The organism is Ruegeria sp. AE4, from assembly GCF_056542185.1.
In genome coordinates this window covers 1-54,329 of the sequence record NZ_JBQFZK010000002.1, presented here as the reverse complement: position 1 = coordinate 54,329, position 54,329 = coordinate 1, and the positions used below count along the sequence as shown (strand labels likewise).

General features: G+C 59.5%; 60 protein-coding genes (1 of these 60 running past the window's edge). 27 read left to right on the top strand and 33 right to left on the bottom strand.

Translation table 11 applies throughout. The features are described 5' to 3' along the window. The 4 genes from ACR0EK_RS04485 to ACR0EK_RS04470 all read left to right on the top strand — a co-directional run. Nucleotides 1-779, top strand: partial view of a class I SAM-dependent methyltransferase gene (locus ACR0EK_RS04485; RefSeq protein WP_480565348.1) — the 3' portion only. The gene continues 289 nt to the left of window position 1, outside the view; the window shows 779 of its 1,068 coding nt (coding positions 290-1,068); its start codon lies beyond the left edge, outside the window; its stop codon occupies nucleotides 777-779. Further along, nucleotides 776-1,534: a peptidoglycan editing factor PgeF gene (gene pgeF, locus ACR0EK_RS04480; RefSeq protein WP_267362960.1), complete on the top strand. Its 759-nt coding sequence runs from the start codon at nucleotides 776-778 to the stop codon at nucleotides 1,532-1,534. Before ACR0EK_RS04485 ends, pgeF begins: the two co-directional genes overlap by 4 nt. A 270-nt stretch (nucleotides 1,535-1,804) precedes the next feature. Continuing rightward, nucleotides 1,805-1,933, top strand: a complete 129-nt coding sequence (locus ACR0EK_RS04475; RefSeq protein ID WP_267362961.1) for a hypothetical protein — start codon at nucleotides 1,805-1,807, stop codon at nucleotides 1,931-1,933. Nucleotides 1,934-2,263: 330 nt separating this feature from the next. Next, the gene (locus ACR0EK_RS04470; RefSeq protein ID WP_267362963.1) at nucleotides 2,264-3,046 is read left to right on the top strand and encodes a Hint domain-containing protein; all 783 of its coding nucleotides are present in this window, start codon (nucleotides 2,264-2,266) and stop codon (nucleotides 3,044-3,046) included. Between the two features lie 119 nt (nucleotides 3,047-3,165). Here ACR0EK_RS04470 and ACR0EK_RS04465 read toward each other — a convergent pair whose 3' ends face one another. Next, entirely contained in the window at nucleotides 3,166-3,666 is a 501-nt protein-coding gene (locus ACR0EK_RS04465) for an Lrp/AsnC family transcriptional regulator (protein ID WP_209504770.1), read from the bottom strand. A 226-nt stretch (nucleotides 3,667-3,892) separates the two neighbouring features. Between ACR0EK_RS04465 and trxB the strand changes: the two genes are divergently transcribed. From trxB to ACR0EK_RS04445, 4 genes are all read left to right on the top strand, one after another. Beyond that, entirely contained in the window at nucleotides 3,893-4,834 is a 942-nt protein-coding gene (trxB, locus tag ACR0EK_RS04460; RefSeq protein ID WP_209598032.1) for a thioredoxin-disulfide reductase, read from the top strand. A 3-nt stretch (nucleotides 4,835-4,837) separates the two neighbouring features. Further along, entirely contained in the window at nucleotides 4,838-5,287 is a 450-nt protein-coding gene (locus ACR0EK_RS04455; protein ID WP_480505925.1) for an RES family NAD+ phosphorylase, read from the top strand. Nucleotides 5,288-5,367: 80 nt separating this feature from the next. Next, nucleotides 5,368-7,059: an adenylate/guanylate cyclase domain-containing protein gene (locus tag ACR0EK_RS04450; protein WP_480539321.1), complete on the top strand. Its 1,692-nt coding sequence runs from the start codon at nucleotides 5,368-5,370 to the stop codon at nucleotides 7,057-7,059. Nucleotides 7,060-7,255: 196 nt separating this feature from the next. Continuing rightward, a complete protein-coding gene (locus ACR0EK_RS04445) occupies nucleotides 7,256-8,974 on the top strand; it encodes a bifunctional sulfate adenylyltransferase/adenylylsulfate kinase (protein ID WP_267362968.1) in 1,719 nt (572 codons plus the stop codon). 101 nt (nucleotides 8,975-9,075) lie between these two features. Here the strand turns inward: ACR0EK_RS04445 and ACR0EK_RS04440 are convergent, their stop codons facing one another. The 3 genes from ACR0EK_RS04440 to ACR0EK_RS04430 all read right to left on the bottom strand — a co-directional run bounded on the left by ACR0EK_RS04440 (nucleotide 9,076) and on the right by ACR0EK_RS04430 (nucleotide 10,699). Further along, nucleotides 9,076-9,963 (bottom strand): PhzF family phenazine biosynthesis protein, encoded by an 888-nt coding sequence (locus ACR0EK_RS04440; protein WP_480482244.1) that lies wholly within the window; start codon nucleotides 9,961-9,963, stop codon nucleotides 9,076-9,078. A 92-nt stretch (nucleotides 9,964-10,055) separates the two neighbouring features. After that, nucleotides 10,056-10,280, bottom strand: coding sequence for a DUF1150 family protein (locus ACR0EK_RS04435; protein ID WP_209504776.1), 225 nt, complete (start codon nucleotides 10,278-10,280; stop codon nucleotides 10,056-10,058). Nucleotides 10,281-10,285: 5 nt separating this feature from the next. Further along, nucleotides 10,286-10,699 (bottom strand): Hsp20 family protein, encoded by a 414-nt coding sequence (locus ACR0EK_RS04430; RefSeq protein WP_058275530.1) that lies wholly within the window; start codon nucleotides 10,697-10,699, stop codon nucleotides 10,286-10,288. A gap of 163 nt (nucleotides 10,700-10,862) precedes the next feature. On the opposite strand from ACR0EK_RS04430, the gene ACR0EK_RS04425 reads away from it, so the two are divergent. From ACR0EK_RS04425 to ACR0EK_RS04410, 4 genes are all read left to right on the top strand, one after another. Then, complete coding sequence (locus tag ACR0EK_RS04425) at nucleotides 10,863-11,087, top strand: YdcH family protein (protein WP_267362973.1); 225 nt, start codon at nucleotides 10,863-10,865, stop codon at nucleotides 11,085-11,087. 76 nt (nucleotides 11,088-11,163) lie between these two features. After that, a complete protein-coding gene (gene purE, locus ACR0EK_RS04420; RefSeq protein WP_480539325.1) occupies nucleotides 11,164-11,649 on the top strand; it encodes a 5-(carboxyamino)imidazole ribonucleotide mutase in 486 nt (161 codons plus the stop codon). After that, complete coding sequence (locus tag ACR0EK_RS04415; protein WP_480565344.1) at nucleotides 11,646-12,401, top strand: NAD(P)-binding domain-containing protein; 756 nt, start codon at nucleotides 11,646-11,648, stop codon at nucleotides 12,399-12,401. The genes purE and ACR0EK_RS04415 overlap by 4 nt, the downstream gene beginning before the upstream one ends. A 2-nt stretch (nucleotides 12,402-12,403) precedes the next feature. Continuing rightward, nucleotides 12,404-13,471 carry a 5-(carboxyamino)imidazole ribonucleotide synthase gene (locus ACR0EK_RS04410; protein ID WP_480565341.1) on the top strand — a complete coding sequence of 356 codons (1,068 nt, stop codon included), beginning with the start codon at nucleotides 12,404-12,406 and terminating at the stop codon, nucleotides 13,469-13,471. A 65-nt stretch (nucleotides 13,472-13,536) separates the two neighbouring features. On the opposite strand, the gene ACR0EK_RS04405 is transcribed toward ACR0EK_RS04410, so the two are convergent. The 6 genes from ACR0EK_RS04405 to ACR0EK_RS04380 form a co-directional block, all read right to left on the bottom strand. Continuing rightward, nucleotides 13,537-14,688: an alpha-D-ribose 1-methylphosphonate 5-triphosphate diphosphatase gene (locus tag ACR0EK_RS04405; RefSeq protein WP_480565338.1), complete on the bottom strand. Its 1,152-nt coding sequence runs from the start codon at nucleotides 14,686-14,688 to the stop codon at nucleotides 13,537-13,539. After that, the gene (locus tag ACR0EK_RS04400; protein ID WP_480565335.1) at nucleotides 14,685-15,458 is read right to left on the bottom strand and encodes an alpha/beta fold hydrolase; all 774 of its coding nucleotides are present in this window, start codon (nucleotides 15,456-15,458) and stop codon (nucleotides 14,685-14,687) included. Before ACR0EK_RS04400 ends, ACR0EK_RS04405 begins: the two co-directional genes overlap by 4 nt. A 29-nt stretch (nucleotides 15,459-15,487) precedes the next feature. Beyond that, the gene (locus tag ACR0EK_RS04395; RefSeq protein ID WP_480565332.1) at nucleotides 15,488-16,339 is read right to left on the bottom strand and encodes a DMT family transporter; all 852 of its coding nucleotides are present in this window, start codon (nucleotides 16,337-16,339) and stop codon (nucleotides 15,488-15,490) included. A 245-nt stretch (nucleotides 16,340-16,584) separates the two neighbouring features. Beyond that, nucleotides 16,585-18,222 carry a chaperonin GroEL gene (gene groL, locus ACR0EK_RS04390; RefSeq protein ID WP_267362982.1) on the bottom strand — a complete coding sequence of 546 codons (1,638 nt, stop codon included), beginning with the start codon at nucleotides 18,220-18,222 and terminating at the stop codon, nucleotides 16,585-16,587. A gap of 53 nt (nucleotides 18,223-18,275) precedes the next feature. Continuing rightward, complete coding sequence (gene groES, locus ACR0EK_RS04385; RefSeq protein ID WP_170536247.1) at nucleotides 18,276-18,563, bottom strand: co-chaperone GroES; 288 nt, start codon at nucleotides 18,561-18,563, stop codon at nucleotides 18,276-18,278. A 152-nt stretch (nucleotides 18,564-18,715) separates the two neighbouring features. Then, entirely contained in the window at nucleotides 18,716-19,390 is a 675-nt protein-coding gene (locus ACR0EK_RS04380) for a DUF2161 domain-containing phosphodiesterase (RefSeq protein WP_480487567.1), read from the bottom strand. A gap of 109 nt (nucleotides 19,391-19,499) precedes the next feature. On the opposite strand from ACR0EK_RS04380, the gene ACR0EK_RS04375 reads away from it, so the two are divergent. The 4 genes from ACR0EK_RS04375 (at nucleotide 19,500) to ACR0EK_RS04360 (ending at nucleotide 23,123) form a co-directional block, all read left to right on the top strand. Next, entirely contained in the window at nucleotides 19,500-20,480 is a 981-nt protein-coding gene (locus ACR0EK_RS04375) for a TraB/GumN family protein (protein ID WP_480565329.1), read from the top strand. A gap of 110 nt (nucleotides 20,481-20,590) precedes the next feature. After that, nucleotides 20,591-21,511, top strand: a complete 921-nt coding sequence (locus ACR0EK_RS04370) for a manganese-dependent inorganic pyrophosphatase (protein ID WP_480475459.1) — start codon at nucleotides 20,591-20,593, stop codon at nucleotides 21,509-21,511. Between the two features lie 191 nt (nucleotides 21,512-21,702). After that, nucleotides 21,703-22,578, top strand: coding sequence for a TIGR01459 family HAD-type hydrolase (locus ACR0EK_RS04365; protein WP_480565326.1), 876 nt, complete (start codon nucleotides 21,703-21,705; stop codon nucleotides 22,576-22,578). A gap of 101 nt (nucleotides 22,579-22,679) precedes the next feature. Further along, nucleotides 22,680-23,123, top strand: coding sequence for a MaoC family dehydratase (locus tag ACR0EK_RS04360; RefSeq protein ID WP_267362989.1), 444 nt, complete (start codon nucleotides 22,680-22,682; stop codon nucleotides 23,121-23,123). A 75-nt stretch (nucleotides 23,124-23,198) separates the two neighbouring features. On the opposite strand, the gene ACR0EK_RS04355 is transcribed toward ACR0EK_RS04360, so the two are convergent. Both ACR0EK_RS04355 and ACR0EK_RS04350 read right to left on the bottom strand, forming a co-directional pair. Further along, entirely contained in the window at nucleotides 23,199-24,188 is a 990-nt protein-coding gene (locus ACR0EK_RS04355) for a methylenetetrahydrofolate reductase (RefSeq protein ID WP_480475455.1), read from the bottom strand. Further along, nucleotides 24,185-24,766, bottom strand: coding sequence for a methylenetetrahydrofolate reductase C-terminal domain-containing protein (locus tag ACR0EK_RS04350; RefSeq protein ID WP_480487559.1), 582 nt, complete (start codon nucleotides 24,764-24,766; stop codon nucleotides 24,185-24,187). The genes ACR0EK_RS04355 and ACR0EK_RS04350 overlap by 4 nt, the downstream gene beginning before the upstream one ends. A 261-nt stretch (nucleotides 24,767-25,027) precedes the next feature. On the opposite strand from ACR0EK_RS04350, the gene ACR0EK_RS04345 reads away from it, so the two are divergent. Genes ACR0EK_RS04345 through ACR0EK_RS04335 form a run of 3 tightly spaced genes read left to right on the top strand, consistent with a single transcriptional unit; the run spans nucleotide 25,028 to nucleotide 27,464 of the window. Next, nucleotides 25,028-25,960 (top strand): bifunctional riboflavin kinase/FAD synthetase, encoded by a 933-nt coding sequence (locus ACR0EK_RS04345; protein WP_480565323.1) that lies wholly within the window; start codon nucleotides 25,028-25,030, stop codon nucleotides 25,958-25,960. Then, nucleotides 25,957-26,430, top strand: coding sequence for a YcgN family cysteine cluster protein (locus ACR0EK_RS04340; protein ID WP_209504795.1), 474 nt, complete (start codon nucleotides 25,957-25,959; stop codon nucleotides 26,428-26,430). Before ACR0EK_RS04345 ends, ACR0EK_RS04340 begins: the two co-directional genes overlap by 4 nt. Next, complete coding sequence (locus ACR0EK_RS04335; RefSeq protein ID WP_267362995.1) at nucleotides 26,430-27,464, top strand: threonine aldolase family protein; 1,035 nt, start codon at nucleotides 26,430-26,432, stop codon at nucleotides 27,462-27,464. Before ACR0EK_RS04340 ends, ACR0EK_RS04335 begins: the two co-directional genes overlap by 1 nt. Here ACR0EK_RS04335 and ACR0EK_RS04330 read toward each other — a convergent pair. Both ACR0EK_RS04330 and ACR0EK_RS04325 read right to left on the bottom strand, forming a co-directional pair. Continuing rightward, nucleotides 27,451-28,266 carry an alpha/beta fold hydrolase gene (locus ACR0EK_RS04330; RefSeq protein ID WP_480565320.1) on the bottom strand — a complete coding sequence of 272 codons (816 nt, stop codon included), beginning with the start codon at nucleotides 28,264-28,266 and terminating at the stop codon, nucleotides 27,451-27,453. The two genes, ACR0EK_RS04335 and ACR0EK_RS04330, sit on opposite strands and share 14 nt — an antisense overlap. A gap of 14 nt (nucleotides 28,267-28,280) precedes the next feature. Next, on the bottom strand, nucleotides 28,281-28,883 hold the full coding sequence (locus ACR0EK_RS04325; RefSeq protein WP_480557821.1) for a DsbA family protein: 603 nt from the start codon (nucleotides 28,881-28,883) through the stop codon (nucleotides 28,281-28,283). Between the two features lie 107 nt (nucleotides 28,884-28,990). On the opposite strand from ACR0EK_RS04325, the gene ACR0EK_RS04320 reads away from it, so the two are divergent. Continuing rightward, nucleotides 28,991-30,010, top strand: coding sequence for a ribose-phosphate pyrophosphokinase (locus tag ACR0EK_RS04320; protein WP_209504798.1), 1,020 nt, complete (start codon nucleotides 28,991-28,993; stop codon nucleotides 30,008-30,010). Nucleotides 30,011-30,115: 105 nt separating this feature from the next. Next, nucleotides 30,116-30,565 carry a ribose 5-phosphate isomerase B gene (gene rpiB, locus ACR0EK_RS04315; protein ID WP_267362998.1) on the top strand — a complete coding sequence of 150 codons (450 nt, stop codon included), beginning with the start codon at nucleotides 30,116-30,118 and terminating at the stop codon, nucleotides 30,563-30,565. Between the two features lie 28 nt (nucleotides 30,566-30,593). On the opposite strand, the gene ACR0EK_RS04310 is transcribed toward rpiB, so the two are convergent. The 7 genes from ACR0EK_RS04310 to ACR0EK_RS04280 all read right to left on the bottom strand — a co-directional run bounded on the left by ACR0EK_RS04310 (nucleotide 30,594) and on the right by ACR0EK_RS04280 (nucleotide 36,951). Next, nucleotides 30,594-30,944: an H-type lectin domain-containing protein gene (locus tag ACR0EK_RS04310; RefSeq protein ID WP_480482280.1), complete on the bottom strand. Its 351-nt coding sequence runs from the start codon at nucleotides 30,942-30,944 to the stop codon at nucleotides 30,594-30,596. A 114-nt stretch (nucleotides 30,945-31,058) separates the two neighbouring features. Then, on the bottom strand, nucleotides 31,059-31,469 hold the full coding sequence (locus ACR0EK_RS04305; RefSeq protein ID WP_480565317.1) for a F0F1 ATP synthase subunit epsilon: 411 nt from the start codon (nucleotides 31,467-31,469) through the stop codon (nucleotides 31,059-31,061). Between the two features lie 12 nt (nucleotides 31,470-31,481). After that, complete coding sequence (gene atpD / locus ACR0EK_RS04300) at nucleotides 31,482-32,906, bottom strand: F0F1 ATP synthase subunit beta (protein ID WP_209504802.1); 1,425 nt, start codon at nucleotides 32,904-32,906, stop codon at nucleotides 31,482-31,484. 20 nt (nucleotides 32,907-32,926) lie between these two features. Then, a complete protein-coding gene (locus ACR0EK_RS04295; protein WP_480482282.1) occupies nucleotides 32,927-33,802 on the bottom strand; it encodes a F0F1 ATP synthase subunit gamma in 876 nt (291 codons plus the stop codon). A 12-nt stretch (nucleotides 33,803-33,814) separates the two neighbouring features. Continuing rightward, nucleotides 33,815-35,353, bottom strand: a complete 1,539-nt coding sequence (gene atpA, locus ACR0EK_RS04290) for a F0F1 ATP synthase subunit alpha (RefSeq protein WP_209504804.1) — start codon at nucleotides 35,351-35,353, stop codon at nucleotides 33,815-33,817. Continuing rightward, nucleotides 35,354-35,914, bottom strand: a complete 561-nt coding sequence (locus ACR0EK_RS04285) for a F0F1 ATP synthase subunit delta (RefSeq protein ID WP_209598051.1) — start codon at nucleotides 35,912-35,914, stop codon at nucleotides 35,354-35,356. Nucleotides 35,915-36,216: 302 nt separating this feature from the next. Further along, nucleotides 36,217-36,951: a class I SAM-dependent methyltransferase gene (locus ACR0EK_RS04280; RefSeq protein ID WP_480482285.1), complete on the bottom strand. Its 735-nt coding sequence runs from the start codon at nucleotides 36,949-36,951 to the stop codon at nucleotides 36,217-36,219. Nucleotides 36,952-37,012: 61 nt separating this feature from the next. On the opposite strand from ACR0EK_RS04280, the gene gloB reads away from it, so the two are divergent. Both gloB and clpA read left to right on the top strand, forming a co-directional pair. Next, nucleotides 37,013-37,780: a hydroxyacylglutathione hydrolase gene (gene gloB / locus ACR0EK_RS04275; RefSeq protein ID WP_480482287.1), complete on the top strand. Its 768-nt coding sequence runs from the start codon at nucleotides 37,013-37,015 to the stop codon at nucleotides 37,778-37,780. 174 nt (nucleotides 37,781-37,954) lie between these two features. After that, nucleotides 37,955-40,279, top strand: coding sequence for an ATP-dependent Clp protease ATP-binding subunit ClpA (gene clpA / locus ACR0EK_RS04270; protein WP_480482288.1), 2,325 nt, complete (start codon nucleotides 37,955-37,957; stop codon nucleotides 40,277-40,279). Between the two features lie 243 nt (nucleotides 40,280-40,522). Here clpA and ACR0EK_RS04265 read toward each other — a convergent pair whose 3' ends face one another. From ACR0EK_RS04265 to ACR0EK_RS04255, 3 genes are all read right to left on the bottom strand, one after another. Continuing rightward, nucleotides 40,523-42,265 (bottom strand): peptidoglycan -binding protein, encoded by a 1,743-nt coding sequence (locus tag ACR0EK_RS04265; RefSeq protein ID WP_480487546.1) that lies wholly within the window; start codon nucleotides 42,263-42,265, stop codon nucleotides 40,523-40,525. Nucleotides 42,266-42,268: 3 nt separating this feature from the next. Next, on the bottom strand, nucleotides 42,269-43,447 hold the full coding sequence (locus tag ACR0EK_RS04260; RefSeq protein ID WP_480487544.1) for a biopolymer transporter ExbB: 1,179 nt from the start codon (nucleotides 43,445-43,447) through the stop codon (nucleotides 42,269-42,271). Nucleotides 43,448-43,516: 69 nt separating this feature from the next. Further along, nucleotides 43,517-44,047 (bottom strand): gamma-glutamylcyclotransferase, encoded by a 531-nt coding sequence (locus ACR0EK_RS04255; RefSeq protein WP_480487542.1) that lies wholly within the window; start codon nucleotides 44,045-44,047, stop codon nucleotides 43,517-43,519. A gap of 67 nt (nucleotides 44,048-44,114) precedes the next feature. On the opposite strand from ACR0EK_RS04255, the gene ACR0EK_RS04250 reads away from it, so the two are divergent. Next, the gene (locus tag ACR0EK_RS04250) at nucleotides 44,115-45,116 is read left to right on the top strand and encodes a DUF2125 domain-containing protein (RefSeq protein ID WP_480565313.1); all 1,002 of its coding nucleotides are present in this window, start codon (nucleotides 44,115-44,117) and stop codon (nucleotides 45,114-45,116) included. On the opposite strand, the gene ACR0EK_RS04245 is transcribed toward ACR0EK_RS04250, so the two are convergent. The 4 genes from ACR0EK_RS04245 to ACR0EK_RS04230 form a co-directional block, all read right to left on the bottom strand. Then, entirely contained in the window at nucleotides 45,113-45,964 is an 852-nt protein-coding gene (locus tag ACR0EK_RS04245) for an extensin-like domain-containing protein (RefSeq protein WP_480565310.1), read from the bottom strand. The two genes, ACR0EK_RS04250 and ACR0EK_RS04245, sit on opposite strands and share 4 nt — an antisense overlap. Beyond that, a complete protein-coding gene (locus tag ACR0EK_RS04240) occupies nucleotides 45,961-46,881 on the bottom strand; it encodes a prephenate/arogenate dehydrogenase family protein (RefSeq protein WP_480493584.1) in 921 nt (306 codons plus the stop codon). Before ACR0EK_RS04240 ends, ACR0EK_RS04245 begins: the two co-directional genes overlap by 4 nt. Then, nucleotides 46,878-47,963, bottom strand: coding sequence for a histidinol-phosphate transaminase (hisC, locus tag ACR0EK_RS04235; RefSeq protein WP_480565307.1), 1,086 nt, complete (start codon nucleotides 47,961-47,963; stop codon nucleotides 46,878-46,880). Before hisC ends, ACR0EK_RS04240 begins: the two co-directional genes overlap by 4 nt. Before the next feature lie 64 nt (nucleotides 47,964-48,027). Beyond that, a complete protein-coding gene (locus ACR0EK_RS04230) occupies nucleotides 48,028-49,443 on the bottom strand; it encodes an aminotransferase class V-fold PLP-dependent enzyme (protein WP_480565305.1) in 1,416 nt (471 codons plus the stop codon). Nucleotides 49,444-49,545: 102 nt separating this feature from the next. On the opposite strand from ACR0EK_RS04230, the gene ACR0EK_RS04225 reads away from it, so the two are divergent. Beyond that, nucleotides 49,546-50,007, top strand: coding sequence for an Lrp/AsnC family transcriptional regulator (locus ACR0EK_RS04225; RefSeq protein WP_480565302.1), 462 nt, complete (start codon nucleotides 49,546-49,548; stop codon nucleotides 50,005-50,007). Here the strand turns inward: ACR0EK_RS04225 and ACR0EK_RS04220 are convergent, their stop codons facing one another. After that, complete coding sequence (locus tag ACR0EK_RS04220) at nucleotides 50,008-50,880, bottom strand: LysR family transcriptional regulator (protein ID WP_480565299.1); 873 nt, start codon at nucleotides 50,878-50,880, stop codon at nucleotides 50,008-50,010. 93 nt (nucleotides 50,881-50,973) lie between these two features. On the opposite strand from ACR0EK_RS04220, the gene ACR0EK_RS04215 reads away from it, so the two are divergent. After that, the gene (locus ACR0EK_RS04215; RefSeq protein WP_480482308.1) at nucleotides 50,974-51,255 is read left to right on the top strand and encodes a DUF1330 domain-containing protein; all 282 of its coding nucleotides are present in this window, start codon (nucleotides 50,974-50,976) and stop codon (nucleotides 51,253-51,255) included. Nucleotides 51,256-51,313: 58 nt separating this feature from the next. Here ACR0EK_RS04215 and rpsD read toward each other — a convergent pair whose 3' ends face one another. Together rpsD and ACR0EK_RS04205 are read right to left on the bottom strand one after the other, a co-directional pair. After that, a complete protein-coding gene (rpsD, locus tag ACR0EK_RS04210) occupies nucleotides 51,314-51,934 on the bottom strand; it encodes a 30S ribosomal protein S4 (protein WP_170374584.1) in 621 nt (206 codons plus the stop codon). A gap of 271 nt (nucleotides 51,935-52,205) precedes the next feature. Continuing rightward, a complete protein-coding gene (locus ACR0EK_RS04205) occupies nucleotides 52,206-52,649 on the bottom strand; it encodes a hypothetical protein (protein WP_209504820.1) in 444 nt (147 codons plus the stop codon). Nucleotides 52,650-52,927: 278 nt separating this feature from the next. Here ACR0EK_RS04205 and ACR0EK_RS04200 point away from each other — a divergent pair, with 278 nt between their 5' ends. After that, complete coding sequence (locus ACR0EK_RS04200) at nucleotides 52,928-53,371, top strand: hypothetical protein (protein ID WP_480565296.1); 444 nt, start codon at nucleotides 52,928-52,930, stop codon at nucleotides 53,369-53,371. Nucleotides 53,372-53,383: 12 nt separating this feature from the next. On the opposite strand, the gene ACR0EK_RS04195 is transcribed toward ACR0EK_RS04200, so the two are convergent. Both ACR0EK_RS04195 and ACR0EK_RS04190 read right to left on the bottom strand, forming a co-directional pair. Further along, complete coding sequence (locus ACR0EK_RS04195; RefSeq protein ID WP_480565294.1) at nucleotides 53,384-54,025, bottom strand: NAD(P)-dependent oxidoreductase; 642 nt, start codon at nucleotides 54,023-54,025, stop codon at nucleotides 53,384-53,386. Next, on the bottom strand, nucleotides 54,022-54,329 hold a 308-nt coding region (locus tag ACR0EK_RS04190), incomplete at its 5' end, for an EamA family transporter (RefSeq protein ID WP_480565291.1). The genes ACR0EK_RS04195 and ACR0EK_RS04190, both read right to left, overlap by 4 nt.

Sequence of the window (54,329 nt, the reverse complement as noted above, 5' to 3'; positions counted from 1 at the left end):
CCACACGGGCTGTACCCGGATTTCACGAGGCAGCGCAGGTTGTACTGGTTGAAGCATCGCCTGTATTGAAACAGGTGCAGGCGGCAACGCTGAAGGATTACGAGGCGGTCTGGATCGACACGATCGCCTACCTGCCCGACCAGCCGCTGTTGCTGGTTGCTAACGAGTTCTTTGATGCCCTGCCCATCCGCCAGTTCCAGCGTGACGGTACGGGTTGGCGCGAGCGTCTGGTGGGCGAACGCGACGGCGCGTTGATGTTCGGGCTCGGTCCGAACGGGCCGCAGGTGGCGTTGAATGACAGGCTGTCGGACACCAAGGACGGTGATCTGGTCGAACTGTGCGCTGCTGCAATTCCCATTCTGACCGTGATCGCGGGGCGGATCGCCAGCCATGGCGGCGCAGCGCTAATTACCGACTATGGTGACTGGCATTCGATGGGCGATACCTTGCAGGCTCTGCAAAACCACGAACATACCGATCCTCTGGCATCGCCCGGTCAGGCCGATTTGACAGCGCATGTGGATTTTGAACCTTTGGCCGTTGCGACCCGCGCCTGTGGGTGCAGGCATACGCGCTTGACACCGCAGGGCGTCTTCCTCGAACGACTGGGGATCACCGCCCGCGCGCAAGCTTTGTCAAAGGCGCTGAGCGGTTCCGAGCTGGATGCGCTGATTGCCGCGCATCGGCGGTTGACGCATCCTGATGAAATGGGAAATCTGTTCAAGGTGATGGGCCTTTTCCCGGCCTATGCAGCCCCACCACCAGGATTGGAACCATGACGCTGGAAATTCTGACCTCGGACCTGCTGTCGCCATTTCGCCATGGGTTCTTTACCCGTCGCGGCGGCGCGTCTTCTGGAATTTTCAGCGGCTTGAATTGTGGTCAGGGGTCCTCGGATCAAACCGAGATTGTCGCGCTGAACCGGCGACGGGTGGCCGACGCGATGGAGGTGGACCCCGAGGCAATGGTCGCGGTGCATCAGGTTCATTCCCCAACGGTTCTGACAGTCCAAGCCCCGGTTGACGGTGAAAAACCCAAAGCGGACGCCATTGTCACAGCAACACCCGGTCTGGCCCTGACGATCCTGACGGCCGATTGCCAGCCGGTTCTGTTCGCCGATCCCGACGCGCATGTGATCGGTGCGGCCCATGCCGGGTGGCGCGGCGCGCTGGACGGTGTTCTGGAAGCGACGCTGGACGCGATGGAGGCGCTGGGAGCCGACCGCAGCAATATCTGCGCCGTGATCGGACCCAGTATTTCCCAGCGCGCTTACGAGGTGGGGCCAGAGTTTCTGGACGCGTTCCTGGCGGATTCGCCGGACAACAGCCGCTTTTTTGCCAATGGTGAAAGTGACCGCCTGCAATTTGATCTGCCCGCCTTCGGGCTGCACCGGCTGCGGCAGGCGGGAATCGGACAGGCCGAGTGGACCCGGCACTGCACATATTCCGACCCTGACAGGTTCTATTCCTATCGCCGATCAACGCACGCGAACGAGGTCGATTACGGGCGGTTGATTTCCGTCATAAGATTGTGATCTTCGTCCAGATTTAGGTGCCCTGCCACTTTTCCGCCACATTTGTTGTGTTGATTGGGCATCAGAATCGTAACGAGTTTTTGCCAGTAATCAGATCGGTATCTGACGTTCGAAAATCGGGCGCTGGCGTGTTGAGTGGGAGGTCCGTCTGACTTCATTTTTCTGTCCGCAAATCATCCCGGATAAGCCTTATCCCTGCCGCAAACCCGCGTCACAAAAGGTTCACAGAGGATGTGGGGAAATACACCCCGTTCAGAGCAGGACCAAAAAATGAAGACCAAATCACGCTTTCTGAAAGCCATGGTCGAGGCCACTCGGGACCAGAACCTGGAAATGCCGTGGAAGCGGGTAACAAGCAATTCTGTCAGGGTCGCCAGTCGCATCGCGGCACGACGCTGAGACAGAAAACCCAGAGACCAAGCTGCCGGTCTTATTTGGGTCAACGCGTATCAGGTTCGCTCCGGCCTGATGTATCGCGCGTCACGAGCGAGGGGTTCGTGACTTTTTAGGAGTTGTGTGTGTGCGGGCAATTTCGCCCGTGAAGTACGAGTTTGTCTGGGGGGTCAATGTGTTGACCATTGGAAAGCGAGATTTAGTCGCGTCGCGGGACCGTACCGGTTGCCGCCCGAGGGTCACCCATTTGTTTCAAGGCAAAGAACCAGTTCGCCGGGCGCGTCTGTACGGGGGTACGCCGCGCCTGACCGAACATTTTGAGGGGACGGAATATTAATGACTATTCCTAATTCACTGGCCCGCGCGGCCAGAAATGCTATCGAAACGTCTGTTATGCTGCGGGACGCGCCGCGGCCGGTTTCCAAGCCAAAAGCCCAGCTGCGCCGCTATGAGGTCAGCAGCCTGTTGAAGAACGGAGATGTGGTTCAGACCCGCCACATCGCACCTGCCCTGCCGATGTTTGAAGACGCGTTTTGCGCCTTCACACGTGGATCTTTGGTAGAAACGGAACATGGACCGATGGCAATCGAGGATCTGATGCCGGGGGATACGGTCCTGACGCAGGATGGCGCATCGGAAACCGTGTTGTGGAAGGGATCTGTCACGTTGATCCCCGGACGCGCGGATTCACGTGGCCGGACGCGACCGCTGACGCGGATCATGGCGGATACGTTCGGGATGCAAAAGCCAATGTCGGGTGTCATTGCTGGCCCGGCGGCGCGAATCGTGGGAACACCTGCGCATTTGCGGCACCTGCATGGGGGGCAGCCGATTCTTACACCCGTGTCCGAATTTCAGGACGGGATGGGTGTCATTGAAACAATGCCGCCCACCCCCGTTGAACTGTTTCACATTTGTTTAAAACGCCATTCCGTTATTCGCGTAGATGGATTACAGTTCGAAACATATCATCCAGGTGTGAATGCGGTTCGCATGATCAGCCACTCGCTTCGGTCGATCTATCTGAACCTGTTCGCGCATATCGAGTCGCTGAACGATTTCGGCCCGCTGCTGATGCCGCGCGCCGGAGATGGTGAGATCGACGCGATGACGGCCTGAGCATGATTGTGATTACTGCATTATGGGGGGCATCATGCAGCTGGTAATAAGTTGGGTTCTATCCCTTGCGGTGGCAGCACTGTTGCCACCAATCACCGCGCAACCAAAACGTGTTGGCGTTACGCCGTCCGGTTCATACGTTCTTCCAGAACGTCGAACGGTACGCCTGGCTCGTCTTTTGCGCCGCGAATAACGAGCGATGTCTTGACGCTGGCCACGTTTGGCGTGGTCAGCAACTCGCCCGTCAGAAACTGCTGAAAGCTGCTCAGGTCAGGTGCGACGCATTTCAGGATGAAGTCCACTTCGCCGTTCAGCATGTGGCATTCGCGGACCAATGGCCATTCACGGCAGCGGCCTTCGAACGCGCGCAGTTCGACTTCGGCCTGGCTGTCCAGACCGACCATGGCAAATACCTGGACCTCGAACCCCAACTCGCGTGAGTTGACCTCGGCGTGATAGCCGGTGATGAAGCCGGATTCTTCGAGCGTGCGCACCCGGCGCAGACAGGGCGGGGCCGAGATTCCGACCCGTTTTGCCAGCTCGACATTGGTCATACGACCGTCCGCCTGCAGTTCCGCCAGAATCTTGCGATCGATATCATCCAGCCGAGTCGTGACCATCAAATGCTCCTGATTTTTCGGTTCTTATATCAGCACCCCACACGCGCGCAATAATGTTTCGCAGATGCGCAATTTTCTTTGTTTCCTTTTCGCCTTCTCCCCTAAAACCCAGGGCGCCCCGTCCCGAGGGGACCTGAACAGTAAGGGGCTTTAAGCCGGGCCGGTCGGTCGCTATATCGGGGCGACGGGCCGCGGGCCCAATTCAGGCAATTCGAGCGGGGGCACCATGGCCGACACAAGACACACCAAGGTTCTGATCATCGGGTCGGGGCCCGCAGGATACACCGCAGGCGTATATGCAAGCCGCGCCATGCTGGAACCCATTCTGGTACAGGGCATCGAACCCGGTGGTCAGCTGACAACGACGACCGAGGTCGAAAACTGGCCCGGCGATACCGAGGTGCAGGGCCCGGACCTGATGGTGCGGATGCAGGACCATGCCAAGGCCATGGGATGTGAGGTGATCGGCGATATCATCAGCGATCTGGACCTCAGCAAGCGCCCCTTCACCGCCAAGGGCGACAGCGGCACCACATACACGGCGGACGCTGTCATTCTGGCCACCGGCGCGCGTGCGAAATGGCTGGGTCTGCCGTCGGAAGAGAAGTTCAAGGGCTTTGGCGTCTCGGCCTGCGCCACCTGTGACGGGTTCTTCTATCGCGGGCAGGAAATCGTGGTGATTGGCGGCGGCAACACAGCCGTGGAAGAGGCCCTGTTCCTGACCAATTTTGCCAGCAAGGTGACCCTGATCCACCGCCGCGATGAGTTGCGGGCGGAAAAAATCCTTCAGGATCGCCTGTTGAAGAATGAAAAGATCGTACCGCTGTGGTTCCACCAGTTGGAAGAAGTGATCGGCACCGATGCGCCTTTGGGCGTTGAAGGTGTTCGGGTCAAACATGTCAAAACCGGCGAGATCACCGAGATCCCGTGCAAGGGCGTCTTTGTCGCCATCGGCCACGCCCCTGCGAACGAGTTGGTCAAAGACACGCTGGAAACCCATATGGGTGGTTATGTCGTCACCAAACCGGGCAGCACCGAAACGTCGATTCCCGGCGTGTTCGCAGCGGGCGATCTGACCGACCATGTCTATCGTCAGGCGGTAACAAGCGCGGGAATGGGCTGTATGGCGGCACTGGATGCCGAACGGTTCCTGGCCGAACAGGACTGACACATGCTTGAATTCTCTGGCCCTGTCTGGAGAATTCTGTTTGCGTCGCAGGCAGCAGCCCCATTGCTGCCTGCCCGCGCGCCCGAGGGGCGCTTTCATCATTCCGGACAATTCGCGCTTTATGCCTCGCTCAGCGCCGAGGGCGCTTCGGTCGCCATCCGCCGCTACATCTCGGGTGATGATCCCGACCGGGTGGTTCAAAGGTTTCTGGTGGAAAACGCGCGATTGGTGGACTACCGCGGGCAGACGGCTGCATCGGTGATCTGGCAGGATATTCGCGCGACGGGGGCCCCTTCCCCGACATGGTCTTTTTCAGATAAAGCGCGGGCACTGGGGGCGGACGGCTTGATCTACAGCTCGCGCTCGCGCCCTGACCTCAGCCATCTGGTGCTGTTTTGTGCGGACAAGATATCAATTCAATCCCAACACCCCGCCACCCATTGGCAGGCCTAGATTTGCACCCGAAGCCTTGACCTGACCGCGAACGTCCTCGCAAAGTCCAACCACGGCGAACAGCGATACAGGTGGTATTCTTGAAGAGCGCTTTGTGGCGTGGCGGTTGGGCAGCCCGGCTTCGGATCGGCAGCGGGTTGGTTCTGTTTGCTTTCGCTTTCTTCCATTTCATCAACATCGGACTGGGCCTGTTTCACACCGATTATCTGCACGGGATGCAGGATGGTCGAACAGCGGTGACGCGGCACAGTTTTATGAGCCTGCTGCTTTATGCGGCGTTGTTCACTCATGCCGGTCTGGCGCTAGCTTCGATCGCACAACGCCGGACCCTGCGCATGCCGTTCAGCACGGCGTTGCAGATTGTTCTGGGTCTGCTGATACCTTTGCAGCTGATCTCGCATGTCATCCAGACGCGGGTCGCGCACGAGATCTATGACGTCAATGACGAGATGGGGTATATCATCATCCTGATGTGGCCCAGCACCGTGATTTGGATGCAAAGCGCACTGTTGCTGATCGTCTGGGTGCATGGCTGTATCGGGCTGCATATGTGGTTACGGCTGACGAAATGGTGGTCCAGCGCCGTACCCTATCTGATCGGTGTTGCCGTCTTCATCCCCATGTTCGCCTTGGCCGGTCTGCTGACCGAGGGCCGCCGCATTTGGTTGGAATTCGCGGATGAGTTTCTGCGGGAACAATATATCGAGCATTACAACTGGCCCTCGCCCGAGGCGTTCCAGACCATGTTCACCGTCAAGGATAATGCCCTTTTGGCGTTCTGGCTCGCCTTGGCGGCCACGGGTCTTGTCTATATCGGGCGCAAGCTGTGGCGGCGCAGGCATTCGGTGCGGGTAAGTTACAGCAACGGGCCCGAGGTGGATGCCGAAAAGGGCATGACCTTGCTTGAGATTTCGCAGGCACATAGTGTGCCCCATACGGCCTTGTGCGGCGGGAAGGGACGCTGCACCACATGCCGCGTCATCATCGAGGAAGGCGCTAACGCCCTACCCCCGCCCGGCGATGTCGAGGCCCGCAGCCTCGCCGCTGTCGGCGCCTCACCGCAGACACGGCTGGCCTGCCAGATCCGCCCGACGGAACCGACCACTGTTTTCCGCGTTTTTCAACCGGATGGCGGGCGCGTTCGCGGGCATGCCAGTCAGGGGCAGGAACGGAAACTGGCCGTGCTGTTTCTGGACATGCGCGGATTTACCGCCCGCACGACGGGTCAGCTGCCCTATGATATCGTGTTCCTGCTGAACCGGTTCTTCGACGCCGTCGTACCTGCCATCACCAAGGACGGCGGTGTCGTGGACAAGTATATGGGCGACGGGTTGCTGGCGGTTTTCGAGAAACCCGATGCGGCCGCATCCGCCAGCGCGGGGTTGAAGGCTGCGATAGATATCAGCCATGCCCTTGACCGGTTCAACGAGCAGCTTGAGGCCGAAGGCAGCCCCGGCATTCGCATCGGAATGGGCTTACACCTTGGTGATCTGGTGCTGGGTGAGATTGGCGCGCAGGGACATGCCGCGAGAACGATCATCGGCGACGCCGTCAATGTGGCCAGCCGACTGGAAAGCGAAACCAAGGCCTTGGGGGTCGAGTTGCTGGTCTCGCAAGAGGTGTTGAAGGCTGCGGGTATGAACCTGCCGCCGGAGGGTATCCGGATGTTCCAGCTGCGCGGCGTTGCCGATCCGATTCCCGCCCTGCCAGTCACCCGCGCGTCCGGGCTTGCGCCGCACACGCGAAAACAGGAACAGTCATACCTTGCATGATCGGAATATATACGCCCCAAGGAACGAGATCATCATTTTGATTTCATAGTTGGAAATTCCTTCCAATCCGCGAGAAATCAGCGCATATCGTCCTTTGTTTCATTGACGCCAGTGGACTTCGCCCAACAGTCGGTGCAAATGCCCCGAAAACGCCCTTGAATCACTGGCAACACAACACTGCGATAAGAGTATTCAGATGACGATGTTAAGCAATCTGGCCCCCATTCCCGAACTTTATGTGTCGTATGACTCGGCCCAGAAACTGAAGGTCGAAGCCGCCGACCTGACCAGCTGGGATCTGAGCCCGCGCCAGATCTGTGATCTGGAACTGCTGATGAATGGCGGTTTCAACCCGCTCAAAGGTTTCCTGAGCGAAGCCGATTACGACAATGTCGTCGAAAACATGCGTCTGGCTGATGGCACGCTTTGGCCGATGCCCATCACGCTGGACGTCAGCGAAGATTTTGCGGACAAGATCGAACTGGGTCAGGATATCGCGCTGCGCGATCAGGAAGGCGTGATTCTGGGCACCATGACGGTCACTGACCGCTGGACCCCGAACAAGGCCCGCGAGGCCGAGAAGGTTTTTGGTGCCGATGACGATGCCCACCCGGCTGTGAATTATCTGCACAATGTGGCGGGCAAGGTCTATCTGGGTGGCCCTGTCGTGGGCATCCAGCAGCCTGTTCACTATGACTTCCGCGGTCGCCGCGATACACCGAACGAGCTGCGCGCCTATTTCCGCAAGCTGGGCTGGCGCCGGATCGTGGCCTTCCAGACCCGCAACCCCTTGCACCGTGCGCATCAGGAGCTGACCTTCCGCGCCGCCAAGGAAGCGCAGGCCAACCTGCTGATCCACCCGGTCGTCGGCATGACCAAGCCGGGCGATGTGGACCACTTTACCCGCGTGCGCTGCTATGAGGCGGTGCTGGACAAGTATCCCGCATCCACCACCTCGATGAGCCTGCTGAATCTGGCCATGCGTATGGCTGGCCCGCGCGAGGCGGTCTGGCACGGGCTGATCCGTGCCAACCATGGCTGCACTCATTTCATCGTTGGCCGCGATCACGCGGGCCCGGGCAAGAACTCGGCCGGTGAAGATTTCTATGGCCCCTATGACGCGCAGGACCTGTTCCGCCAGTTCCAGGACGAGATCGGCGTCGAGATGGTCGATTTCAAACACATGGTCTATGTGCAGGAACGCGCGCAATACGAGCCGAATGACGAGATTCTGGACAAGGACAATGTCACGATCCTGAACATCTCGGGCACCGAGCTGCGCCGCCGTCTGGCCGAGGGTCTGGAAATCCCCGAATGGTTCAGCTTTCCCGAAGTGGTGGCAGAGCTGCGCAAGACCAAGCCGCCACGCAGCCAGCAGGGCTTTACCGTGTTCTTCACCGGCTTCTCGGGCTCGGGCAAGTCCACCATCGCCAACGCGCTTATGGTCAAGCTGATGGAGATGGGGGGCCGTCCGGTCACGTTGCTGGATGGCGATATCGTGCGGAAAAACCTGTCATCCGAACTGGGTTTCTCGAAAGAGCATCGCGACCTGAACATCCGCCGGATCGGATATGTCGCATCCGAGATCACCAAGAACGGCGGCATCGCCATCTGCGCGCCGATCGCACCTTATGCCACCACGCGCCGCGCGGTACGCGAAGAGATCGAGCAGTTCGGTGCCTTCTGCGAAGTGCATGTTGCGACCACCATCGAAGAATGTGAGCGGCGCGACCGCAAGGGTCTGTACAAGCTGGCGCGCGAAGGCAAGATCAAGGAATTCACCGGTATCTCGGACCCGTATGACGTGCCTCAGAACCCTGAATTGCGTGTCGAGACCGAAAATGTCGAGGTCGACAACTGCGCTCATCAGGTGCTGCTGAAGCTGGAAAGCATGGGCCTGATCGCAGCAGGCTGAACCAGATGAATGAAACACAGCGGCCTCCGGTTTTCGGGGGCCGTTTTTGTTTTGATAGTCTGAGGTGTTCCGGGCAGTCCCTGGGGACGGGAACGGTTCGGCTACTGGGTGGCTTCTGGCAGATCAACCTGCCCGCGCATCAGGATATGCCCCTGACCGGCTACCTTGATTCCCGTCATCGCATCGGTGGGGCCAACGCGCGTGACAACGGCCTGGCCGGGGCGACCCATATCGTGCCCCTGTTCAGCAACGAAACTGTCTTTGGTCATCAGCCCGTATTTCCACAGATAAGCCGCCATGGCCCCGGTGGCAGACCCGGTAAACGGATCCTCGGGCGGGCTGGGCGGGGCCATGAGCAGGCGCGAGAACGTATCGCCCGCGTCGGTGGCCCCTTGGAGCGTCACGAGGAAAGGCTCGGCCATGTCCGAGCCGGAATACCCTGCCGTCGCAGCCACTTTGCGCAGCGCGTCCTCGGACAGGCGGGCCGCGCGCAAAGCGTCATGATCGCGCAGAACGGTAATACAGAAGGGCAAGCCGGTTGAAACCATCCGGGGTGGCGAGATGATGGCTTCTTGCGGCAGGCTGATCGCCTTTGCCACCAGATCGGCTGGCACATGCGCACCAAATTGCGGTGCGACCTGCGTCATCTCAATCTGTTCGCCCTGCAAACCGATCGAAACGATACCAGCGCCGGTTTCCAGCGTCAGGTTATCACCGGAGATCATGCCGCGCGACCGCATCGCCGCTACGGTGGCAATCGTCGGATGACCGGCAAAGGGAATTTCACGGCTGGCCAGAAAATAACGGACGCGGATGTCGGCCACGTCGGACGGGCCGGTGAATGTGCATTCGACCAGAGAGGTTTCGCGCACATAGGCCATGCAGACCTCGGCCGAGAGACCCGCGCCGCCGTGGACCACGGCACAACCGTTGCCGCCGAATGCACGATTGGTGAAGGCGTCTACCCAGTCGAATTCAAACCAGCTCATGCAGTCGGCTCCGTTACAGGTTAAAAGCGGCAGTTTCGCCGATGCGCGTGTGTTGCGGGCAACGTTTCAGCCCCACCGGACAAAGGGGCCGTTCAGTGAACGGCCACAGGTGACAGGTCGTGCTGACGGGCCAGAACGAAGGCCAGCTTGCGGTCGGCCACAAGTGCCAGTTGCTGCCCATCGGAATCGTGCACGGCATAAAGGTGATCCAGATCACCTGCCTGATCGCGCAGATCACGCGGCAGATCGGCAACGTCGACTGTTTTCACATAGACGATACGATCGCCTTCGGTGTTGATTTCAATCGGTGTATTCATTGCTCTTACCCCTTCCGTATGTTGATTGTCTGAACCACGGTTTCCGGCACGGCGCGGGTCAGATCCACATGCAGCAGACCGTTTTCCATGATCGCCTCTCCCACCTCGACCCCGTCAGCCAGCACGAACATGCGCTGAAACTGACGCGCCGCGATACCACGGTGCAGGAAGATGCGCCCCTCGCTGTCGTCGCGCTGACGGCCCCGGATCACCAGTTGGCGATCCTCGATGGTGATCGACAGATCCTCTTCGGCGAACCCGGCCACCGCAAGGGTGATGCGGTAGGAAAAGTCCGAGGTCTGTTCGATGTTATAGGGCGGGTATCCTTCATTACCGGCCTTTGCAGACCGTTCCAGAAGGCGTTCCAGCTGCTCGAACCCCAAAAGATGCGGGTATGAGCCAAGAGTAAGTTTCGACACGTATTTTCGTCCTTTATTGTCAAAGCGACGTGGTGCGCGGTCCCGTTCCGGCAACCGCTTGTTATAGAATATGGGAAGAAAACAGGATGTCCACAAGGTCTGGCGCGATAACGTCTGACACACTATCTTGTTGGGCAAGCACCACAACAAGCCCGAGTCGCCAATGAACGCGCCCACCGACCTTTCGATGAAAACCGAAGAAGTTCTGCGGGTTGAGTTGGAGGTTTTTCGCCGCCAGCACCGCGACCTTGATGAGGCGATCGAGGCGCTGCACGAAAAAGGAACGGCTGATCAGTTGACCCTTCGGCGTCTGAAAAAGGAAAAACTGCGCCTGAAAGACTTCATCCGCCTGATCGAAGACCGCCTGACCCCCGATATCATTGCCTGAACGCCCTGTACCGCATTGCCACAAAAGCGGATTTGGCTATAGTGCGCGCTCTTTCTGAGCGCGGGGACGTAAGCGGATGAGCGATGTGACAGTGGGGATCATCATGGGCAGCCAGTCGGACTGGCCCACGATGAAGGAAGCCGCAGATATTCTGGATGAACTGGGCATCGCTTATGAGGCGCGTATCGTTTCGGCCCATCGCACCCCGGACCGGTTGTGGGACTATGGCAAGACCGCCGTATCACGCGGGTTGCAGGTGATCATCGCGGGCGCTGGCGGAGCGGCACATCTGCCGGGTATGATGGCCTCGAAAACACGCGTACCGGTGATTGGCGTGCCTGTGCAGACGCGGGCCCTGTCGGGGGTGGATTCGCTGTATTCCATTGTGCAGATGCCCAAGGGCTTTCCGGTGGCGACCATGGCAATCGGGTCGGCTGGCGGAGCCAATGCGGGCCTGATGGCAGCGGGCATTCTGGCCTTGCAGGATGAAGCCCTGGCCGCGCGGCTGGATGCCTGGCGTGACGCGTTGTCCGCCTCAATCCCCGAGGAACCGCTGGGATGAGCCGGATCGGGTTTATCGGCACCGGGCATATCGCCGCGCCGATTGCGCGGCTGATGGCCGCCAAAGGGCATGAGATCAGCGTGACAGAACGCAACGCCGAGGTCTCGGCTGACCTGAAGGCCGAACTGGGCGTGACTATCGCGCCGCCGCAAGCGGTGATTGACGCCTCGGACATCGTGTTTCTGTGCCTGCGCCCGCATATCGCGGCCGAGGTTCTGGCCCCCCTGACCTTTCGCGCCGATCAGCAGGTTGTGTCGGTTATGGCGGCCGTTTCCGCCGAGGATTTGGCCAAGCTTTGCGCCCCTGCGTCGGATTTCGTCCAAACCATCCCGCTGGGGTTCTTGCAGTCCGGTGGCTGCCCGATGGCGGCGTTCGGCAATGACCGCTTGCTGGCCGAGCTGTTTGAGCCGGAAAACCCAGTGGTCAAGGTTGCGGATGAAGCGGCGCTGAACGCGCATTTTGCCATTTGTGCCATGGTTCCCGGCGTTCTGGATCTGATGGCCACCGGGGCCGAATGGCTGGGTGACGTAACCGGCGATGCGGACGGGGCCGAGTTCTATACCACGCAGTTGATGGCGGGTTTTCTCGCCGCGATGGAAAAAGGCACAGCCGGGCGGTTGGCACAGGAGCGCGACGCTTTGGCGACCGAAGGTACTTTGAGCCTGCAAATGACGGGCACCCTGATCGAACAGGGCGCGCATGAGGCGCTGAGAGCGGCGCTTGGCGCAATTGGAAAACGTTTGGAGAATTGACGATGGCGGAGATGCTCGCCCAAGGTGCAGTGATTGGGATTCTGGGTGGCGGCCAGCTGGGCCGGATGCTGTCGGTGGCGGCCTCTCGGCTGGGGTTTGTCAGCCACATCTACGAGCCGGGCGCAAACCCGCCTGCCGGGCAGGTTGCGGATCGGGTTACGACAGCGGCCTACGACGATATCGACGCCTTGACGGCCTTCGCCGATGCGGTGGACGTCATCACCTATGAGTTCGAGAACATCCCGACCGAGGCATTGGATATTCTGGAAGCCCATCGCCCCATTCGTCCCGGGCGTGAGGCATTGAGGGTCAGTCAGGACCGCCTGACCGAGAAGACGTTCCTGCAGGGGCTTGGCCTGAAAACGGCTCCGTTTGCGGATATCACCGATCTGGACAGCCTGAATGCGGCCATCGAAGAAATCGGCGCCCCCGCCATCCTGAAGACCCGCCGCTTTGGCTATGACGGCAAAGGACAAGCCAGATTGCGCACCCCCCGGGATGCCGAGGCCGCGCTGGCCGATATGGCTGGTGCGCCTGCCCTTCTGGAGGGGTTCGTTGATTTCTCACACGAGGTTTCGATCATTGCAGCGCGGGGGCTGGATGGTCAGGTGGCCTGTTTTGATCCGGGTGAGAATGTGCACCGCGACGGCATCCTGCACACCACCACCATCCCTGCCCGACTGTCCCCCGCCCAGCGCACCGATGCCATCCTGCTGGCGGCCAATATCCTGAACGCGCTGGAATATGTCGGTGTCATGGGCGTTGAGCTGTTCGTGACACCCGGCGGGCTGATCGTGAACGAGATCGCGCCGCGCGTGCATAACTCGGGCCACTGGACGCAGAATGGCTGCGCCGTGGATCAGTTCGAACAGCACATCCGCGCTGTGGCGGGCTGGCCGTTGGGCGACGGGCAGCGCCACTCGGATGTGGTGATGGAGAACCTGATTGGCGACGATATGGACCGTGTGCCCGAGCTGGCGCGCGAACGGGACGTCGCGCTGCATCTTTACGGCAAGGCCGAGGTCAAGGCCGGTCGCAAGATGGGACATTTCAACCGGATCATGCGGTAGAATATCGCGCTGCGGCGCGATGCCTTCGGCGAGAGTATTTAAAAAAAGGTGAAGCCGGTCTGGTTTCACCCCACAAAGCGCGCCGCGATATCCCCTGACATGTAGCTGACGCGCCCGCCCGCCAGTGTCGCGGCGACCCGGTGAGTGGTTGCGTCAAGGATTACCAGATCGGCGCGTTTGCCCGCGGCAAGCGTGCCCCGGTCCTGCAAGTCCAGCACCCGCGCGGGGCCGGATGAGATCAGCGCCCAGGCCCCTGCGAGATCCAGCAGCCCGGTTTTGATCAGCATCAGCGCCGCGCGGCGTGGACTGGGATAATGGTAATCCGAGGCCAGCGCATCACAGAGCCCCATGGCGATCAGCTCTACCGCGCTGGCATTGCCCTTATGCGAGCCGCCGCGGACCACATTGGGCGAGCCGAGAATGACGTGATCCCCGGCAGCGCGCGCCGCCTCGGCGGCTTCAAGCGTTTCGGGAAACTCGGCAATACGCACCCCTTGGCTGCGCCACCAAGCGCGCGCCTCGGCAGTTGCGTCATCGTGGCTGCCCAGACGCACGCCCATGTCCGCAAGGTCCGAACAGAGCGCTTTTAGCGCGGCCGGAACCTCAGCCTTGCGGGCGTGCATGTCGAGCAGCATCGCAAAATGCGCCTCTGGGTTGCGTCCGGCCTTCAATGCCTGCCCGGTCAGGCGCGGTGGTTTCTTGCCCTGTGCCAAACGATCATGCGGCAGGTGATCATTGAAGACCACGTATGGCACCTGCCAATCGGCGATGCGACGGGCCAGCCCGTCGTAATCCGCGAGCATATTGGTCTCGAACCGCAATTGCGGGATCAGATCGGTGACCGTGCTGCCCTTGACCGCTGCGATGGCCGCAAACACCTGCGCGGCAAAGTCCGGGCCGCGCACGCCGCCTTCCCAGCTGTAAAACTGCGCCAGAACGGCTGTGGTGATGCCGTTGGCGGCCAGTTCGGCCTCGACCGACAGAATGCCCTCATTCATCTGCTTCATCGCGCCGCGACGTGGGGCGATATGGCGTTCGAACCCATCGCCGTGCAAGTCGACAATACCTGGCAGAACAAGAAACCCGGTCAGGTCAATCCGCCGCCCGGTTGCGTCTTTCTGAATGACCCCACCTGCAACGGAAAGCTCCGCGCGTGACAGCCCTTCATCCGGTAGCAGAACCTCGGCACCGGTCAATGTCAGTTCCAATGTGGTCATTCTGATGGCTCCGCCCCCGGTTCCGAGCAATTCTGCCCGATGCAGATCTCGTCTATTACGTCCATCACACCGTCCAGCCAAGTGATCTGGGGATCGAACCGACCAAATTCGATAAAGTGCAGAGCCTGTGCCATGACCTGCGGGTTGTTCATCATGAAAGTGTGGGTCACCGGCAAGACGAGATGATCGGCCATGCCTTCGACTTTGGTGGATTCGACCGACACCTTGCCATCGTCCGGGCCGTCGATCAGAGATGAAAACACGAGGTTCAGGGACTGATCACCTGCGATGACCCCCAGTTCGAAATCCACAGGCGGCAGGCGGCTGGGAATTCCATCCGGGCCCGTGCCCAGTTGCAGTCCGGCCGGGCCGTTCAGGTATCCGAACACCTCCCACGCGCTGAGTTCATCGACCAGCTGGCTACCCTGATTGGGTGGCCCCAGCATGACGACACGGCCCATGTTTTCAGGGCTGTGGTCCTGCAACCAATATCGCAACAGGATGCCACCCATGGAATGCGCAACGACATTGACGGTGTCACTGCCGCAGGCTGCAAATGCTTGCGGGATGGTTTGTTCGGCCAGTTCGGGGATACCGATTTCGGTCGAAGGGTAACCGGGGCGCACCACGGAATAGCCATTCGCTTTGAACAGTTGTTCCATCACGCTGAACGACGCCTCGGTCCGGGCAAGACCGTGCAGCAGGACAACGCATTTCGCGTTGGCCACGGCGGGAAATAGACAACAAAGCAGGGCGATCAGAATTCTCATACCCGCCAGATAAAGCCTGTGCACCTGCGTTAAAAGCCCTTCCCGCGTTGACGTCGCAGGACAGCCAGCGCGATACCGCCCAAAACCAGTGCCGCACCAACAAGCAGCCGCACGCCCGCGCTTTCCCCCAACAGCACCACGCCGCCCACAATCGCGATCACCGGCACGCTGAGCTGAACGACTGCCGCCGTCGACGGTGCCAGCCGGGGCAGGACGCGATACCACAAGGCGTATCCCAGACCAGATGTTACGCCACCCGAAAGGACCGCGAGGAGATAGCCCATTCCGGTCATGTGCCACTCTGCCCCTGTGGCCATCAGGGCCAGCGCGGTCACCGGCAGCGCGGCGATGAAATTCGCTGCCGTGCCTTGCAATGCGTCAGGCTCGGACCGCCCGGCCAGTGAATAGGCTGCCCAGCCGATCCCGGCTGCAATCATCAAAACGGTTCCGGTCGGATCGACCCGCACTGTTCCCGTGGGCCACAGGACACAGGCCAGACCACCCAGTGCAATCGCTGCCCCGGCCAACTGTCGTCGGGTGGGTTTGGCCCCGGTAAGGGCGGTGGCGGCGAACATGGTGATCTGCACAACGGCAAACAGGATAAGCGCGCCCAGCCCCGCATCCAACGTCAGATAGGCAATGGAAAACCCGATCATATACAGGGAAAGCGACCCGGCCCCGATGACGCGCCTGCGGTTGCGCAGGGGCAAATGTCCTCTACGCAGCAGGATCAGTGCGGCCAGAACCAACGCCCCCGCCAGAACCCGGATAATGGCAAACCCCGCGGGATCACTGGACCCGCTGTCGATAGCCAGCCGGTTCAGAATGGAGTTCGCCGCAAAGGCGCACATGGTTAGGGCGGTCAGAAGGAACAGTCGCATTTCAACCACATACCGACTTGGCGGCGAGTTGGACACTCACAATTCGGGCACACGCGGCCCAGGCTTCATCTTTTCCAAAATACTCCCGCCGGAGGCATGGCCGCATTGCGGCCATCGGAAATGAAACGGGGCCGCCAAAAGGCGACCCCGTCCGTTAGCACTTTGCTTCCCCTCTCGACAGCCTGACCTTGCAGCCAAACGCCTGTCAGGGGTCGTCAGAATTCGCTTAGGCGAATTCGACGTGCTTACATCATGCCCCCCATGCCGCCCATGTCGGGCATGCCGCCAGCAGGTGCATCTTTTTGCGGTTTGTCTGCAACCATCGCTTCGGTGGTGACCAGCAGGCCGGCAACCGATGCCGCATCTTCCAGAGCGGTACGAACAACTTTGGCCGGGTCGATCACGCCGAACGAGAACATGTCGCCATATTCTTCGGTCTGAGCATTGAAGCCAAAGGCCGGATCCGAAGATTCGCGCACTTTGCCTGCAACAACCGCACCGTCAACGCCTGCGTTTTCGGCGATCTGGCGCAGCGGCGCTTCGATAGCCTTGCGCACGATGTTGATGCCTGCGTCCTGATCAGCGTTTGCGCCTTTCAGCGATTCCAGTGCTTTACCGGCCTGAACCAGAGCAACACCACCGCCTACAACGACGCCTTCCTGAACGGCTGCGCGTGTTGCATTCAGAGCATCGTCCACACGGTCCTTACGCTCTTTCACTTCAACTTCGGTCATGCCGCCGACGCGGATAACGGCAACACCGCCTGCCAGTTTGGCAACGCGTTCCTGCAGCTTCTCACGGTCGTAATCCGACGAGGTTTCTTCGATCTGGGTGCGGATCTGAGCAACACGTGCTTCGATCTCGGCTTTCTCGCCAGCACCGTCGACGATGGTGGTTTCGTCTTTGCTGATCTCGATCTTCTTGGCGGTGCCCAGCATGTCCATGGTGACATTCTCAAGCTTCATGCCCAGATCTTCGCTGATCACCTGACCGCCGGTCAGGATTGCGATGTCCTGCAGCATGGCCTTACGGCGATCGCCGAAGCCCGGTGCCTTGACAGCAGCAATTTTCAGGCCGCCGCGCAGTTTGTTGACAACCAGAGTTGCCAGCGCTTCACCTTCAACGTCTTCTGCAATGATCAGCAGCGGCTTTTGCGACTGGATCACCTGCTCGAGCAGAGGAACCATCGGCTGCAGCGAGGACAGTTTCTTTTCGTGCAGCAGGATCATGCAGTCGTCGAGTTCTGCGATCATCTTGTCTGCGTTGGTGACGAAGTAAGGCGACAGATAGCCGCGGTCGAACTGCATACCTTCGACAACATCGGTCTCGGTTTCCAGACCTTTGTTTTCTTCGACGGTGATGACGCCTTCGTTGCCAACCTTCTGCATCGCGTCCGCGATCTGCTGGCCAATTTCAGCTTCGCCGTTGGCCGAGATGGTGCCAACCTGAGCAACTTCTGCCGAGTCTTTGACTTCGCGCGAAGCAGCACGGATGCCTTCGACAACTTTGGCGGTTGCCAGGTCGATGCCGCGCTTCAGGTCCATCGGGTTCAGGCCCGCTGCAACCTGCTTCAGGCCTTCTTTTACGATGGCCTGCGCCAGAACGGTCGCGGTGGTGGTGCCGTCGCCGGCTTCGTCATTGGTGCGGCTGGCGACTTCTTTCACCATCTGCGCGCCCATGTTTTCGAACTTGTCTTCCAGTTCGATTTCCTTGGCAACCGAAACACCGTCTTTGGTGATGCGCGGTGCGCCGAAGGATTTGTCCAGAACCACGTTGCGGCCTTTAGGGCCCAGGGTCACTTTGACAGCATCCGCCAGAATGTTGACGCCTTTCAGCATCTTGTTGCGGGCATCGGTGTCGAACTTGACGTCCTTTGCAGCCATGTCGTTTCTCCTTGAGAAAATGTGTTGAGTGGAAGATCAGAGAAAGCGCGGGCTTACTCGATGATCCCCATGATGTCGCTTTCTTTCATCATCAGCAGCTCTTCGCCGTCGACCTGGACCTCGGTGCCCGACCATTTGCCGAACAGGATCTTGTCGCCAGCCTTGACCGCCATTGCGATCAGCTCGCCGCTGTCCTTGCGCGCGCCTTCGCCGGTTGCGACGACTTCGCCTTCGCTGGGCTTTTCTTTTGCGCTGTCAGGAATGATCAGTCCGCCGGCGGTTTTTTCATCGCTTTCGGTACGGCGAACCAGCACACGGTCATGAAGCGGTTTCAATGCCATCTTTGCAGCTCCTTGGGCTCAAAGTTTTGTTTATCCTCCCCTCGCCATTCGACGAGGCGTTAGCACTCGGTGTGTGTGAGTGATAACGACGCATAGCTAGGGAGTCTAAAACGCCGAGTCAACAAGGTGTTTGGGATTTTTTTGAGAACGGCCTAGTCGGCCTGTTCCCAGCTGTAGGCCCAGTGTTTCAAGCCGTCTGTTCCCTCAGAGGTAAGTGCGTAGACACCTTTTTCAACCTTCTCGAACCAGCCATAGTGATTTTCCCGCATCAACCGGGTGGCGACCGGAACACCCACCGATCTGGCGACCTCGCCCCCTTTGGCCGGGCCGTGTTCGGCCAGAAAGGCCGCGCATTTCAGCGCATCCTGGCGGTAGGCCGTCACGATCCCATGACGTGTCGCGCCCCCGGAATTGGGGTCGCCCTCCAGCCGGTCGAATTCGCGCAGCAGCCGCGCCGCCCTGGCCTTGTTCTTGCGCGGCGCATAGGGGCCCGGATCGCATTGCACCTCGACCGTGCCATCGGAACGCACGGTGATCAGACCCAGACCAAGCCTGCGGCACAGCGCAATATTGTCCCTGAGCGCCCGTCGGGCCGTGCGCCCGGTGGGTTTGCTGACCCCGATATAGACCTGATCCGTGAGTTTCAGGCGGGCAATTGCCTGATGGAACAGGGACAGCGTGAACCTGAGCTTGAGCTCGACAATCACAGGCGGCTCGTCTTCGCGCATGGCGACGATATCGGCTGCGCCCACTTCTCCTTTGACGATGTATCCCTGACGCTCCAAGAGCGCCTTGATCGGGGGATAGAGGTCCTGCTCGCGGTTCATGGGCCTATGCTACGCAGATTGTTGAGGAATACCAGACGGGTTGCTTGAACATGGGTCGCAGGCATGGCTATGTCTGGAACACCTTGATGACACAACACCGGATGGGTTCATGCGCCTGCTGACATTTCTTGCTTTTCTAATGGCCCCGATCACGGCTGCGGCTGCGTGCGATGGGCAGGACCTGCGCCCGCAGCTGTCGGATGACGCGCGGGCCGAATTGCAGCGCGCGGTGGCGGACATCCCCTTTCCTGAAGGCAACCACTGGATTGCGCGCAAGGATGACACGGTTCTGCACATCATTGGCACCCTGCACACGTATGACGAACGCATGGAAAAGGTGGTCGAACGCCTGTCTCCGGACCTGAGCAAGGCTGACGCGTTCTATTTCGAAGTCACACAGACTGACATGGACGCATTCGAAAAAAACCTGGCCAATAATCTCAGCGCTGTAATGATCACATCCGGGCCGACCCTGATCGACCTGATGGGAGATGAAGACTGGGCCGCATTCTCGACCGCGTTGAACCAGCGCGGCATTCCCGGCTGGATGGCGGCCAAAATGCGACCGTGGTTCTTGAGCATGATGCTGAGCATCCCGCCCTGCATGATGGAAGATCCGAACGGGACCTACGGCATGGACGCCCGCCTGAATGATCTGGCCGCAGAAAACGGCATTCCGCAACACTCGCTGGAACGTATCGACGACCTGATCGCCATGTTCGACAGCCACCCGTTGGAACAGCAGGTCGAGTCACTGGTGCGCCTGTCCGGGGCGATGATGGGAAGCAACGATCAACTGGCCACCATGGCCAATGGATATCTGGAAGAAAAGCACGCCGAGATCATACAATTTGCCCGCCTGCAGGGGTTCGAGGAATCCGGGCTGAGCCGGGACGTCTTCGATGAGGAATGGAACGGGTTCGAGCAGCAGATGCTGGTCCAGCGGAATGCCCTGTGGATGGAGCATATTCTGGCCATCACGGATCAGACGGCAGTGATCGCGGTCGGCGCAGGTCATCTGAGTGACGATCACGGTTTGCTGAACCAGCTGTGGCAGGCCGGATACACGCTGACACGCGCCGCTTTCTAAGCCGGTTCAGCGGTTTTCAGACCAAGCGTCGCAGACGGGCTGCTGTGGCGTGACAAGGACGTTTGTCCGCCCTATAAGGCGCGCAAATTTCCATTCCGCAGGACGCTGACATGACAACGCTCGTATTTGGCCACAAATCCCCCGACACCGATTCCACAGGCTCGCCGATCCTGTGGTCGTGGTACCTTAACGAAATCAAAGGTGTGCAGGCCGAGCCCGTGCTGTTGGGCGAACCCAACACCGAAGCGGCATTCATGCTGGACAACTGGGACCTGCCCAAACCGCGCATCCTGGACGATCTGGCCGCGGACACTCCGGTGGTCATCGTCGACACCAACAACCCCGCCGAACTGCCCGCCAATGTCAATGACGCGGACATCCGCGCCATCATCGACCACCACAAGCTGGTCGGTGGTCTGGAAACCAAAGGCCCGATCGACATCACCGTGCGCCCGCTGGCCTGCACGGCCACCATCATGGTCGACCTGATGGGCGACGATGCGGCCAAGATGCCCGATGCCATCAAGGGCGCGGCACTGACCTGCATCCTCTCGGACACGCTGGAATTCCGCTCGCCCACCACCACGCCCCATGACCGCGAGGTTGCTGAGCGGCTGGCAGCCGAGCTGGAGCTGGATATCTCGGCTTACGCGGCAGACATGTTTGCGGCGAAATCGGATGTCTCGTCCTTCTCGGATGCCGAACTGATCCGCATGGACAGCAAGGAATACGAGGTCGATGGCACCAAATTCCGCGTTTCGGTTCTGGAAACCACTGCGCCGGGCGTCATTCTGGACCGCAAGGCAAGCCTGGCGGGTTCGATGGTGGATGTCGCCAAGGAAGACGGTGTCGATCAGGTGCTGCTGTTCGTCGTCGATATCCTGAACGAGGAAGCCACTCTGCTGGTGCCCAACGATCTGGTCAAAACCGTTGCCGAGAAAAGCTTTGGCGCATCCGTCGATGGCGACGCCGTGGTTCTGCCGGGCATCATGAGCCGTAAGAAGCAGATCATTCCGAACCTGAAGGTCTGAAGAAACGCGCGGGGTCTGTCGTTCTGAGTAAAACAGGCCTCGCATTATTAGTCCTGAGTCTGCGCCTTCGGCATTGCGCTTGGGCAGACCTGTACCCGACAGATGAAATACAGGGCGGCCACCGATCGATTGGTGGCCAATCCCTTGCCAATCGGTCATAAGGCTCGTGCAGTTTCAGCTTGAGGCCACATATGACCCAGATCGTTCACGCGCTGTCCGAAATCTCTGCCCGCTACAAAGCGTTGTTTGTCGATCTGTGGGGGTGCGTTCACAACGGGATCACGGCCTATCCCGAAGCTGTCGCAGCCCTTCAAGCCTATCGCGCGGACGGGGGGCTTGTCGTGCTGGTCACGAACTCGCCCAAACCCCGCGCGGGTGTGGCCGAGCAACTGGTGCAGTTCAATGTTCCCGCAGATGCCTATGACACCATTGCCACCAGCGGCGATTCCGCGCGGTCGGCGATGTTCCGTGGCGCTGTCGGGCACAAGGTTTACTTCATGGGAGAATGGCAGCGCGATGCGGGCTTTTTCGAGCCACTGAAACTGCTGCACCACCCGATCCATATCGAACGTGTCCCGCTAAGAGAGGCCGAAGGGATCGTCTGCTGTGGTCCCTTTGATCCGATGGCTGACCCGGACGTGAACCGCCCCGATTTCCTCTATGCCAAGCAGATGGGCATGAAGCTGCTGTGCGCAAACCCGGATATTGTTGTCGATCGCGGCGAAGTACGAGAATGGTGTGCCGGCGCTTTGGCCAAGCTCTATACCGAGATGGGCGGCGAGAGCCTGTATTTCGGCAAACCGCACCCGCCGATCTACGATCTGGCGCGCCGCAGGTTGCAGGAACTGGGCCATGATATCCCGGACGGCGACATTCTGGTGATCGGCGACGGCCCCCATACGGACATTCTGGGGGGCATGGGTGAAGGCATTGATTCCCTGTTCATTTCGGGCGGGCTGGCGGCGGCTGAGACAAAAACGTCGCACCATCCGGATCACGAATCCCTAACAGCTTATATCGAAAGGGAAAAGATCAACCCGACCTACACAATCGGTCGATTGAGGTAGCAAGAAAAGACTTGATTTTCTGCAACTGCGAAGTAATAAAGTTGCCAACCTAGGCCGGATAGTGGTTTTTTCTTTCTCGGTCGATTTCGAGTGAGGGCAACATGTTGGACAATCTTCCACGCGGAACGATCTGTATCGAAGACATCGAAATGGGCATGTCCCGCCACCTGCGCAAAGTGGTGACGGACGAAGATATCGAGATGTTTGCGCAGATCTCGACAGACCGGAATCCGGTGCATCTGGATGATGATTATGCCCGCGATACAATCTTCGAAGGGCGCATCGCGCACGGGATGCTGACAGCTGGGCTGATTTCGGCCGTGATTGGCGAACAACTGCCGGGCCATGGCACGGTCTATATGGGGCAGTCACTGAAGTTCCTGGCCCCCGTGCGCCCCGGTGACATGGTTTACGCCGAGGTCAAAGTTATCGACATCGACTTTTCCAAGCGTCGCGTCAAACTGGATTGCCATTGCTCGGTCGAGGGCAAGAAGGTTCTGATCGGTGAAGCCATGGTACTGGCCCCGTCGCGCAAGTTCGACTGATCGGCGAACACTTCCATGCAAAAGGCGCCCGACCGGCGCCTTTTTTGTTTGGACGCTGTTTTTTGCCTGTGCCTTTCAGGACGGTCGGGCGCGTTTTCGCCCTTTCAACGCACCGGATTCCAGAATGATCTCTGACACCACGTGTTCGCGCCTGTAGGCCATCACATGAACGCCGGACACCCCCGCGATATCGCGGATCTGCTGGATCAGTTCGATACAGATCTTCTTGCCCTCGTCAGCTGGCTTTTCGGCTTTCTCCATCCGCTCGATGACCTGATCGGGGATGTGAATGCCGGGAACATTGCTGCGCATCCAGCGTGCCGCACGCGCTGACGCGATGGGGCCGACGCCCGCGATGATGAACACTTTCTTGTCCAGCCCCGCGTCCCTCACCCGCGCCATGAATTTCTCGAACAGCGGAATGTCGTAGATGTAATTGGTCTGAATATACTCGGCCCCGGCCTCAACCTTCTTTGCCAGACGGTCAGGTCGCCAGTCATAAGGCGGGATACAGGGGTTTTCGGCAGCACCAAGGAACAGTTGCGGCGGGCGCGTGATCTTACGACCAGAAAGGAACATTCCCTGATCGCGCATCGTGCGGATCGTCCGCAACAGGGTCAGGGAATCGAAATCGAAAACCGGTTTTGCCCCCGGCTGATCCCCGACGCCGACGCCGTCGCCGGTCAGGCACAGCACGTTACTGACGCCCAACGCCGCAGCCCCCAGAACATCTCCCTGAATGGCAATCCGGTTCCGGTCGCGGCAGGAAATCTGATAGACCGGAGAATAACCCGCGCGCGTCAGCAAGGCACAAATCCCAATCGAGGACATATGGCAGTTCGCGCCCGAAGCATCGGTTGCATTGATCGCGTCAGCCACTTCACCAAGCGGTTGGGCCGCCTGAAAAACATCCTCGGGGTCGGCACTGTCGGGTGGGTTCAATTCGGCGGTGACTGCGAAACGGCCTGAACGGAGTACCTTTTCCAACCGGCTGTGCGACACATATCCTTGGGGAACCGGAACATAGCCAATCGGCTCCACCTCGTTGCGATGGGTATCACTCATTTCTTCAGTTCCCGGTTTATCGCGTTGGGTGGTTCGGCGGCCAGTGGTGCCGCAGAAGGTTCATTCTCGCGCGCTTCGGGGAATGCCTCGGCCAGCGCCAATCGGGCAGCATCCCGGGTCTCGCGCTCGTGCGCTGCAATCTCGCGGCTGACCCGCAACCAGGATGACGAGCCTTTCAACGTGTGCTCCACCGGTGGCAGAACTTCTTTTATCTTGTCGGCTCCGTTCCGCATGCGGCTGGCTCCGTTCCAAGCCAGGGCCCAGACACATTTCATATCCGGCTTCACCTCACAAAACTCGCCGGGACGTACGCCGCCACATGGGCCATTGCGCAATTGCTTTGGGCAGTTCATCGGGCAGGACATGCCGGTGGATGACAACACGCATTGCCCGCACATCTTGCAATCGAACAACAGGGTTTTGACGCCCTTCTCGACCAGTGCGATGGGGCGTTCGACGCGGTTATATCCGATCTTTGCAAATAGCGGGTCCATCGCGACCATGCCGCGTTCGACACATTTATAGATCCACTCGAAAGTGCGGGCATGACGAATCGCGAACAGTCGCATTCGGTACATGGGTCTGCCTCCTGTGCTGGGTTCGTTCGAACCTGGCCGGGCTTTGATCCGGTGCGCCTAAATCCAGGGGACCGGATTTTCAGTCTAAACCCAGAGTTTTTTTTGAATCAAGCGGTTGGAGGCGCCTGACCTGAAATACTTGGATTGGCCTCGTGCATTTTCCCGGCCAAGCGAAATGTTCAAAGCTCATTCGCAGGATCGCATTCTTGGAATTCAAACTGCCGCTTGAACAAATTGACTCGCGCCGCTACGCAATCGTCTATGCACATCATCCGGGATATCCAGTTCGTCCAGCCAGAAGATCGCGGCGCCAGCGTGGCAATCGGGAATTTCGACGGCGTTCATTTGGGGCACCAGTCGGTCATCGAACTGGCCCGTAATGCTGCGCCAGACGCGCCGCTGGGTGTGTTGACCTTCGAGCCGCATCCGCGGGAGTATTTTGCGCCGGACACGCCTCCGTTCCGCCTGATGCGGGGCAATGCGCGGGCGCACCGGCTGGAAAAGCTGGGCGTAGAGAAGCTGTATGAACTGCCGTTCAACGCCGCGCTGGCAGGGCTATCGCCGGAAGAGTTTGCACGCAACGTGATCTGCGACGGGCTGGGCCTGTCGCATGTCGTGGTGGGGGCCGATTTCTGCTTTGGCAAGGGCCGCAGCGGCACGGCGCAGGATCTGGTGCGGTTCGGGCGGGACATGGGGTTCGGCGTGACGATTGCGCCTTTGATGGAACGGTCGGAAAACGTTGTGTCCTCAACCGCCATTCGCACCGCGCTGAGCGACGGCCGACCACGGGACGCAGCCGCGATGCTGGGACACTGGCACCGGATCGAAGGCGAAGTGATCGGGGGCGAACAGCGCGGGCGCGAATTGGGCTTTCCCACCGCGAACATGTCCATCGAAGGGCTGCACCCGCCAAAGTTCGGTGTCTACGCCGTATTGGTGGATGTGTTGGATGGGCCGCATAAAGGCAGCTATCACGGTGCGGCCTCGATCGGGGTGCGTCCGATGTTTAACGGTCAGGTGCCCAATATCGAGACCTTCCTGTTCGACTTTTCGGGCGATCTGTACGGGGCGACCCTATCGGTGGGTCTGATCGACTTTCTGCGCCCCGAGATGACATTTGACGGGCTGGAGAGTCTGATCACGCAGATGGATGCCGACTGCGAACAGGCCCGCGGTGTTCTGACCGCCCTATGAGTGTTGATCCGATTGAACGCACGGGCCTGCCTGCCCGGTTTTGGGAGCGCAAACCCCTGCGCCAAATGAACCAGCGCGAGTGGGAGGCGTTGTGTGATGGCTGCGGCAAATGCTGCCTAAACAAGCTGGAAGATGAAGACACGGGCGAGGTTGCCCTGACCTGCGTCGCGTGCCGCCTGTTGGATGACGAAAGCTGCCGCTGCGTACAATACGACATCCGGCATCAATTCGTGCCCGAATGCATCGTCATGACCCCCGACAATATCGACGAACATGCCTATTGGTTGCCACAAACCTGCGCGTATCGGTTGCTGTGGGAAGGCAAACCGCTTTACGACTGGCACCCGTTGATATCTGGTACAGCGGACAGTGTGCATGCCGCCGGGGTCTCGGTTCAGGGGCGCACAGTGTCCGAGTTTGAGACACCCATGGAAGAGTGGGAAGATTACATAATCGAGGAGCCAAGCTGATGCATTTCGCGTCTGACAATTCCGGGCCGGTTCATCCGCAGGTCATGGCCAGGCTGGCCGAGGTCAATCAGGGCTATCAGATGGCCTATGGTGCGGATACGCTGATGAACGAGGTGCGCGACCGTATCCGCAGCATCTTCGAGGCTCCGGGTGCTGCGGTCTATCTGGTGGCGACGGGGACAGCCGCGAATTCTCTGGCCCTTGCAACATTGTCAAAGCCTTGGGAAACGGTTTTCTGTTCCCCAGTCGCGCATATCCACGAGGACGAATGCAACGCACCGGAGTTTTACAGCGGCGCCAAGCTGACCCTGGTTCCGGGCGGAGACAAGATGACCCCTGAGGCGCTGCGCGGGTCAATTCTGGGCGAAGAAACACGCGGCGTACATGGGCCGCAGCGCGGACCCGTGTCGATCACACAAGTGACCGAGCGCGGATCGGTTTATTCGCTGGCAGAGTTGCAGGCCCTGTGCGGGGTCGCCAAGACGTACGGCCTGCCTGTGCATCTGGACGGTGCGCGTTTTACCAACGCGTTGGTTGCGCTGAACTGTTCCCCGGCGGATATGACGTGGAAAGCAGGTGTGGATGCTGTCAGTTTTGGTGGCACCAAGAACGGTCTGATGGGTGTCGAGGCGGTGGTGTTCTTTGATGAAAGCAAAGCCTGGGAGTTTGAGCTGCGGCGCAAGCGCGGGGCGCATCTGTTTTCCAAGCACCGCTATCTGTCCGCTCAGATGGCGGCCTATCTGGAAGACGACCTGTGGCTGAAGATGGCACGTCAGGCCAATGACAACTGCACCCGCTTGGCCGAGGGTTTGCGCGCCAAGGGGGCCGCATTTTTGCACGAACCGCAGGCCAATATGATCTTTGCCTCATTCCCACGCGCGAAGCACAAGCAGCTGCACGAGGCCGGCGCGGTTTATCACCTTTGGGGGGCAGAGCTGGACGGCGAGGATGAAAACGAAAACCTCGCGTGCAGGCTGGTTTGCGACTGGTCCATCGGAGCGGCGGAGATCGATCAGTTTCTCAATCTGCTTTAACGCCTATCGGGGCGTTGGCCTGCCAGAACGCCCGCATCAAAGCGCCGGTTTCATCAGGGTGTGAAATCGGCAGCATGTGCCCTGCGCCGTTGATGCGTTCATGGCGCGCATCAGGCAGGCGCCGTTGCAGCCCCGCGCAAATCGCGTGGATCACCGGCGGCGTCTCTGACCCGCTCAGCAGCAGGATCGGCATCGATGCACGCCGGAGCCGATCCGGGTCAAGCAGCCCTGCCTGATCGTCATAGAGCACAGGCTGCACAGCGGGAACCGCATCGATCCCGCGCACCATATTTGCCCGCGTGCGCTCGGGCAAATCAGGCCATTTCGGGCTGATCTTCGTGCTCCACGCCCTGTTGAACAGGCGCGCGGCCAAAACCTTGTCACCAGACGCGAAGGCCGCATTGACCGGCTCGGAGTCCCGTTCGTGCTGGTCGAACAACAGCGGCGCATCCTGTTTTGCAACTGCAAAGAACACGGGTTCGATCAGGATCAGGCTGCGCACGCGGTCAGGATGTTCGATCGCCAGCCTGAGCGCGATCATCGCCCCAAAGGAATGCCCGATTACATCCATGGGTTCGGTCAATTCAGCCAAGGCGGGTTTGGTCACAGCGTCAAAGAAATCACCCTGCCCGTCCCAATCCGGGCTGCGCCCATGCGACAGCATATCCGGGGCAATAAATGACGCGCAGCCATCCAGCGCACTGGCCAAACCAGACCAGGCACCGGAATGCGCAATCGTGCAATGGAGGGCGAGCAGTTTCCGCTCCCCCTCACCCAAGTGCCTGACGAAAACGGATTGCATCACGGCCCTGACCGTCACCCGTTCATCTTGGCCAGATGCCGATCCAGATCGTCCAGCCTGTCCTGACCCCAGAACCGCTGATCGTCGGGCGTGATATAGAACGGTGCGCCGAAGACACCCCGGTCCACGGCTTCCTCTAGGTTGGCGGCATAGGTTTCTGCCCCCACCAGCAAGCCGCTGTCTGCCAGACCGGGATCAAACCCGGCTTGCGTCAGACATTCGCGGATAACATCGTCCTGTGCGATATCCTTTTCCTCGGCCCAGCAGGCGCGAAGGAAGGAATGACTCAGCTTGCCCACATCGCCCGAGCCGTCCTTGATCGCGGCAATAACCGCATAAGATGACGGGGCCATGTTGGTCGGCCAGTGCGCGGGTTTCAGATTGAACTCCATCCCCAGATTCTTGGATTGGCGCAGCAGCTCCTGTGCGCGGTATTCGATACGAGAGATATGCCGGTCTTTCGGAGGGGTTCCCCCGGTGCGCGCGAACAGGGCGATAATGTCCAGCGGCTTATAGTTGATCGTGGCGCCGTGTTTCGCCGCGATTTCTTCCAACCGCATCCCTGCCAGATAGGAATAGGGCGAGAGTGTCGCAAAAAAGTAGTCAATCTGGGTCATGTGCACTTTCTCCGCTGCGTTACCTTTGCGGGACGGTAAGGCCATGCTAAGCGGTGTCAACATCACGATTCTGTCACATTGCCATTGCTGCCCGGGGACCTCAGCCGATGCCGACACTTCACGAACCCAAGCTTATCGCTGGGAACGCCAACCTTCCGCTTGCCCAAGCCATCGCACGCCGCATGAGCCTGTACCGAGGCGTTGATCAGGGTCTGGTCGATGCGCGTGTCGAACGGTTCAACGACGGTGAGATTTTCGTGGAAGTGTTCGAAAATGTGCGCGGCGAGGATATGTTCATTATCCAACCGACCTCGAACCCGGCCAATGACAACCTGATGGAACTGCTGATCATCGCCGATGCGCTGCGCCGGTCGTCCGCGCAGCGGATCACCGCCGTGATCCCGTATTTCGGGTACGCCCGTCAGGACCGTCGCACCAAGGCCCGCACGCCCATCAGCGCCAAGCTGGTGGCCAACATGCTGACAGGGGCCGGGATCGAACGGATCCTGACAATGGACCTGCACGCGGCCCAGATTCAGGGCTTTTTCGATATGCCCGTGGACAACCTTTATGCCTCGCCGATCTTTGCGCTGGATGTGAAGCATCAGTTCAAGGGAAATCTAGATGAAATCATGGTGGTCTCACCCGACGTGGGCGGCGTGGCCCGCGCACGCGAACTGGCCAAGCGGATCAACGCCCCTCTGTCGATCGTGGACAAGCGCCGCGAGAAAGCTGGCGAAGTGGCCGAGATGACCGTGATCGGGGATGTGAAGGACAAGATCTGTCTGATCGTGGACGACATGTGCGACACCGCCGGAACGCTGTGCAAGGCGGCGCAGGTGCTGCTGGATAACGGTGCGAAAGAGGTTCATTCCTACATCACGCATGGCGTCATGAGCGGCCCTGCGGTGGAACGGGTGACAAATTCGGTGATGAAGTCGCTGGTGCTGACCGACACCATCCAGCCGACCAAAGAGATTTTGGGCGCCAAGAACATCCGCATTGTTCCGACCGCGCCTATCTTTACGCAGGCGATCCTGAACATCTGGAACGGAACCAGCGTGTCATCCCTGTTCGAAGACAAGACGCTGACACCGATCTACGAATCCATGTACCAGATGGATTGAGTTTGGACGGGGCGACAGGATGTGTCGTCCCTTTCTTTTTGAACCACCGATTGCGCACAAGCCTGACCCATGTGCGCGATCAGCGACACAAGTGGACCGATCTCCATGACTGGCAACAAACGCATTGTTCTTTCCAGCGACCACGCGGCAATCGAGCTGCGTCAGGCTGTGGCCAACCACATCGCGCAGCAAGGCTGGGACGTGGTCGATATCGGCCCGACGACCCCTGAAAGCACCCATTACCCCAAACACGGCAAGGCCGCGGCACTGACTGTTGCATCGGGTGATTGCGAATTGGGTATTATCCTCTGCGGCACGGGTCAGGGCATCATGATGGCCGCAAACAAGGTGCCCGGCATTCGCTGCGGTGTCTGTTCGGATGCGTTTTCTGCGCGGATGATCCGCCAGCACAACAATGCCAACATGCTGTCGATTGGCGCGCGCGTTGTCGGCGAAGGTCAGGCGCTGGATATTGTGGATGCGTTTCTGGGTGCCGAATTCGAAGGTGGCCGCCACGCCACACGGGTCGATATGATCGAAGCGCAAGACGACTGAGTCCTGCGCCTGTCCTGTAAGCCCCGGATCAGGAAATGTTCCAGTCGTCCGGGTGTGCCACCTCTCCAAACGCAGTCCAGCTGATCCGGATGCGGGCAATCCGCGTGTCGGACCATGTCCGAAACACCGCTTCAAACCCTTCCGAGGTGATGTTTTCTGCCTGAACCTCGGCGCGCAGGGCTGATGATGTGTCGACATCCCAAAGGGAAATCCCGATCTGAACCATGGGCGGGCTAAGAAACGTGCCCTTGAATTGGATGGGTTTCCGACGTTCGCGGGGGCCTTCGCCAGTCCACATGTCCCCGCCTTCGGCAAATTCCGAAAACAGAACACTTTCACCCTGATCGATGCCAATGGGATGGGTCAGAAATTTTTTCATGTTTTCATCATTATACTTGAATTTCCGCAACTTACCCCGGCTTTCTGGCAAAAGCACGACAAAAAAACGGCCCCGCAATTGCGAGGCCGTTCCAGTTTTTCAGTGTTAAGCCAATTAAAGGCTCATATGCGTCCCAAGAGCTTCCATATCGGCCAGCAGCTTGGCGGCTTCGTCGACGATCGACATATCGTCGCCGCCTTTTGCCGCTTCGTGCGAGGCGCGCGCCTCGGCAATCAGCTGGTCCATATGCGAACGGGTGATTTCCGAAACCGGAACCGCCTTTTCGGCCAGAACCGACAGGCTGTCGCCGTTGATCTGGGCAAACCCGCCGGTGACCAGGTATTCGCTGGACCCTTCGGGTGCCTCAACCTTCAGCAGACCGGGGCGCAGCGTTGTGATGGTGGGGGCGTGATCGGGCATCGCCGTCATGTCCCCGTCCGCGCCGGGAATCTGGACCGCGGTGACCTCGAGCGAAGCAAGGCTCCGCTCGGGGCTGACGAGGTCGAAATGCATCGTGTTTGCCATCAGGGATACTCCTTAGGCGGCTGCTGCTGCCATTTTTTCGGCTTTGGCGATCACTTCGTCGATGCCGCCAACCATCAGGAAGGCTGCCTCGGGCAGGTGATCGTATTCGCCAGCCACAACGGCCTTGAACGACGAGATGGTGACATCCAGAGGAACCTGAACACCCGGCGAGCCGGTGAAGACCTCGGCCACGTCGAACGGTTGCGACAGGAAGCGTTCGATCTTACGGGCACGGGCCACGGTCAGCTTGTCCTCTTCCGACAGTTCGTCCATGCCGAGGATGGCGATGATGTCCTGCAGCGACTTGTAGCGCTGGAGGATCTGCTGAACGTCGGTCGCAACCTTGTAGTGCTCTTCGCCGACGATGGCCGGGTCGAGCAGGCGCGAGGTCGAGTCGAGCGGGTCAACCGCCGGGTAGATACCCTTTTCCGAGATCGCACGGTTAAGAACGGTGGTCGCATCCAAGTGAGCAAACGAGGTTGCCGGCGCGGGGTCGGTCAAGTCGTCCGCAGGCACGTAGATCGCCTGCACCGAAGTGATCGATCCGGCCTTTGTCGAGGTGATGCGTTCCTGCAGGGCACCCATGTCGGTAGCCAGTGTCGGCTGGTAGCCCACAGCGGACGGGATACGACCCAGCAGAGCCGAAACCTCGGAACCCGCCTGTGTAAAGCGGAAGATGTTGTCGACGAAGAACAGAACGTCGGTACCGGACTGGTCGCGGAACTGCTCGGCCAGAGTCAGACCGGTCAGAGCAACACGCGCACGCGCACCCGGAGGCTCGTTCATCTGACCGTAAACCAGGGCCACCTGGCTTTCCGACAGGTTGTCCGGCTTGATCACGTTCGATTCGATCATCTCGTGATACAGGTCGTTGCCTTCACGGGTCCGTTCACCAACACCCGCAAACACCGAGAAGCCCGAGTGCACTTTTGCGATGTTGTTGATCAGTTCCATGATCAGAACGGTTTTACCAACGCCGGCGCCGCCGAACAGGCCGATCTTACCGCCTTTGGCGTAAGGGGCCAGCAGGTCAACCACTTTGATGCCGGTGACCAGAACTTCGGACTCGGTCGACTGTTCGGCAAAGGTCGGTGCGGGCTGGTGGATCGCGCGCGCTTCGGTTGCCTCAACCGGGCCTTTTTCGTCGATCGGCTCGCCGACCACGTTCAGGATGCGGCCCAGGGTGGCGTTGCCAACCGGAACCGAGATCGGTGCACCGGTGTCGGTGACCACTTCACCACGGACCAGACCTTCGGTCGCGTCCATCGCGATGGTGCGGACAGTGTTTTCACCCAGGTGCTGAGCAACTTCCAACACCAGGCGCTTGCCGTTGTTGGTGGTTTCCAGCGCGTTCAGAATTTCAGGCAGCTGATCTTCGAAGTGCACGTCGACGACGGCCCCGATGATCTGTGTGACTTTGCCTTTTGCATTCGCCATGTTTCGTCTCCGGTTTGTCTCTACAGCGCCTCGGCGCCGGAAATAATTTCAATCAGCTCGTTGGTGATCACGGCCTGACGCGAGCGGTTGAACTGGATCGTCAGCTTGTCGATCATCTCACCCGCGTTGCGTGTCGCGTTGTCCATTGCGGACATCCGCGCGCCCTGTTCAGACGCTCCGTTTTCGAGCAGAGCCGAGAAGATCGCGGTCGCAACCCCCTTGGGCAGCAGGTCGGCCAGAATGGCCTCTTCGCTGGGCTCGTAGTCGAAAATGGCACCGCTGTCGTCACCTTCCGATTCCTCGAACGAGGCGGGGATGACTTGCTGTGCCGTCGGGATCTGGGTCACAACGTTGACGAACTTCGAGTAGAAGATCGTGGCAACGTCGAACTCGCCCCCGTCGAAGCGGGACAGGATGTCCTTTGCGATGTCCTGCGCGTTGGAATAACCCAGACGCTTGACCTCGCTCAGGTCCACATGCCCAACGAACAGATCGCCAAAATCACGCTTGAGCGCGTCGCGGCCTTTCTTGCCGACGGTCAGAATCTTGACCGTCTTGCCCTTGCCGCGCAGCTCTTCCGCCTTCTGGCGGGCCAGCTTGGCGATGTTCGAGTTGAAGCCGCCACACAGGCCGCGTTCAGCTGTCAACACAACCAGCAGATGGACATCATCACTGCCCGTACCACGGAGCAGCTTGGGGGCGCTGTCGCTGCCCCCGACCGACGCCGCCAGCCCGGCCATCACGGCATTGAACCGCTCGGCATAAGGGCGCGAGGCTTCGGCAGATTCCTGGGCGCGGCGTAGTTTTGCGGCCGCGACCATCTGCATGGCCTTGGTGATCTTGCGGGTCGATTTGACCGACTCGATCCTGTTTTTAAGGTCCTTCAGACTAGGCATCGGAACCTCCTATCAAGCGAAGGTCGCGGCGTATTCGTCGATCGCTGCTTTGAGTTTGTCGGACGCGTCGCCTTTGATCTTCGGATCTTCGTCGGTGATCCACTTCAGCAGGTCAGCGTGCTTGCCGCGCAGATGCGCCAGCAGGCCAGCCTCGTAGCGGCCAACATCCGACACGTCGATCTTATCGAGGTAACCGTTGGTGCCCGCGAAGATGACGCAGACGATTTCCGCGTTGGTCAGCGGCGAGTACTGCGGCTGCTTCATCAGCTCGGTCAGGCGCGCACCGCGGTTCAGCAGCTGCTGGGTTGCGGCGTCGAGGTCGGAACCAAACTGTGCAAAGGCCGCCATTTCGCGATACTGAGCCAGTTCCAGCTTGACCGGACCGGCAACCGATTTCATCGCGTCGGTCTGAGCCGACGAGCCCACACGCGAAACCGACAGACCGGTGTTCACAGCAGGACGGATGCCCTGATAGAACAGTTCGGTTTCCAGGAAGATCTGACCGTCGGTGATCGAGATCACGTTGGTCGGAATAAAGGCCGAAACGTCACCACCCTGGGTTTCGATAACCGGCAGAGCGGTCAGCGAACCTGCGCCGAAGTCTTCGTTCAGCTTCGCCGAACGTTCCAGCAGGCGGGAGTGGAGGTAGAAAACGTCACCCGGATAGGCTTCGCGGCCCGGCGGGCGGCGCAGCAGCAGCGACATCTGACGGTAGGACACAGCCTGTTTCGACAGGTCATCATAGATGATCAGCGCGTGGCGGCCATTGTCACGGAAGTATTCCGCCATCGCGGTTGCGGCATAGGGTGCCAGGAACTGCATCGGTGCCGGGTCGGACGCGGTTGCGGCGACAACGATCGAATACTCAATCGCACCGGATTCTTCCAGTTTCTTCACCAGCTGGGCAACGGTCGAACGTTTCTGACCGATCGCAACGTAAACGCAGTACAGTTTCTTCGACTCGTCGTCGCCTGCTGCTTCGTTATAGACCTTCTGGTTCAGGATGGTGTCCAGAGCCACAGCGGTTTTACCGGTCTGGCGGTCACCAATGATCAGCTCGCGCTGGCCACGGCCAATCGGGATCATCGCGTCAACCGATTTCAGGCCGGTTGCCATCGGTTCGTGCACCGATTTACGCGGGATGATGCCAGGTGCCTTGACGTCTGCAACGCCACGCTTGGTGGCATTGATCGGACCTTTGCCATCCAGCGGGTTGCCCAGACCGTCAACAACACGGCCCAGCAGCTCGTCACCGATCGGAACGTCCACGATCGAGTTGGTGCGCTTGACAGTGTCACCTTCTTTGATGTCACGGTCAGAACCGAAGATAACGACACCGACGTTGTCGCTTTCCAGGTTCAGCGCCATACCCATGATGCCGCCGGGGAATTCGACCATCTCACCGGCTTGAACGTTGTCCAGGCCATATACACGGGCAATCCCGTCACCGACGCTCAGCACGCGACCGATCTCGGCCACTTCGGCTTCCTGACCAAAATTCTTGATCTGGTCCTTCAGGATTGCAGAAATCTCTGCAGCTTGGATTCCCATTTATCCGACCTCTTTCATTGCATTCTGTAGGGAGTTCAGCTTCGAACGGATCGAACTGTCGATCATTTTCGAGCCCACTTTGACGACAAGACCGCCGATGAGGCTTTCATCCACGGTCGCATTGATAGTTACGGTCTTGCCCACACGCTCGGACAGCGTCTTGGACAGTTTTTCCAGTTGTGTCTTGGTCAGCGCCTTGGCCGAGGCGACATCGGCGGTCACTTCGCCACGCTCATCTGCCAGCATGTCACGCAGCACCTGCACCAGTTGCGGCACAACAAACAGGCGGCGTTTCTGCGCCATCAGAGCCAGCGTGTTGCGCAGGATGGCGTTCAGCCCCATCTTGTCAGCAACAGCGGCAATTGCTCCTTCTTGCTCGGCCCGCGAAATCAAAGGCGATGCGATCAGGTCACGCAGGTCGGCACTGTCGCCCAGTGCTGCTGCCAGATCATTGATGCCGGATTCCAGACCCGCAAGGTCATTATTCTCTTTTGCGATCTCGAAGATCGCGGTGGCATAGCGCTCGGCGATGCCTGTGGAAATCGAAGCTGGTTCGGACACGTCCACCCTTCCGATATTTGAGGCCCCGATTTTGGGTAGCGGCCGCTACCTTGGGGCGTGAGGAAACCCCGGCCAGACGGTCGGGGATCAAAATCACCGGGGATGTAGCAGAGGTGAACCAACCAAGCAATACGCTATAGCGGTAACAGATTTATCCACAAAATGTTAATTTTCATACACTTACACCAAGTGCGACCGTTTGGACCCGTCAACCCGGTTGAAAAATGTTACGAATATGCAGGTTTTTGCGATTCCTGTGACTTTTTTCTCGCGAATTTGTCACTTTGGGATGCACGCAGTTGTCATGCAGGCTTTAGCAAACCGTCAAGCGCCTTGATCGGCTTCCTTATGGCATCTTTGGTGACATTGCCCCGAGGCGGATGAATGTTCTTTGTGACCTCAACCATCAACACCCCGCCCGCCATGACAGTTGGAATGCGCTGTCCGGTTTTTTCGATCAGACTGCCCGATTTCAACCAGAACCGCCGGAAGGACGGCGGCATGTAAAGAGCCGAGCAATGCGCCTCGGGCAGGAAGTAATGCGACCTGAGCTGATTTTCCAGCTGAGTGGCGGAATAGGGACGACCAAAGCCAAATGGCGTTTTGTCCGTACGTGACCACAGACCCGCCCGGTTCGGAACAATGAACACGGCCCTGCCACCAGGGCCCAGAACACGCCAGCATTCCTCCAGCAGCTGGTTTGGCCGCTCGGACGTTTCCAGCCCGTGCATCACCACCAGCTTGTCCACGTGACCGGTTTCAATGGGCCACCGGGTTTCTTCTGTCAGCACCGAGACATTGGGCATCCCCGCAGGCCAGGGCATCACGCCCTGCGGGCCGGGCATCAGCCCGATGACCCGGCGCGCACCGGCCAGATAAGGGCGCAATAGCGGCACGGCAAAGCCAAAACCGGCAACGGTCTGACCTTTGGCTTCGGGCCAGAGCTCGGTCAGCCGCCCGCGAATAGCTGCCTGTGCCGCGCGCCCAAGGGTGCTGCGGTAGTAGAAGTTCCTCAGATCCTGCACATCAAGATGCATTGCGGACATCCGGTCAATCGGCTTAGCTGGGCGCAGTCTAGCAATGAAAGGGCAAAAGGCCATGCCTCTTGAAATCGTTACAATCCCGTGCCTCAGCGACAATTACGCCTTTCTGGCCCATGACAGCGGCAATGGCCAGACTGCGCTGATCGATGCGCCCGAAGCCGCGCCGATTCTTGCAGCACTGGAAGATCGGGGATGGAGCTTGTCACATGTGCTGCTGACCCATCATCACTGGGATCACGTTGAAGGGCTGCCCGAAATTCTGACCCATCACCCCGCAAAGGTCATCGGTGCGGCCGCCGACGCGCACCGCCTGCCCCCGCTGGACCAGCAGGTTGCCGAAGGCGACAGCTTTGAGGTGGGTGGCGAACTGGTCGAGGTGCTGGACGTTTCGGGGCACACGGTTGGTCATGTCGCGTTTTATCTTCCGCAAAGCGCGGTCGTCTTTACCGCTGACAGCCTGATGGCCCTCGGGTGTGGGCGTCTGTTCGAAGGCAGCCCGGCGCAGATGTGGGCGTCGCTGAGCAAGCTGGCCGCTTTGCCGGACGACACCCTTGTCTGTTCGGGGCATGAATATACACAATCCAACGCGAAATTCGCCATTACCGTCGATCCCGAGAACGCTGCGCTGAAACAGCGAATTGCCGATATCGACCGCGCCCGCGCCGCTGGCGAAGCCACTGTTCCGTCGGTTTTGGCGCTTGAAAAAGCCACCAACCCGTTCCTGAGGGCCACGGATCCGGCGATTCAGGCCCATCTTGGTATGGTAAACGCCGATCCTGCGGCGGTTTTCGCCGAAATCCGGGGTAGAAAAGACAGGTTCTGATGCTTATTTGCCCCTCTTCACGGCCACGGTCACAACAAATGTGACTGTCAAGTGAAAGAAAACCCTTGAAGCCGGGCCACGATCAACCAAACTCTAATAGTATGAGGACATGGTTGGGATGGGGTTCCGGCCGAAAGCCCGCCCCCTTCTGACCCAAGACAGAGGAGCACCCGCGTGCCTTCATTCTCGAGCACACTGGAACAAGCCATCCACGCGGCCCTTGCGGCTGCGAATGAACGGCGACACGAATTTGCAACGCTGGAGCATTTGCTGCTGGCGCTTCTGGAAGAACCCGATGCGGTACGCGTCATGAAAGCGTGCAGCGTTGATCTGGACGAGTTGCGCAGCACTCTGGTTGAGTTCATCGACGAGGACCTATCGAATCTGGTCACGGATATTGACGGGTCCGAAGCCGTACCAACGGCAGCGTTCCAGCGCGTCATTCAACGCGCCGCGATTCATGTGCAAAGCTCGGGCCGGACCGAAGTGACCGGTGCCAATGTGCTGGTCGCGATATTCGCTGAACGCGAAAGCAATGCCGCCTATTTCCTGCAGGAACAGGACATGACCCGGTATGACGCGGTCAATTTCATCGCCCATGGCGTGGCCAAAGACCCCGCGTATGGCGAAAGCCGGTCGGTATCCGGTGCGGATCAGGTGGAAGAAGAAGCTCAGACAGGTTCCGGCGACACGGAACAAAAGGAAAGTGCGCTTGGGAAATATTGCATTGACCTGAACGCGAAATCGCGTGCGGGTGATGTCGATCCGCTGATCGGGCGGGCGGATGAGGTGGAACGCTGCATCCAGGTGCTGTGCCGCCGCCGCAAGAACAACCCGCTGCTGGTGGGCGATCCGGGCGTGGGCAAAACCGCCATCGCCGAAGGTCTGGCGCACAAGATCGTCGCTGGAGAGGCGCCGGATGTCTTGGCAAACACCACCATCTACTCGCTGGACATGGGTGCGCTGCTGGCCGGGACCCGTTATCGCGGCGATTTCGAGGAACGCCTGAAAGCGGTTGTAACCGAGCTGGAAGAGCACCCCGACGCGGTGCTGTTCATCGACGAAATTCACACCGTGATCGGTGCTGGTGCAACCTCGGGCGGGGCAATGGATGCCTCGAACCTGCTGAAACCTGCGTTGCAGGGCGGCAAGCTGCGCACCATGGGCTCGACCACCTACAAAGAGTTTCGCCAGCATTTTGAAAAGGACCGCGCCCTGTCGCGCCGGTTCCAGAAGATCGATGTGAACGAGCCTTCGGTTGAAGACAGCGTCAAGATCCTGCGCGGTCTGAAGCCTTATTTCGAAAAACATCACGACATCAAGTATACCGCTGATGCGATCAAAACGGCGGTCGAGCTGTCGGCACGTTACATCAACGACCGCAAGCTGCCCGACAAGGCCATCGACGTGATTGACGAGGCTGGCGCGGCGCAGCATCTGGTGGCGGAAAGCAAACGGCGCAAAACCATTGGTGTCAAAGAGATTGAGGCCGTGGTTGCCAAGATCGCCCGCATCCCGCCCAAGAACGTCACCAAGGACGATGCCGAGGTGCTGAAAGACCTCGAAGCCTCGCTGAAACGGGTGGTGTTTGGTCAGAATCTGGCGATCGAGGCGCTGGCCAGCGCAATCAAACTGGCCCGCGCCGGCCTGCGGGAACCCGAAAAGCCCATCGGCAACTATCTGTTTGCCGGCCCGACCGGCGTGGGCAAGACCGAGGTGGCGAAACAGCTGGCGGACACGCTGGGCGTTGAACTGCTGCGTTTCGACATGTCGGAATACATGGAGAAACACGCGGTCAGCCGTCTGATCGGCGCGCCTCCGGGCTATGTCGGGTTCGATCAGGGCGGCCTGCTGACCGACGGTGTCGACCAGCATCCACATTGTGTGTTGCTGCTGGACGAGATTGAAAAGGCGCACCCGGACGTGTTCAACATCCTGTTGCAGGTGATGGACCATGGGGAACTGACCGACCATAACGGCCGTACAGTGAACTTCCGCAACGTGGTGCTGATCATGACCTCGAACGCGGGGGCGCAAGAGCAGGCCAAGGCCGCGATCGGGTTCGGTCGTGACCGTCGCGAGGGCGAAGACACCGCCGCGATTGAACGCATGTTCACGCCGGAATTCCGCAACCGTCTGGATGCCGTGATCTCGTTCGCGCCGCTGCCGAAAGAGGTCATTTTGCAGGTGGTCGAGAAATTCGTCCTGCAACTGGAAGCGCAGTTGCTGGATCGTGGTGTGACCATTGATCTGACACCCAAAGCCGCCGAATGGCTGGCGGATAAAGGGTATGACGACAAGATGGGTGCGCGCCCGCTGGGTCGCGTCATTCAGGAATACATCAAGAAACCGCTGGCCGAAGAATTGTTGTTTGGCAAGCTGGCAAAAGGCGGTGTGGTCCGTGTCTCGGTCAAGAAAGGTGATCTGGATCTTGAGATCCTTGGCCCGGATCAACCGCGCATTTCGGGTGACAAGCCTCCGCTTCTGACGGCGGACTGATCGCCCGCCGCATTTAACAGAAAACCCGCCTACCAAGGCGGGTTTTTTTGGTTTCGCCCAGCGCTGGCAAGGCCCACCCGCCTACCCGGCGTCGCGTTGGCATCTCGGTTAGGCCGCGTGTGAAACGTCTGGCGGACATGCACCGCCTTGATTTTCCAACGGTTCGGGTCACTGTGGCCGGGATCGCCACTAACCGGTTGCGGATCGGCTGTTTGTTTTCGTGACTGCTAAGGGCCAGTGGCCTTACCTTTCGGTCAGCTTCAACTCGATCCGGCGGTTTTGCGCGCGTGCCTCGGGCGTGTCAGCCGGATTGACGGGCTGGAATTCACCAAACCCGTTGGCTGCAAGGCGGTTGGGCGGAATGCCCAGCGCGTCAACCATATAGCGCACAACCGACAGCGCGCGACCCTGGCTGAGCTCCCAGTTGTCGCGATACCTGCCCGACCCGGCCAGAGGAACGTTGTCGGTGTGGCCGTCGACCCGGATCACCCAGTTCAGACCGGGCGGGATTTCAGCAGCGACACTGCGCAGGATGCTGGCCACCTTGGCGACTTCCTGCTGCCCTTCTGCGGACAGCACGGCGGACCCGGTCGGAAACAGAACCTCGGACGAGAACACGAACCGGTCGCCTTCGATGCGCACCCCTTCCTGACCGCCAAGGACGTCCCGCAAACGACCAAAGAATTCCGAGCGATAGCGTTGCAGGTCCTCGGCCTGTGCCGCCAGTTCCTGGTTCTGCCCGGCCAGAGCCTTGGCCTCGGCCTCAAGACGCAGGCGCTCCGCTTCTTCCAGCAGACGGCGCCTGCGTTCTTCGGATGCGGCACGGGCCAGTGCGGCGTTCAGGTCCTGCCCTAAGGTCTGAATCTGCACCTCGGCGGCGGCGTTGCGTTCTTCGAAATCATCAAGCAAAGCCTGCAAAGAGCCCAATTGCCCGCGCAGGGCGGCGATCTGCTGGTTCAGCAGGGCGGCCTCTCTCTGCGCCTCGGCAGAGATTTCTTTTTCATCCGAAAGCGTCGCATTGGCGAGGTCCAATAAGGCCTGCCGCTGCTCGGCCAGAGAGCGTTGCGCATCGGCATCCGCCTGCGCTTGTGTCTGCGCCTGCAAAGCGGATTCAAGCTGGGCCCGCAGTTCATCGGGGTTCACGTCGCCAAACTGACGCTCCAACGCGGCACGCGCCGCCTGTGCTGCCGCCAGCAGGGTGAGTGTGTCTTCAGCCTCTTTGCGCTGCGCTTCGAGTGCGAGTGTCATGGCCGTCAGTTCGGCATCGGCATCCTGAAGGCGGTTACGCAATGCTTCGGCGGCGGCGGCTTCGGCCAGACGGGCGGCCTCTTCATCGCTGAGCTGCTGTTCAAGGTTGGTGATCTGGGCGTCCCGGTCGGCGCTGCCTTGCTCCAGATCCGCCACCAGTGCTTCCAGTGCTTCCCGACGGGCAGCGGCCAAACGGGCGGCTTCGGTCTGTGCGTCGATTTCCTCGCGGCTTTGGGCAAGCGCCAGGTTCAACGCCTCCTGCTCGGTCAGCAGTTTCGCGCGCTGCGATTCAAGCGCTGCAATATCACCCAGTGCCCGTTCCTGTTCGGCCAGCAGGGCGGCAACTTGCGCTTCGAAATTGGTGATCCGGGTCTGTGCCTGATCCAAAGCGACAGCCTGTCGGTCGCGCTCGGTGGTCAGTGATGCGATCAGTGACTGGGCTTGCGCCAGATCGTCTTCGGCCTGCGACAGGGTGGTATTCAACGCCCCAAGCCGCGCCTGCAACCGGCTGTTTTCGCGTTCTTCCAGCCCCAGCGCCCCCGCCAGCGCCGCGATTTCGTCGGCCAATGTGGTCAGTTCGTCTTCCTGACCCGAGATGGTTTCGCGCAGCACAAACTGGATCACCATGAAGATGGTCAGCACAAAGGTCAGCACCATCAACAGCCCCGTCATCGCGTCGACGAAACCGGGCCAGACCGAGCCCTGGAACCGTTGACCGGTGCGGCGGGACAGCGCCATGGGCTATTCTCCTTCCGGCGAGGTGCGTACCGCACCGCGCGGCAGGGTCAGCGCCTTGACCAGCAGTTCAATATCCTTGCGGAACTCGTTCATGCTTTCCTGCCGACCCGCCGATATCTCTTCGAGGATACGCAGCAGCTGCACATCCATCGAGCGCAGGCGCATCCGGCTTTCGGCGTCGATACCTTCACCCGCACCGTGATCGCGCATGTGATCCAGCAGGGCTTCCTGACCCAGCGCCACGCGTTCCAACACCGCTGTGACACTTTCGGTATTGGCCTGACGGTTGTTCATCTCACCGATCACATCGACCAGCAAACCCAGCTTGGCGGAAACCTCGGCCCGGTCGCTTTCCTGCGCTGAAAACAGATCCTGCAACGCGTCCATCTGTTCGGACATGGCGTCCAGCACCGGCGTGAGCACGGCTATTTCGGCACCGCCTTCTTCTCCACCCGCGAAACCTACACGGGTGATCGAAGACAGCCATTCCTCGAGCTCGCGATAGAAGCGGTTCTGGCCGTGCCCTGCGAAAACTTCGAGCAGACCGACGATCAGCGACCCGGCCAGACCCAGCAGAGACGATCCGAACGCAACGCCCATCCCCTGCAACTGCGCCTCGAGCCCGGTCATCAGGCGGTTGAACACGGCCAGCCCTTCTTCGCCCTCTTGCGGATTAAGGCTGCGGATCGTATCAACGATGGCAGGTACGGTTGTCGCCAAACCGAAGAATGTGCCCAAAAGACCCAGATAGATCAGTACGTTGGTGATATAGCGGGTGATCTCCCGCTCTTCCTCGACCCGTTCGGCTACGGAATCCAGAATCGAGCGGGTTGAAGTGGAGCTGATCTGCGACCGCGCGCCCCGTTCGCGCAGCAATGATGCCAAAGGAGCCAGCAATTGCGGCGTGCGGGCGTCTTCGCGAACAACACCGCCGACGAAGGCCTCGATCCAGCGTACGGATCCGATCAGTTGCGTCACCTGATAGAAACAGGCAAGAACGCCGATCAGAAAAACCATCAGGATGAAGCCGTTCAGGTACGGGTTGGCGAAGAACACCGGTAACACATAGGGCAGCGCCAGAAACACACCCAGCCCGGACAGGCCGATCGCCATCAACATCAACAGAATCTGCCGTGTTGGATGCGAGAAATGGGGTCTCGCGCCCTGATGTGCCTGCGCCATGCGCGTGGTTCCCGGTATTTGCCTGCTCTGCGTCGAAACTAGCGAAATTCCATTGGTGACGCCAAGAGTTTATGCGGTAATACTACGCACCCGTTGCGCCAACCACTCAAGATCGGCGTCGCGCAGGCCGATCTCGGCCAGATGTTCGGCGGTATTGTACAGGTATTCGTCATTCGGGCCGCGCCCGCCAACCGCATGGGCGATGATCCGGGCCTGATCCTCCAACGGCATGCCACCGCAGTATTGCACGTGGTCCGCATCGATCACATAGGTCACGGCGTTGACAATGTCGCCATTTTCCAGATGCACATCCAGCATACGTTCGACATAGGCCGACGAGATCAGCTCGCGCTCGCGCAGTTCGTGCAGGGTGCGGTCTTCGTGACCGGTTTCAACCGCAAGGGCCAGACCGGTGCAGGTCGCGTTTGCCTGTTCGTCCAGCGCCAGCACCAGCCCCGGTTCTTCCTCGGTTCCCCGGTGGTGGATCGAGCTCATGCAGAAGGACCGGGCATAGCCATGCAGTGTCGCGCGTTCGCTGCGCGCGACCGGAAAGCCCGGATTCCACAGCAGCGATCCATAACCGAAAACCCACATCGTCATTGCACTGGTCCTTGCCCGTTTGGGCCTATAAACATCAATTCCGAGGCAGGAAAAAGGGCCAAAGCTCATGCGCCGTATCATACGAGTGATCATTTTTATCGGCGTCCTGTGGAGCGCATATTGGTTTGTCGCCGGATATGGTCTGCGCGCGGCAATCACTGGCTGGTTTGATCAACAACAGGCGCGCGGCTGGCTGGCTGATTTCTCGGACGTGGCAACGGCAGGGTATCCGACCCATCACGTGACTCGTCTGAACAACCCTGCCCTTGCAGATCCGGTGAATGGCACAGCCTGGCGTGCGGACTGGATCGAATTCGAAAGCCCCGCGATCTGGCCCGGCCGGCAGGTGCTGCGGTTTGCCGAGACGCCGCAACGACTGTCTTACTACGATCAAACCTCAACGATTGTTGCCGATGAATTGATTGCAGAACTACAGTTGCAGCCCGGCGTTTCGCTTGTGCTTGAGAAACTGGCGCTGACGGCAGGGGCTTGGTCGGTGACCGAAAACTCCACTGCACTGGCCGCCGGGGACACCCTGAGCCTGATCATGGCGCAAACATCCCAGCCCGAAGCCTATGCCATTACCGCCCGCGCGGATGGGTTCACACCCGGTAACCGGTTGCGGGCCCTTATGAACTCGGCCGCGTCGCTGCCGCAGTCCTTCGAAACGCTGGAACTGGACATGATCACCACGTTCAGCAAAGTCTGGGACAGGTCAGCGCTGGAACACAGCAGACCACAGCCCGTGGCCATCGACCTGCGACTGGCCGAGATCAAATGGGGTGGGTTGCGTCTGTTTGCTGCCGGTAAACTGGATGTAGACGCGCAGGGTGTTCCCAGTGGCGAGATCGCCGTCAAGGCCGAGAACTGGCGCGATATGGTCGACATGGCAAACGCGGCAGGTGCCCTGCCTGATCAGGCGGTTGATCCTGTCACCCGCGCACTGAATTTTCTGGCAGGGCTGGGCGGCAACCCCAACGCGCTGGACCTTCAGCTGAACTTCCGGGATGGTTTTGTCGCCTTGGGGCCGGTGCCGCTGGGCCCTGCCCCGCGGCTGATCCTTCGTTAACGGCAATACGCTCCGCTGCGGTAGCGTGCCGTATCCAGATGGAAATGATCGCGATGGTAGCTGTCCGAGTTCGGCCCCAAAACGGTGCCGAACGGGCCACACGCGCCGCGCCAGATCTTCTGCAATTGCTTCTTTGACGGGTTCTTGCGCCATCCTGCGAGGACGGTCACCACCTCGCCATCGGCCATTTTGAAGGCTGAAATATCAATGGCCCGTCCTTTGCCGTGCTCGGAAATCCGCGCGCCTTTGCGGTTGTTGCGGGTTCGGCAGGCATAATGAGCCGCCACCTGCAACTCGACCACCGGGCCGCGACGTTTGAAGGTGGGTTTGACTGTCTTATCGACCCATTTGTTCAGTGCAACGGCGGTGCCGCAATCCATTGTCGATGGGCGGCTGAGTGCCACACCGGAAACAGAGGTGATCTGCACCGCATCTTTTACGCCACAGGCTGAATTCTCGCTGCCGACCCTTCCGACGGGCTTGCCCTGAATTGCGATATCTCCGCAAACGGACCCTTTGCGCAGCTTGCGTTTTTTGAAAAGCACCTGCTGTTCAAGCGATTCAGGTCTCATGTTAGGCATCAACGACGTATCGGGCCCCAGCAGCGGCAATTCCGATGGTCGCGCCAGGGCGGCAGTGACCTGCGGTGAAACCGGGCGTGAGATGGGGCGCAGATCGGTTATGGCCGCGACGGACACCGGGGCAACGGCGGACACAACCTGTACGTTGTGCTGGTCCAGAATCGGACGTGCAGGTGGGACCAGAGATCGTTCCAGAGGTGCTGCCTGTGTGGCCACGGCGCACAACGCCATGATCCCGATCAGAAATTGCCCCCGGTAAACCCTCATGAACCTGCCTTTCCCCGCCCGAAATCCGGTGCGTCGGTGTCCTGCCCCGCATCGATGATGCCGCGACGAATAGCACGGGTATGGGTAAAGTAGTCAAACAAATGTTCCCCGTCCCCGGTGCGGATGGCACGTTGCAGCGCAAACAGCTCTTCCGTGAACCGGCCCAGGATTTCCAGTGTCGCGTCTTTATTGGACAGGAACACATCACGCCACATGGTCGGGTCAGATGCCGCAATGCGGGTGAAATCCCGAAAACCCGCAGCCGAGTATTTTATCACTTCGCTATCGGTCACCCGGCGCAGATCGTCGGCCACACCAACCATCGTGTAGGCGATCAGGTGCGGCGCATGGGACGTGACGGCCAGAACCAGATCGTGATGATCCGCGTCCATCTCATCCACATGGGACCCCATACCTTCCCACAACGCCCGAAGGCGGGCGATTGCATCCGGGTCGGTCCCTTCGACAGGCACCAGCAGGCACCAGCGATTATCGAACAATTTGGCAAAACCCGATTCCGGACCGGAATGCTCTGTCCCAGCCAAAGGATGCGCGGGAATGAAATGCACACCTTCGGGGACATGCGGCTGAACTGCCTGAATGACATGCCGCTTGACCGACCCCACATCCGACAGGGTCGCGCCGGGCTTGAGCACGGGTGCGATGTCTTCTGCGACGGCTCCCATTGCCCCCACGGGCACGCAAAGAACGACAAGATCAGCACCTTCGACCGCTTCGCGCGCCGTGTCACAGACGCGGTCGCACAGCCCGATTCTGCGCGCCGTGTCACGTGTCGCCTCGGACCGGGCATAGCCGGTCACTTCTCCAGCCAGGCCCCCACGCTTGATCGCCCAGAACATGGAGGAGGCAATCAGGCCCAGCCCGATCAGCGCAACCCGGTCGTAAATCTGGCTCATGCTGCGCCCTCTTTGAATGCTGTAATCGCCAACACAACGCGGCGGCAGGCTTCCTCATCGCCCACGGTGATCCGCAGGGCATTCGGCAGGTTGTAGCCTGCAACCCGGCGGACAATCAAACCCTGCGTCTTAAGATAGTCGTCACAGGCCTCGGCCTCGGTCCTGTCGGCAAAACGCGCGAGGATGAAGTTGGTGCAGGACGGGTCCGAGGGTACGCCGACCTTGTCCAGCTCCTTGGCCAGCCACACCCGAAGGCGCGCATTTTCGGATTGGCAGAACGTCAGGAATTCGACGTCGCTGATCGCTGCTTCGGCTGCAGCCAGAGCTGTCAAAGACAGGTTGAAGGGCTGACGCACCCGGTTCAGTACATCGATAATCGATTGGTGCGTATACCCCCAGCCGACCCGCATCCCGCCCAACCCGTACACTTTCGAGAATGTACGGGTCATGATCACGTTCTCATACGCATCCACCAAAGACGCGCCGCCATCGAAACCGTCGACGAATTCGGCATAGGCGCCGTCCAAGACCATCAGGCAGGTATCAGGCAGACCCTGCGCCAGACGGTCCAGTTCGTCGTTCGAGATCATGGTCGAGGTCGGGTTACCGGGGTTGGTGACAAACACGATCCGCGTCTGGCTGGTTACGGCGGCCAGAATGGCATCCACATCAACTTTGCGGTCGCGCTCGGCCACCATGACCGGTGCGGCACCTGCCATGCGGGCGATGATCGGGTACATGGAGAACCCGTGCTCGGTATAGACCACCTCATCCCCCGGCCCCGCATAGGCCTGAGCGATGAATTGCAGCACCTCGTCGCTGCCGACACCGCAGATGATCTGCGCAGGGTCCAGCCCGTGACGCGCGCCGATGGCCGCGCGCAAACTGGCGTGGTCGGTGTTGGGGTACCGATGCAAAGTGGCCGCGCTGTCGCGCACCGCCTCAATCGCCTTGGGGCTGGGGCCGAACGGGTTCTCGTTCGAGCTCAGCTTGATCACATGCTCAACACCCGCCACATGCGACTGGCCGCCCTGATAAAGCGCGATGTCCATAATGCCGGGTTGCGGGGTGATCTTGGTCATGAGAGGCTCCGTTGATTGGGCCCCTCATACCTGTCTCAACGGATTGAGAAAAGCGACAATTCCATCATGCGGCCTTGAAGCGCGCAGTCGCCGGGTCGGCGTTGTAATAAGGCACGAATTCCTCGGTACGGCGCGACAGGTCATTGACACTGTCGATGATGAACTGGACCGTTTCCTTGCTCATCAGGTACGAGAAATTCAGGCGTACCCAGCCGGGTTTCTTCATCTCTTCCCCTGCAGACAAGGCCGCGTGCAATGCCTCGGATGCGGCGCGATCAATCCCCAGAAGGCGGTGGGCATAAGGCCCTGCGCAGGCACAGCCGCCACGTGCCTGAATGCCGTAGACGTCGCTGAGCATCCGGGTAAACAGCTGCTGATGCACAGGCTGTCCCGCGTTGTCGCGCACGAGGAAAGAGAAGATCGGCAGGCGATGCGGGTGATTGACCCCAAGCAAGGTCAGTTTCGGATTATCCTTCCACCCGTCCAACGCCATCTGGTTGTACTGCGCCTCGCGCCTTGCAATTTCTTCCGTGCCGACGACATCTTTGACGATAAAGGCCAGCGCCGCGCGGATGTCGCCGATCACGTTGGGCGTTCCCGCCTCTTCCCGCGCAGACAGGTCCGCGCTGTAGTCATGCCGCCACGGTGACACGAAACTTACGGTGCCACCACCCGGCCAGCTGGGGCAGTTCCGTTTGGCTGCAGCCCGGTTTACGATCAGAACACCCGAGGCCCCCGGACCGCCCGGAAACTTGTGCGGGGAAACGACGATCGCATCCTTGCGCGCGTCCGCCGGCCCCATATCCATCGGCAGGTAAGGCCCGCCTCCGGCGTAATCCCAAATCGCCACGGCACCATGCGCCTTGAGCAACCGCGTCACCGGATCAGGGTCAGTGACAATTCCGGTTACATTGGACGCCGCCGAAAAGGAACCGATCAGAAGATCTGCGCCTGCATGGGTCAACAGCGCGGTTTCCAGCGCCCCCAGGTCGACACCGCCACCTTCGGCTTCGGGGATTTCAACCACAAGTGCCTTGCTTTCCCGCCACGGCAGGATGTTCGAGTGATGCTCGTAAGGACCAATCAAGACAACCGGTTGGTCGGCCTCTGCCACCCCGAGCAGGCTGACCAACCGGTTGAGCCCCGCAGTGGCACCAGACCCGGTGAAGATCACCGCATCCTCTTCCTGGGCACCAACAATGCGGGCTATTTCCGCCCGCGCCTCGCGGCGCAGATGTGTCATGTAAGATCCGCAGTAAGAGGCCTCGGTGTGGCTGTTCGCGTAAAACGGCAACACATGTTGCGCCACAAAGTCTTCGACTTGCCGCAAGGCGCGACCCGAAGCGACGTAATCCGCATAGACAAGCGGCACGTCCCCATGCAGACCCGGGATCAGAACATTCTCTCCGATCAGCCCATCGCGCAGGTTTGAATTGTGAGCGGTGGAACAGAGTTCCGCACGAAACTTGGACAGGGACATTGCATTGGCTCCTAACTGTCCGACTAATGTGATTTATTGTCAGCGCGAAAACTTCACCTATTATTGCATAGATTTTAAAATCTTTGTGTCATATGATCAGTAATGGCATCAAAATTGGATCAAATTGACACACGCATTCTGAAAGAACTGCAGAAGGACGCCACCCTGTCGCAACGGGAGTTAGCGGATCGTGCGGGGCTTTCGCAGAACGCCTGCTGGCGGCGTCTGAAGGCTTTGAACGAAGATGGCGTCCTGATCGGCTCAACCGCCCGCATCGCACGCGAGAAATTGGGGCTGAGCCTTGTGGTCTTTGTCATGCTGCGCACGCGGCATCATTCGGCCGAGTGGCTACAGGCCTTTCGCGGCCACGTTCTGACGATCCCCGAGGTCGTGGATTTTCATCGTATCGGCGGTGACTACGATTATCAGCTGAAAGTCGTCACACAGGATATGGCGTCTTACGACAAGGTGTATCAACGGCTGATCGAAAAGGTCGAGCTGGACAGCGTCACGTCGTATTTCGCGATGGAAGCAATCGCCGAAGGTCGGCCCTTGCCGATATAATCACGCCGTAAACAGCGGGCGTTTTTGTTTGAAAAAGGGCACCGCGATATCGCGGAACGCGACCAGTTTTGCCGAAGGCCAAACATCCGGGTGCGCCACGATCCAGATATCTGCGTAGGGTTGCGGTGAAAGGACCGGAACCTGCACTAAGCCCCGAAGTGAGCGGCCCAGAAACACCGGCATACGCACAACGCCCAACCCTGATTGTGCGGCACCCGCCATCGCGACCATGTCATCAAAGCGCATATGTATCCGCGAGTTCGGATAGATTTTGTCGACGCCGTCCGGCAGGTTCGGCTGCTTTTCATAAAGCAACCAATCCACGGGCGCGTTCGGATCTTGCTGCATTCGCGCGGCCCATTCCGACGTGGCAAAACAAGCGCTGTGCTGTTGCGTCAGGCGCAGACCTTTCAACGTATCGCCGGGGTTGCGGCTGATCCGGATCGCAATGTCGGCTTCGCGCCGATTAAGGTCCAGAATCTCGTTTGCCGCGCGCACCTGCAAAGACACAGCAGGGTGCCTTTGAGCAAACTCGCCCAGCGCCGGGGCCAGCACATGGGCAATTAACAGTTGCGGCGCGGTTAAGGTCAGTTGCCCTTCCAGCCGGGCATCCCGCCCTGACAAACCGCGCAGCATTGCGTGTTCTGCGCTTTCCATCCGGGCAGCATACGCAGCGACTAGGTGCGCTGCTTCTGTCGGTCGATACCCGTCGGTCAGCCTTTCGAACAGCACTTCGCCTGTCGCCGCTTCGGCGCGGGCTATACGGCGCGCGACAGTTGTGTAGTTGACGCCAAGCTCTTGTGCCGCGGCGGACAGGGTGCGCCTGCGGACCACGGCGAGTACGGCCCGGTAATCATCCCAATGAATATCCATACATGCAAATTCGCACATCACTGATGCAAATACACGCGTTTTCGCAAAGCAGGTCACACCCTAGCTTTTGCCCACACATCAAGGAGCAAAGCCATGATCTATGCCTACGCAAAACTTACCGTAAAGAATCCCGACGCGCTGGCCGCTTATCGCGAACAGGCCGGGCCTGCACTGGCCCGCCATGGCGGAAAAGTCGAACACGCCACCAAAGAAACAACCGCGCTGGACGGCACGCCGGACTTGCCTGACGTTGCAGCCCTACTTTCCTTTCCCAACCGGGACGCGGCGCTGGGATGGATCAACGACCCGGAACTAAAAGACATTCACGAGCTGCGTCGCAGCGCAGGCGCGTCAGATATCGTTCTGCTGGGCTGAAAATGAAAAGAGCCGCACCCAAAGGTGCGGCTCTGAATTCCAGGTCGGAATGCGAAGATCAGTTCTTCGCGTAGAATTCGACGACCAGGTTCGGTTCCATCATGACCGGGTACGGCACATCGCTCAGGCCCGGTGCGCGAACGAACGTTGCGGTCATTTTCGAGTGGTCAGCATCAATGTAGTCAGGAACATCACGCTCGGCCAGGGCAACAGCTTCCAGAACAACAGCCAGTTGCTTGGACTTGTCACGCACTTCGATGACGTCGCCTTCTTTGACGCGGTAGCTGGGGATGTTCACCCGCTTGCCGTTCACTTTGACGTGGCCGTGGTTCACGAACTGACGCGCAGCGAAGACGGTCGGTACGAACTTGGCACGATAGACGACGGCGTCCAGACGGCGCTCCAGCAGGCCGATCAGGTTTTCACCGGTGTCGCCTTTGACACGCTCGGCTTCGGCATAGATGCGGCGGAACTGCTTTTCGGTCAGGTCGCCGTAGTAGCCTTTCAGCTTCTGCTTGGCACGCAGCTGCAGACCGAAGTCCGACAGTTTGCCTTTGCGGCGCTGGCCGTGCTGGCCGGGGCCGTATTCACGACGGTTGACCGGGGATTTCGGACGACCCCAGATGTTTTCGCCCATCCGGCGGTCGATTTTGTACTTGGCAGACGTGCGTTTGGTCACGGCTGATCTCCTTCTTTAGGTCGATGCCCAAACGGGCAACTATGAAGGGCGTTGTCCTCTTGAGGTTTCCCTCATGACAGGCTTCCCCTTGCGGGGGCCACCAACACCAATGAAGCCGCGCTTATATCCGCAAAGCCGGCAGAGTCAACACGGCATTCAACGCAGTTTCGAATATCTGCAAAGATATGTTCGCCGCAGGCAGCACAGGCCCCTGCGCGCATAGCGACGGTTGCCGTCACACCGCTTTCATCAAGAAAAATGCAGGTCGCCTTCAGGCCGGAAATGCAACGACGTTCCCACCGCCTTCAGCACCCGCCTTGTGCACCATCACAACCTCGGTCACGTCGACGATCCAGAATTCTTCATCCCGTGGCGGGCAAGCGCCATCGAAAACGATGGTCGGCGCTGCATCATTGGTGTCGGCAACAAGGTTGGCTGAAAACCGCTGCGACCCATTGGTAAGCGTCAAAGCTCCGGTCACGTAGCCGGAGATTTCCCGGACAATCGGAAAGCGGTTCTGCAAACGGGTTGCAGCTCCCCGCGCATATCCAATCTGTTCGACGCTGCTCTCGGCTTCTGCGCTCAGCACTATTGCCTGTCCGCGCCATGACCAAGCCGCACCAACTGCCAGACACGCCAGAGGCGCGTCCTCGAGTCCGTCAATTTCAGTTTGATCCCATGAAATGGCTACCTGACCGTTAACTCCGGCTCTCATCTGCCCACTCGCACTATTTAACATCCCGATATTCAATCATTGCTTATCAGCACAAAATCCGGCGGAAAAGAGACGGGAATGCAGCATTCACAAGAATGTTGCAGAAGTGAATCAAAAATACGTGTTTGCCTTGATCCAAGCTGATTATCTGAGCATCAGCTTGCTGCGGCTCCCCAGGGAATGGTTTCTGGCCAGAGATCAAGATGGAAAAACCCACTCGTGAGAGTGGTGGTCACACTTCCTTAGTCAGACATGCGATCCGACGGAGCGTTTTGGTGATGGGCGCTAAGCTGCTGCTGGACCGTCCATGGACCTTGACGCCGAGTGTAACAGCATTGGCGGCAACAAGCGTTCTTTTGACCTTGTGCACTGGTGTGGCCCTGCCGATCTATTTCAAACTGGTGCAAACGCTAGGGTCCATGGACGTCGCAAGCCAGGTGTATCTGCGCGCCGGTGTCGGTGTGATGCCGGGTCTGGCCATCCTGGGTGAGACATTTACCTGCCCTGTGGCGATGGGGCTTTTCTCGGTCATTGGTGAGCCTGCAGTTTCTCACCAGCCGCCATGGACCGCCCTGTTGAATCGGCTCATAGCTGCCTTACGTCAGCGACTGTCGATGCCGTGGTGCGGCCTGTTCGTATTCGTAAGGTCGCGTGACGAGACCGCATTCGAGAAAATACCCCGCTTGCGAACTGCAGGCGGGGCGCTCTCCCAAAACGACTAGGTCGTTGGAGGTTCAATAGCCTACGGTAAAGGCGGCACGTGGATATTTGGGCGATTGAGCCTCATCTACAATTGCCACTGCAAAATCTTCCATGGAGATTTCTGAGTTGCCGGCGTCATCAACAATCAGGTTATCTGTGTCGGTTCTGAAGACGCCTAGGCGTTCACCGGGCTGCAATAAGGCGGACGGGCTGGCATAGGTCCAGTTTGCTGAGGCATCCGATGAACAGAGTTCCCACTGCGCCATGGATGCACGTGCGGTTGGGACTATGCTTTCAGGCAGAAAGTCTGGATCTGATAAGACAGTGTGCGGGCTGCCATCGGGCATATGCAGACGAGCGGCACCCCCAATAATAATTACACGAAGACGGACAAGTGATGCGACATGCAGGATGGATCGGGTCAAAGCAACAATTTCGCCCTCACGCCCGGCTGGTGCGCGCACAGCGCTTACGGCCAGATCCTGACCAGCCATGGCCGCGGCCAAAGCCGCAGGGTCCGCAACATTCGCAACAATCGGCTTGGCGCCTTTGGGCAGGTTTTCGATCCCTGCCTCGTTTCGAACTGCCGCGGTAACGTCATGGCCACGCGAGATCGCCTCAGTCACGACACGAGAACCGACATCGCCAGTTGCACCAAATACGACAAGTTTCATGAGCATTCTCCTTTTGGATTGAGGTGTGTATGGGCAGTTTCTGAAAGAACGAGAGGGCTAATACGCCCGGCACGCTGCCCAAGCCAGATTGCCGTGAGCACCACTCCGGCTCCGGCGATCTGGGTGGGCGTCAGAGCCTGGCCAAGAAGCATCCAGCCAATAACGACTGCGGAAAGCGGGCTGAGAAAACCAAGGGCTGAAACGGCGCCGGGCTCGATCCGGGAAACGCCCCGGAACCATAAGATGTATGTCAGCGCAGCCCCGATCAGAGTGAGATAGACGATGCCGGTGATGTTTTGCGTAT

Excerpts from the sequence above, each read along its gene's own strand:
- ACR0EK_RS04345 (WP_480565323.1), top strand. The coding sequence starts at position 25,028 with ATGCACATCATCCGGGATATCCAGTTCGTCCAGCCAGAAGATCGCGGC.
- ACR0EK_RS04215 (WP_480482308.1), top strand. The coding sequence starts at position 50,974 with ATGATCTATGCCTACGCAAAACTTACCGTAAAGAATCCCGACGCGCTG.
- ACR0EK_RS04370 (WP_480475459.1), top strand. The coding sequence starts at position 20,591 with ATGACAACGCTCGTATTTGGCCACAAATCCCCCGACACCGATTCCACA.
- ACR0EK_RS04405 (WP_480565338.1), bottom strand. The coding sequence starts at position 14,688 with ATGACCACATTGGAACTGACATTGACCGGTGCCGAGGTTCTGCTACCG.
- ACR0EK_RS04205 (WP_209504820.1), bottom strand. The coding sequence starts at position 52,649 with ATGAGAGCCGGAGTTAACGGTCAGGTAGCCATTTCATGGGATCAAACT.
- ACR0EK_RS04280 (WP_480482285.1), bottom strand. The coding sequence starts at position 36,951 with ATGCATCTTGATGTGCAGGATCTGAGGAACTTCTACTACCGCAGCACC.
- ACR0EK_RS04375 (WP_480565329.1), top strand. The coding sequence starts at position 19,500 with ATGCGCCTGCTGACATTTCTTGCTTTTCTAATGGCCCCGATCACGGCT.
- pgeF (WP_267362960.1), top strand. The coding sequence starts at position 776 with ATGACGCTGGAAATTCTGACCTCGGACCTGCTGTCGCCATTTCGCCAT.
- trxB (WP_209598032.1), top strand. The coding sequence starts at position 3,893 with ATGGCCGACACAAGACACACCAAGGTTCTGATCATCGGGTCGGGGCCC.
- atpA (WP_209504804.1), bottom strand. The coding sequence starts at position 35,353 with ATGGGAATCCAAGCTGCAGAGATTTCTGCAATCCTGAAGGACCAGATC.
- ACR0EK_RS04470 (WP_267362963.1), top strand. The coding sequence starts at position 2,264 with ATGACTATTCCTAATTCACTGGCCCGCGCGGCCAGAAATGCTATCGAA.
- ACR0EK_RS04410 (WP_480565341.1), top strand. The coding sequence starts at position 12,404 with ATGGCGGAGATGCTCGCCCAAGGTGCAGTGATTGGGATTCTGGGTGGC.
- ACR0EK_RS04195 (WP_480565294.1), bottom strand. The coding sequence starts at position 54,025 with ATGAAACTTGTCGTATTTGGTGCAACTGGCGATGTCGGTTCTCGTGTC.
- ACR0EK_RS04340 (WP_209504795.1), top strand. The coding sequence starts at position 25,957 with ATGAGTGTTGATCCGATTGAACGCACGGGCCTGCCTGCCCGGTTTTGG.
- ACR0EK_RS04355 (WP_480475455.1), bottom strand. The coding sequence starts at position 24,188 with ATGAGTGATACCCATCGCAACGAGGTGGAGCCGATTGGCTATGTTCCG.
- ACR0EK_RS04295 (WP_480482282.1), bottom strand. The coding sequence starts at position 33,802 with ATGCCTAGTCTGAAGGACCTTAAAAACAGGATCGAGTCGGTCAAATCG.
- hisC (WP_480565307.1), bottom strand. The coding sequence starts at position 47,963 with ATGACCAAGATCACCCCGCAACCCGGCATTATGGACATCGCGCTTTAT.
- ACR0EK_RS04360 (WP_267362989.1), top strand. The coding sequence starts at position 22,680 with ATGTTGGACAATCTTCCACGCGGAACGATCTGTATCGAAGACATCGAA.
- gloB (WP_480482287.1), top strand. The coding sequence starts at position 37,013 with ATGCCTCTTGAAATCGTTACAATCCCGTGCCTCAGCGACAATTACGCC.
- ACR0EK_RS04305 (WP_480565317.1), bottom strand. The coding sequence starts at position 31,469 with ATGGCAAACACGATGCATTTCGACCTCGTCAGCCCCGAGCGGAGCCTT.
- ACR0EK_RS04425 (WP_267362973.1), top strand. The coding sequence starts at position 10,863 with ATGAACGCGCCCACCGACCTTTCGATGAAAACCGAAGAAGTTCTGCGG.
- ACR0EK_RS04255 (WP_480487542.1), bottom strand. The coding sequence starts at position 44,047 with ATGACGATGTGGGTTTTCGGTTATGGATCGCTGCTGTGGAATCCGGGC.
- ACR0EK_RS04380 (WP_480487567.1), bottom strand. The coding sequence starts at position 19,390 with ATGAACCGCGAGCAGGACCTCTATCCCCCGATCAAGGCGCTCTTGGAG.
- ACR0EK_RS04330 (WP_480565320.1), bottom strand. The coding sequence starts at position 28,266 with ATGCAATCCGTTTTCGTCAGGCACTTGGGTGAGGGGGAGCGGAAACTG.
- purE (WP_480539325.1), top strand. The coding sequence starts at position 11,164 with ATGAGCGATGTGACAGTGGGGATCATCATGGGCAGCCAGTCGGACTGG.
- ACR0EK_RS04440 (WP_480482244.1), bottom strand. The coding sequence starts at position 9,963 with ATGAGCTGGTTTGAATTCGACTGGGTAGACGCCTTCACCAATCGTGCA.
- ACR0EK_RS04435 (WP_209504776.1), bottom strand. The coding sequence starts at position 10,280 with ATGAATACACCGATTGAAATCAACACCGAAGGCGATCGTATCGTCTAT.
- groES (WP_170536247.1), bottom strand. The coding sequence starts at position 18,563 with ATGGCATTGAAACCGCTTCATGACCGTGTGCTGGTTCGCCGTACCGAA.
- ACR0EK_RS04465 (WP_209504770.1), bottom strand. The coding sequence starts at position 3,666 with ATGGTCACGACTCGGCTGGATGATATCGATCGCAAGATTCTGGCGGAA.
- ACR0EK_RS04245 (WP_480565310.1), bottom strand. The coding sequence starts at position 45,964 with ATGAGGGTTTACCGGGGGCAATTTCTGATCGGGATCATGGCGTTGTGC.
- ACR0EK_RS04200 (WP_480565296.1), top strand. The coding sequence starts at position 52,928 with ATGGGCGCTAAGCTGCTGCTGGACCGTCCATGGACCTTGACGCCGAGT.
- ACR0EK_RS04335 (WP_267362995.1), top strand. The coding sequence starts at position 26,430 with ATGCATTTCGCGTCTGACAATTCCGGGCCGGTTCATCCGCAGGTCATG.
- ACR0EK_RS04265 (WP_480487546.1), bottom strand. The coding sequence starts at position 42,265 with ATGGCGCTGTCCCGCCGCACCGGTCAACGGTTCCAGGGCTCGGTCTGG.
- ACR0EK_RS04250 (WP_480565313.1), top strand. The coding sequence starts at position 44,115 with ATGCGCCGTATCATACGAGTGATCATTTTTATCGGCGTCCTGTGGAGC.
- ACR0EK_RS04455 (WP_480505925.1), top strand. The coding sequence starts at position 4,838 with ATGCTTGAATTCTCTGGCCCTGTCTGGAGAATTCTGTTTGCGTCGCAG.
- ACR0EK_RS04320 (WP_209504798.1), top strand. The coding sequence starts at position 28,991 with ATGCCGACACTTCACGAACCCAAGCTTATCGCTGGGAACGCCAACCTT.
- ACR0EK_RS04445 (WP_267362968.1), top strand. The coding sequence starts at position 7,256 with ATGACGATGTTAAGCAATCTGGCCCCCATTCCCGAACTTTATGTGTCG.
- ACR0EK_RS04415 (WP_480565344.1), top strand. The coding sequence starts at position 11,646 with ATGAGCCGGATCGGGTTTATCGGCACCGGGCATATCGCCGCGCCGATT.
- rpiB (WP_267362998.1), top strand. The coding sequence starts at position 30,116 with ATGACTGGCAACAAACGCATTGTTCTTTCCAGCGACCACGCGGCAATC.
- atpD (WP_209504802.1), bottom strand. The coding sequence starts at position 32,906 with ATGGCGAATGCAAAAGGCAAAGTCACACAGATCATCGGGGCCGTCGTC.
- ACR0EK_RS04260 (WP_480487544.1), bottom strand. The coding sequence starts at position 43,447 with ATGGCGCAGGCACATCAGGGCGCGAGACCCCATTTCTCGCATCCAACA.
- ACR0EK_RS04225 (WP_480565302.1), top strand. The coding sequence starts at position 49,546 with ATGGCATCAAAATTGGATCAAATTGACACACGCATTCTGAAAGAACTG.
- ACR0EK_RS04350 (WP_480487559.1), bottom strand. The coding sequence starts at position 24,766 with ATGTACCGAATGCGACTGTTCGCGATTCGTCATGCCCGCACTTTCGAG.
- ACR0EK_RS04325 (WP_480557821.1), bottom strand. The coding sequence starts at position 28,883 with ATGACCCAGATTGACTACTTTTTTGCGACACTCTCGCCCTATTCCTAT.
- ACR0EK_RS04365 (WP_480565326.1), top strand. The coding sequence starts at position 21,703 with ATGACCCAGATCGTTCACGCGCTGTCCGAAATCTCTGCCCGCTACAAA.
- ACR0EK_RS04475 (WP_267362961.1), top strand. The coding sequence starts at position 1,805 with ATGAAGACCAAATCACGCTTTCTGAAAGCCATGGTCGAGGCCACTCGG.
- ACR0EK_RS04310 (WP_480482280.1), bottom strand. The coding sequence starts at position 30,944 with ATGAAAAAATTTCTGACCCATCCCATTGGCATCGATCAGGGTGAAAGT.
- ACR0EK_RS04240 (WP_480493584.1), bottom strand. The coding sequence starts at position 46,881 with ATGAGCCAGATTTACGACCGGGTTGCGCTGATCGGGCTGGGCCTGATT.
- ACR0EK_RS04220 (WP_480565299.1), bottom strand. The coding sequence starts at position 50,880 with ATGGATATTCATTGGGATGATTACCGGGCCGTACTCGCCGTGGTCCGC.
- ACR0EK_RS04395 (WP_480565332.1), bottom strand. The coding sequence starts at position 16,339 with ATGCGACTGTTCCTTCTGACCGCCCTAACCATGTGCGCCTTTGCGGCG.
- ACR0EK_RS04400 (WP_480565335.1), bottom strand. The coding sequence starts at position 15,458 with ATGAGAATTCTGATCGCCCTGCTTTGTTGTCTATTTCCCGCCGTGGCC.
- groL (WP_267362982.1), bottom strand. The coding sequence starts at position 18,222 with ATGGCTGCAAAGGACGTCAAGTTCGACACCGATGCCCGCAACAAGATG.
- ACR0EK_RS04230 (WP_480565305.1), bottom strand. The coding sequence starts at position 49,443 with ATGTCCCTGTCCAAGTTTCGTGCGGAACTCTGTTCCACCGCTCACAAT.